This window comes from Pseudomonas sp. PD9R, assembly GCF_019200975.1.
GTDB lineage: Bacteria > Pseudomonadota > Gammaproteobacteria > Pseudomonadales > Pseudomonadaceae > Aquipseudomonas.
Genome location: NZ_JAHTMR010000022.1, coordinates 1 through 57671 on the forward strand (window position 1 = coordinate 1; position 57671 = coordinate 57671).

Here is a 57671-nt window from a genome sequence, read left to right on the forward strand (position 1 = left end):
GATCAAAAGATCGCAGCCTCGTTTCACTCGACAGCTCCTACAGGGGCCAGTGTTTTTTTCTGTCAATTAGCTGAACCACAGGACCCAGCGACCAAGAGCCCCGGGCAAATCCGCTAAAACAGGATTACAGTTAAAGCATACCGTCGATCAGAACGGTGGTTTGACCAGACCTGTGAGGAACACCGTATGCCGTGGAAAAACTCCGATTCGCGCTACAGCACCGTGTCGATAGCGCTGCATTGGTTGATGCTGGTCCTGCTGGCGCTGGTTTACGCCTGCATCGAATTTCGCGGGATCTTCCCCAAGGGCAGTGGCGGGCGGACGCTGATCACAGAAGCACACTTCATGCTGGGCCTGACGGTCTTCGTGCTGGTCTGGCTGCGGTTGTTTGCTCGCAGCCTGGGGCCCGCGCCGCAAATCTTCCCGGCGTCACCACACTGGCAGACGACGCTGGCCAAACTGATGCACTGGGCGCTGTACATTTTCATGATCGCCATGCCGATTCTGGGCTGGCTGGTCACCAGCGCCAAAGGCAATCAAGTGATGTTCTACGGCTTCGACCTGCCTATGCTGGTGGCCGAAAACAAGGATTTCGCCAAACAGCTGCAGGGCTGGCATGTGCTCGGCGGCACCATCGGCTATTGGCTGATCGGCCTGCACGCGTTGGCCGGGCTCTATCACCACTATGTGGTGGGCGATAACACCTTGCTGCGAATGATGCCCAAGCGCATGCCCCGCAATACCTGAAAATCACCCAACCCCTGTAGGAGCTGCCGCAGGCTGCGATCTTTTGACCTTGTTGCTGGCGGAAATGAGGCCGCTGAAAATCAAGATCAAAAGATCGCAGCCTGCGGCAGCTCCTACAGAGTGAACCCGCGTCGGCCCTGCAAGCCGCCGGTGTGGATGAAAATCAGCCGCGTCCCTTGAGCAAACTTGCCGGCCTCGACTTGCTGTTTTAGCGCAAGCAGCGCTTTGCCGGTATACAAGGGTTCAAAGGGAATGCCACTGCCCCGCTCGGTTTGTTCGATGAACTCCAGTAGCTGCGGATCGACTTTGGCAAAACCACCGCGACTGGCGTCGAACAGTTCATACATCGGGTCGGTTGTGCGCGCCTCCTCCATGATGCGCTGGACCTGTTGCGCCACCCCATGATCGTCGGGTACCGCCAGCGCGCCGTAAACCGGATGCGCCCCAGCTTCGGCCAGCACCAGGCCGGCCAGAGTCGTGCCGGTTCCGCAGGCCAGCCACCAACCGTCATAGTCACTCCAGCCCAAACCGTTCAGTTGTTCACAAATCCTCGCCTTGAGCTGCATGCAACCACGCGCGCCAAGCATGCCGCCTCCCCCTTCCGGCACAGGATGCAACGTTGGGTACAAGGTTTGCCACGGCTCCCAGAAGCCCGCTTCATGCCGCGCCCGATAGCCGCCATAACCCAGCCAGTGCAGTTGCATGCCGAAGGCCTGCAAGTCGCTTACCGTTGGCGTTTCCTGAGGATGACCGCGCAGCAGACCGACCGTGGCGAAACCAAAACGCTTGCCGGCAGCTGCCAGTGCGTGGAGATGGTTGGAGTGAGCGCCGCCCAGACTGATGATGCCTTCTGCACCGGATCGCTCCGCCGCGTTGAGATGCTCGATGAGCTTGAACCACTTGTTGCCGCTGATGAGCGAATCGATCAGGTCCAGACGCAGGATCGCGACTTCGATGCCAGCGGTGGTGAGCCAGTCGAGGTGGAAATGTTGGAGGCTGACGTTGCTCAGCGATGAAGCGGAAGAAAAAAGCATTGATTTGCACGGCATGGAAAAGACTCGAGTCTATCAGCCCAAGCAACCGGCGCAGCGCCTAAGGCAGGCCGCAGCTACCTTCCTGCTGAACGCTAATGAGCCTATACCTGTCAATTTTGACAGTTGACAGCATCCTAAAGGATCGAGATAAACACAGGGTGGAGTTTCATTGGTCCAGTACCCCGCCCAAGGTCAAGCGATTATGCATGCTCATACGCCAGCGCTCGAAGTGATCGACTCAAGGGGTCTGATCTTGCGTAAAGTGGCCTATCTTCGCTCGTCGATTTCTTGCCCACCCGACGCGCAAATCACCCACCAGACCTATGACCCGGCGGGACGCGCGAACCAGAGTCGCGACCCGCGGCTGTTCAACCTGCTCGACAGCACGCCTGATGCACCGGCAAATCTTGTCACCGTGTTTACCCTTTCCGGGACTGCGCTGCTTACCGATAGCACCGATGCGGGCTGGAACTTGAGTTTAGTGGCAGAAGCCCGGCAGCCCCTGGAGAGCTGGGACAACAAACTCAATCACACCCGGACAAATCATGACCCGCGACTTCGACCTGTAGAAGTCTTTGAACAGACTGAATGCGAGCCGGAAAAACGCAGAGAATGCTTTTCCTATGGTGACGCAAAGAATGCCTTCGCAATCGGCAATCAGTGTGGTCAGTTGATACGGCATGACGATACCGCCGGCACCGAATGTTTTCCCCAGTTCAGCCTTGCCGCAACACCGCTTGAGCAAGCCCGATATTTTCTCAACGACTTTGATGCCTCTGTTAATTGGCCTGTCGAACTGGCTGATCGCGACCTGCTACTGGAAGACAACGTTGCGGTTACGTTGATCGATTACAACGCAGTCGGTGAAGTCCGCAGTCAAACCGATGCGCAGGGAAATACTCAATTCTGGAGTCATACCGTCGCGGGACAATTACGGGCCGTTCAGTTGACCCTGGCCGATCGCTCAACCATGACGCTGGCCAGCGCTTTCGATTACGACGTCTTTGGTCATGTCGAACGGCAAACCGTCGGCAATGGTGTGACCACAACCGCCATGTACTGCAGCCTGACCGGGAGACTGAAAAGGCTCACGGCCAAGCGAAAGGATCAAAGTACAATGCAAGACCTGAGCTACTGTTACGACCCGGTCGGTAATGTTCTGGACATCAAGGATGCGGCACAACCGATCCGTTATTTTCGCAACCAACGGGTAGAAGCACGAAATACCTACGAATATGACTCGCTGTATCGGTTGATCAGAGCCACAGGTCGTCAGGCAGTCAACGGAGTGATCGGCCCACAGTTGCCGGAGTTTCAGTCACCTGCCGACCCCGATCAACTGGAAAATTACACCCTGACGTTCAACTATTTGGCGGGGGGTAATCTGGACGAACGAGTCCTTACAGCCGGCAGTCGCAGCCAGACCCTGCGCATGGGAACCGCGAAATACAGCAACCGTAGCCTGCCGCAAAAAGCCAACGGTGAGTTACCGACCGATAGCGAGATTGCCCATGGCTTCGATGCCAAAGGCAACCTGAAAGTACTTCAACCCGGGCAACCCCTTGGATGGAACGGACGTAATCAGCTATGTCGAATCGACCAGGTGACTCGTGAAGACGGACCCTGTGATACCGAAGTCTATATTTATGACGGCTCAGGGCAACGTCGACGCAAAATCCGCAGCACCTACACAGGACCGCTCAAACGACTCAACGAAGTGCGTTATTTGCCGGGGCTCGAGATCCGCAAGTGCCTGGGGCAAACGCTGCACGTTGTTGCTGTTGACGCCGGTTACTGCAGCGTTCAGGTCCTGATATGGGAGCAGAGAGCACCATCAGGTGCACCCCAGAATCAACCCCACTACAGCCTGAACGACCACTTGGGCTCCAGCACGCTGGTGCTAGATGAAAACGCCGATCTGATCAGCCAGGAATGGTTTTACTGCTATGGTGCAACCGCCTGTTGGGCCGGGCGCGACAATCCGCTAGCCAGTTACAAAACCCGCCGTTATTCCGGCAAGGAGCGCGATGCCACGGGATTGTATTACTACGGATTCAGATATTACGCCCCGTGGTTGCAACGATGGATTAACCCCGATCCGGCAGGAACCGTCGACGGGCTCAATCTGTATGCATTTGTCGGAAATAATCCGGCGGGGCGAATTGATACGGATGGGCGGATGTGGGGCACTGCCGACTTGGAGGAGTTTTCGATTGAATTTGCACGGCTTCAGTCTGTGCACTCTCCATTCAAAGAAGCAGTTGCTGAAGGTGTAGAAGAAACTGCCCGCGATGAAGGTAGCCAAGTGCTGGCTCAGGGATTAGGTCAGTTTCCCGAACAAGAACAAAAACAAGTGTATCGCGTTCTGAATAATGCACTACGGTTTCTACAGACTGCGGAAACCATGATTGAGCAATATCCCGCTGAAAGCAGTTCTGTTCTTAGAGATTTTTTTGGCAAAGGTTACAAGCAACAGACAAGTCATGTACTTCGTACAATTAAACAAACTCGAGAACTAATGAGTCAATACACCTATTCCTCGTGGGGAGCCGGAAAGTTTGCCAAGCTATCACTCGCTCTTGGGAGGGCCGCAGAAGCAAATATTCAAACAGGCTCGATCATCCTATTCGAACAAGCGCTGAATCGATCTGATAATCGGCTGGCATGGACTCTAATCCACGAATTCAGCCATTTTGGAGGAGTCGATGAAGCGAGTTCTGTCGGTCCGGAAACAGACGATTTATGGTATTTGCCTCCAGCCGAAGATGGAATGTCGAGAAGAGAGTTTTCAGCTGAATTTGTGCGGCATGGTAGTTCATTACCGGGGCTTAACCAGACTAGAGCAGCGTTTGATGAACGAATCCAAAAGCTGGTAAAGCGCAATATTTCAAGTATACAAGCGGAAAGACTGTTTCTGAGAAGCCCTTGGGTCAGAACAAACCTAGCGGTTAACAACGCAGACCAAATTGCAGGGGCGGTCATCAGCTTGAGTCAACGGCACCAACGACTGAGAGTCCCCGTCCGTCATTAAAAATCTTGGAATTACTCATTACACCGAAGGAACAGCATCGATGCCGCCTTTGGGTGGAGCCGGCATCTTGGCTGTTGATTTGTGGTGACGGAGCTTGTCGGAACACCATACCGTCCCGATCGGCTGCGTAGCAGCCGTAAATCCTGTGCACGCGGCTTTCCTGGGTGACCAAGGCGACTTGTTTCCGGGCCGCTTCGTAGCCCTGAGGGAGCAAGCCCCCTCGCCACACGACCTGCGTTAATTACAACTCAGCCGCCAAACGCGAACCCTGATTGATCGCTCGCTTGGCATCGAGTTCAGCCGCGACATCCGCGCCGCCGATCAAATGCACATTCTGCCCTGCCGCCACAAGGCCATCCTGCAATTCGCGCAGCGGGTCTTGCCCGGCGCAGATCACGATGTTGTCCACTGGCAGCACTTGCGGCTCGCCGGTTTCGCCAATACGGATGTGCAGGCCTTCATCGTCGATCTTCAGGTATTCGACGCTGTTGAGCATCTGCACCTGCTTGTTCTTCAGACCCGTGCGGTGAATCCAGCCAGTGGTTTTGCCCAGGCCATCGCCGACCTTGGACTTCTTGCGTTGCAGCAGGAACACTTCACGGGCCGGCGCATGCGGCGCAGCCTTGATCCCGGCAACACCGCCGCGCGCTTCAAGGTGCGTATCGATGCCCCACTCTTTCCAGAACTCCTCGCGGTTCAGACTGGTGGCTTGGCCCTGATGAACCAGGAATTCCGAGACGTCGAACCCGATACCGCCAGCACCGATCACCGCAACGCGTTTGCCGACCGGTTTGCGCTGAAGCAGCACGTCCAGATAACTCAGCACCTTGGCGTTTTCCACGCCTGGAATCGCCGGGGTTCTTGGCGCAATGCCGGTGGCCAGGATGATCTCGTCGAATCCGCCTTCAACCAGTTTCGCCACGTCCACACGAGTGTTCAGGCACACCTCGACATTGGTGGTCTGCAGTTTGCGGCCGAAATAACGCAGGGTCTCAAAGAACTCTTCCTTGCCTGGCACGCGTTTGGCGACGTTGAACTGGCCGCCAATTTCGCTGGCCGAATCAAACAGCGTCACCTGATGCCCACGCTCGGCGGCCACGGTCGCAGCGGACAACCCGGCAGGGCCGGCACCGACCACGGCGATTTTCTTGATCTGCTGCACCGGCAAATAGTTGAGTTCGGTTTCGTGGCAGGCACGCGGGTTCACAAGGCAACTGGTGAGTTTGCCGCCGAAGGTGTGATCCAGGCATGCCTGGTTGCAACCGATGCAGGTGTTGATTTCGTCGGCGCGGCCTTCAGCGGCCTTGTTGACGAAATCCGCGTCGGCGAGGAACGGACGCGCCATGGAAACCATGTCGGCATCGCCTTCGGCCAGGATCTGTTCAGCGACTTCCGGGGTGTTGATGCGGTTGGTGGTGATCAGCGGAATGTTGACCGAGCCGCGCAGCTTGGCCGTGACCTTGCTGAAGGCGGCGCGTGGGACTTTGGTGGCGATGGTCGGAATCCGCGCTTCGTGCCAGCCGATACCGGTGTTGATGATCGTCGCGCCGGCCTGCTCGATGGCTTTTGCCAGCAAAACGATCTCTTCCCAGGTGCTGCCACCTTCCACCAGGTCGAGCATCGACAGGCGGAAAATAATGATGAAGTTCGGGCCGACCGCCTCACGCACACGGCGGACGATTTCCACTGGCAGGCGCATACGGTTTTCGTAGCTGCCGCCCCAGCGGTCGGTACGGTGGTTGGTGTGGGCCGCGAGGAACTGGTTAATGAAATAACCTTCGGAGCCCATGATTTCCACGCCGTCGTACTCGGCCTGTTGCGCCAGGGTCGAACAGGTGACGAAATCGCGGATCTGCTTCTCGATGCCTTCCTCGTCCAGCTCTTTAGGCTTGAACGGGTTGATCGGCGCCTGAATGGCGCTTGGCGCGACCTGTTTCGGGCTGTAGGCATAACGACCGGCGTGGAGTATCTGCATGCAGATTTTGCCGCCCGCCTCGTGCACGGCACGGGTGACGATCTGGTGCTTGCGCGCTTCTTCCTCGGTGGTCAGCTTGGCCGCGCCGGAGTACACGCCGCCCTCGTCGTTCGGGCCGATACCGCCAGTGACCATCAGGCCGACACCCCCGCGAGCACGTTCGGCGAAGTACGCCGCCATGCGCTCGAAACCACCGGGTTTTTCCTCAAGACCGGTGTGCATCGAGCCCATCAGGGTGCGATTGCGCAACGTGGTAAAACCCAGGTCCAGCGGGGCCAACAGGTGCGGGTAATGAGCGGTGGTCATCGGTAACTCCACAACGAGCGATCACGGAAAAATGCAGGAGCTCTACGGCCCCCATCTCATGCTCGACAGACTAAGAGCCGCGCCGCGGCCGCTCAATGACCGAAACTGACAACTTAATGATCAAAATGCGCATCGCCCCTTGTCACGCGCCAGGAAAAATAAAACCCCTAGGCTAATACTGTTCATTAAGGACGACCGGTGTACCTGTGACGAGGGAGCTTGCTCCCTCGCCACAGGTTATTTACTGCTCGCCCTGTCTCTTAGCTGAACAGCATTACCCCTCGGCTGACCTACCGGTTTTTTTCTGGTGCAACGATTTAACAGCAGAAAAGCGCGCGCTCAGGTGCTGGTCATGAACGACCGGAACCGACGGCGCAAGACGATGAAGAGAGGGAAGGCGGCGGCCGATACCTGATCTGAACGGTGAGCGGCAGACCTTGCCGCTCACTGCTCCTTATCTGACCGGTTTGCTGGATGTGCCTCTAGCCTGCACTGATAGGGCCGCAGAACAGAGGCCGGCTACCGTCTGCCGGGCTGGTGCGAACGAGCAAGGAATAGTCACCCTTGGTCAATTCGCTCAATGCCACCGGAGCCTGGGCCCAATGCCGGGTTCGCGGGGCCATTGACGGATAATCGACGCTGTTGGCTTGATGGGTCGTGTACGCCGGTTGTGCTCCCGGCTGTTGCTGGCACGAGCCCGCGTATATGGCGATGTCGAGGCGGTCAGGTACGGCCATGTCGTGGGGGATACCACCTACCGTGAGCCAGATGCTGGTTTGGTTGTCCACCGGGCTGAGTGTGGCTCGAGCGATATGCTCTGCGTTGATTGGTGCAGCATTCAGGGGAACATCGACAATCCCGGTTCGGCTCGCGCAACCTGTAATCGCCACTGCTGCTGCTACCAACGCCAGCCAAGATGTTCTGTTCATCACAGATCTCCTGATTTGAGGTGCGTTGATTTCATATCCCCCTGTGCAGTCTAGTGGCCTGCTCCAGGCGCGGAAGACTAGCAGATGGGTGGTCAGCGGCAGACCTGAACAGCTTGCAGAGGATTCGGGATTTGGCGGCGGCAACGCTTCGTGTGCGCTGTCGGGATGCCAACATTATTTAGCTGCGCAGCCGTCATGCACGTCCAGCCGAACATACGTCACACCCCAAGGCCCTTCGGCCTGTGGTGTGACGTGCTCGGTACGCTTGGGCCTAGTGAAAATTCAGCCAGTGCGGAACGCTCTGGCTGATGGCAACACAGCCCGCGTATTGTTTACAGGCCTTTACGCTGGGCAATTCGGCTGGCGTTGAGACCAGCGCGGTGACCACCAGGAGCAGCAGGATCAACAAGATAACGTTATAGGCAAGAAGACTTTTTATTTTCATTGTCAGTGCTCTCGTGACTGTGAAGTCGGACCTACGGTTTTGCAGTAAAACAGCTGTCTCTCTGCCCCTTCCGGAACGCGCCCTTGATTGACACATCAGGGCTTGTCGCTCGCCGCGGGCGTTATCCCTTAGCGCTCGTCGACCGTAATGAACTCGCGACGCTCTGCCATGAACGCAGGCACCTCATCCTCATCGGTGAAGAACTGCTCGTACCACTCGCGCAACTGGTAGACGGGGCCGTCGGTTTCGGCCAGCACAGGCTTGTCGATACGGATCTTGTGCTTCCAGATCACCACATCCTGGTAGAACGACTCCCGGTTGCCTTGGACGTAGGCCTTGGCCACTTCCAGGTTCTGCTCTTCCGTCCAGCCCGGCACTCGCTTGACCATGCAACCAAAGCGCAAGTCGAAGCTGTCCGGCGTCACCGGCACATGGCTGTTGAGCAGAATGGCGTGGATGCGCACATCGCCGAACATCGAGCTGATTTGTGTGAAGTGCGTGGCCGGCCCGTAATAGGCCGATGGCGCGATCAGGTCGCCGCCCAGGCGCTCGGAGTCACCATGGAAAATCTGATGGCCGATGTGCCCTTCGAAGACGTTGGCGAAGTATTTGGTTGGCGTGCCGTGCACCGGGCCGAAGTGCTGGGCATCCACCAGGTTATCGACCAACTCCCGAGGGTTGGTTTCGATCAGCATCGTGTCGATGTTCCAGTCGTGAATCCAGTCCGGGTCATCCATTTCGGGCAGGTGTGGAATGACCACGCCCTCTTTCGGCGGACGCCCTTCAGGGTTGTTCCAGACGAACAGCAGGTTATTTTCCTCACAGGTCAACCAGCTGCGGGTCTTGGCCTTGGGTGGAATGCGCTTGCAGTAAGGGATTTCGACGCATTTGCCGCCGGTGTCGTACTTCCAGTGGTGGAACGGGCACACCAGCTTGTCGCCTTCGATGGTGCCATGGGACAGGTCGGCCCCCATGTGTGGGCAATAGGCATCCAGAACGCTGATGGTGCCTTGGGTGTCGGCAAAAGCCACCAGGCGGGTGCCGAAGACTTCCAGGGTATGCGGCTTGCCATCACGGTAATCATTGGCATTGCCCAGGCAATGCCAGCCACGCGCGTAACGGTGGGTACGCTGGGCGTTCTCGATATTGATCTCAGCGAGTTTCGTCATTGTTATTGTTCCTCGATTGCAGACTTCGGGGCCGGCTAAGCCCCCAAGAAATACAGGGTGATCCCATGGCGAGCATCATTGAGGAGCCGCGCAAGGAGGTCATCGTTCAGTTGGACTAGATCAAACGCGATCCACTCTCAATGGGCGCCCTTGTCACAACGGACGCCCTGCTCCACGGCTACTGGCCGAAGCGGCGAGCGGCTTCGGGGCCGAAGTCGCGGGGACTGAAGCCAGGCTTGTTCAACAGGTAGCCGTTGCGCTGCTCGTTGATCAGGTTGAACGCCAGGTAGCTGCCGGCATTGAGGTCGTAATACAGGCCGACACCCGCTTGCGGTCGCTGGCTTTCGTAGGCGTAGAAGTAGTTGACCATCGAGGTGCGCCACAACTCGCCACGGTTGTCGTAGTTGTCGGCGAGCATCGGGAACCAGGTGTCTTCGTCGATGTACAACTTGCGTTTGCCATAGAGATGGCGGAAGCCCGGCTTGAGGGTGCCTTCCAGTTCCCACACCCGATGGCGCTCAAAACGCAGGGCATCCGGGTTGATGTGGCCAGGGGTCAGCAGATCGGCGTATTTGAGATTGCCCGAGTGCAGACGATAGGTGTCATAGGGAATGAACATCTCGCGCTTGCCGACGATCTTCCAGTCATAGCGTTGCCCCGAACCGTTGAACAGGCGCACCTCGTCCACGGTGATCGAGCCGCCACTGCCAGGGAACGACATGTCGAAACCATACCCCGGCGACTGACGCACGCGCCGGGTGCCCGGATCGTAACGCCAGGCCTGGCGCGGTTCGGTCTTGTCGTTCCAGAATTCGGTGCCGGTATTGATTTCGCCTTTGTCCCGTTGCGGCAGCAGGGTTTCGTTGAGATAGAAGGCCGAGTTGCCAGTGGTTTCACCAATCTTGCCCGGCTCCAGCGATGGCGCCAGGTTGCGTGAATGCACTCGGCCCCAGTTGATGTTGCCGTCCTTGAGCACGTAGGCGTTGTCGGAAGTGTATTCCTCGGTCCAGGCGCGCAAGGTAAAGGTCGAGGCGTTTTTCAACAGTTCCAGGCCGCTGCGCGGCACCGGGAAGGGTGTGCCGCCGGTCTTGCCGACCACGCCCTCACCGTCATCCACCAGGCGCGCCACACTGGCGTTTTCGCGAGTGGCCTGGCAAACCGCGTCGTTGAAACGGAAATCCCGATGCGTCGGATAGACCGGCATCTTGTAGGTGCCCGGGTACAGCTTGAACAGGGCTTTTTGGCCGTCGGACAGGTAGTCGCTATATTGCGCGATGTTCTGCGCGGTAATCACGAACAGCGGTTTTTCTTCCGGATACGGGTCCACGGGGTGGTTGCCAGTGCCTTTGAAGTCAACGTGAGGCGGTACGCCCAGCCACTTGCCGCTGAACGCTGGAATGCTGCCGTCGGCATTGCCGGCCTTTTCCGCACCCAGACACGTCAAGTCTTTGCCCAGGCGCTCGAGGTCCTCCGGTGCGGCATTCACCGTACCGATGACACAAGATCCCAACAACAACGCCAACGCCCAGCCAGGGGACTGATTACTGCCGATCATTTTTATTCTCCTTGTTAAGGTTCGACAACGGTGCCCAGTATCGGCAGGCCACGAACCCGGCAGCATCGTCCGCACGGACTAACGCATTTTTGCGCAGACCCGCGTCACAACCGGGACGCGGCCGGCTGCCGCGCACCCAGGGCCACCACACTGTTGAGCATGATCCGCACCAGTTCGGTCTGGCGTCGCACGCCGGTCTTGGAAAAGATCGAGCGCAGGTGTGCACGCGCGGTATTGCGACGAATATTCAAGAGTTCCGAGGCTTCCTCCAGCGACAGGCCGTTGGCCAGTTCGAGGGCCAGCCCGGTTTCCGCCGGGGTCAGGTTGTACAGTTGCGAAGTCAGCACAGTGCTCACCAGCGACTTGCTCACCGCATCGCGCACATACACCACCACCGTGGGCTTGCCATTGCCTTCGAGCAGTTCCTGGGACGGGATCAACTCCACCACAACGCCCAGGCTGACCTGCCCGGAAGGCCGGGAAATCGACGTCGCCTCGGCCACCTGCACACCTTTGGCGGTGCCCTGCCTGGCGCGCTGGAAAGCATTGCGCACCAGCCGCGACAACTCGCGATTGTCACTGGGGTACGTCGCCTCCAGCCGGCCGCCCACCACCTTGAGGCCGTCCTGGCTGTCGAGTATTTCCCGGGCCACAGGATTGAGTTGCACCACGCTGCCGTTCTCATCGAGCACGATGGTCGCCACCGCCAGGCGACTGATCGTCTGCGAGTACAGACTGCCCAGCGATTCGCTGCGGTCCAGCAGTGAATGCATGTGCAAGGCCCGACGAAAATGCGGCAACAACATGGCGCACATGGCTCGCTCGGCGTCACTGAAACGTGGTTGACCCTGTGGTCGATTGATCCGGAAACGCACGGTGCCGCCATCCGGCATGCGGATATCGGCACCGAGCATGTGGTAGCAATCGTAGGGTTGGCAAAACAACAGGTAAAACGCCGAGCCAGTCCATTCGGCATCGCTCATCAGCTCATCGACCGTGAACACCGTGTCGGTGGGCAGGCCGTCGAACAGCGTGGATTTGGAGTAATAGGCGTAATGATTGATACCGCCCTCCCCCAGTTCGATATCGCCCGCAACCACCATCGGCGACAGCAGCGGCTCTTCCTGCACCCGCAGAATCAAGGTCACGAAATTGGCCTTGAACAACGCCTGCACCTGGCGCAATGCCTCGCTCAGGCAACGGGTATCCATCGCCGAATCGTAGATGTTGCCAATGATCCGTTCGTACTCATCCAACTCCAGGCCCATTTGCGCCAGGACCTGTGCATTGGGCATACAACTTTGCATAACCATTCCCCAGCAGCGGGCCCGACCTGCGGGCCCCCATGGATTTAATCGAGCGAGCGGCGACGCTTCGCTCGCCTCATGGCAGCTCGAACAGGCCGGCGGCGCCCATGCCACCCCCGATGCACATGGCAATCACCACATAGCGCACGCCGCGCCGCCGCCCTTCGATCAAGGCGTGGCCCACCATCCGCGCGCCGGACATGCCGAACGGGTGACCGATGGCAATGGCACCGCCGTTGACGTTCAAGCGCTCGGCGGGGATGTGCAACGCATCGCGGCAATGCAGCACCTGGCTGGCGAAGGCCTCGTTGATCTCCCACAGACCGATGTCCGCCACGCCCAGGCCAAAGCGCTTGAGCAGCTTGGGAATGGCGATCACCGGGCCGATGCCCATTTCCTCGGGGGCGCAGCCGCCGACAGCTATACCGCGATAGATACCCAGTGGCGTCAATCCACGGCGCTTGGCCTCGGCACGACTCATCAGCAGGCTGGCCGAGGCGCCGTCGGAGAACTGCGAGGCATTGCCCGCGGTGACGAATTCGCCCTGCTCGATCCACTTGCCGTCCTTCCACACCGGCTTCAATTTCGCCAGGTCTTCCAGGCGCGTGTTGGGCCGGTTGCACTCGTCACGCTGGACGTGCACGCGTTCATGGCCGTTGGGCTGGCCATCGGCGGCGAACAACAATTTGTCCACGCTCAGACCGACGATTTCGTCGTCGAACAGGCCGTCCCGTTGGGCGGCGGCGGTACGCAGCTGGCTTTGCAGCGAATACTCATCCTGAGCGGCGCGGCTGATGCCATAGCGGCGGGACACGATCTCCGCTGTTTCAATCATCGGGATATAGGCGCTGGGCATCACCTGCAGCACCGCTTCAGATTGGGCCCGATAGCTGTTCTTGTGCTTGGTCTGGGTCAGTGACAAGGATTCCACGCCACCGCCGATGGCGATGTTCATCTCGCCGGTCATGATGCCCTTGGCAGCCACGCCGATACTCATGAGGCCCGACGCACACATGCGGTCCAGTGCCATGCCCGGCACGCTGTCTGGCAAACCACCGGTGTAGGCACAGAGCCGGCCGATGTTGTAGGCCTGCGTGCCCTGCTGCACCGCCGCGCCCATGATCACATCCTCTACGTCACCTGGCTCGATGCCGGCGCGCTCGACCACTGCGCGCACCACATGGCCGCCCAGCACCGGCGCTTCGGTATCGTTGAACGATCCGCGAAATGACTTGGCCAGCGCGGTACGGGCGGTGGCGACGATGACGACTTCATTCAGATCCATGGGGAAACTCACTCGGAAATAGGGTTGAAGGTGTAACGGCTGATGGTGTCGATCACGCAGCCGGGGCGCACCTGGCCCTCGACTTCCATCGTCATGCGTACCACCAGTTGCACGGTGTCGCCCAGCTGTTCGGCGCGGATGATCTGGCCGCTGCCGCGCACCCGCGAGTCGACCTTGACCGGTGCCGGAAAGCGCGTCCGGTCGCTGCCGTAGTTAACCCCCATCGCCATGTTGTCGATGGTCAATAACTGCGGCATGAACAGATTGACCAGGGATTGGGTCAGGTAGCCGTGGGCAATGCAGACGCCGAACGGACCGGCGGCGGCGCGCACCGGATCGACATGAATCCACTGGTGGTCACCCGTGGCTTCGGCGAACAGATCAATGCGTTGCTGGCTGATGGTCAGCCATTCGGTGTGACCCAGGTCCAGGCCCTCGGCCGCAAGCAACGCCTGGGCACTGCTGAAAACGTGACTCATGAGCGAACCCTCAAGCTTGTTGCGAACTGACGGACAGCACTTCGCCGACCATGTAGGAGGCATAGTCGCTGGCCAGGAACATCATCACGTTGGCGACTTCCCAGACTTCGGCGGCGCGACCGAACGCCTCGCGCCCGGCCAGGCTGGCAAGCAACTCTTCGCTGGAGGCTTTCTTGAGAAAATCGTGCAGGGCAATCGACGGCGAGACCGCATTGATGCGTACACCGAATTCGGCGGCTTCCAGTGCGCTGCAGCGAGTCAGCGCCATTACCCCGGCCTTGGCGGCGGCGTAGTGGGCCTGTTCCTTCTGCGCCCGCCAACCGAGCACCGAGGCGTTATTGACAATGGCACCAGCGCCCCGCCGTTGCATGTGCGGCAGCATCGCCCGGGTCATGCGGAAGGTGCCGGTCAAGGTCACATCCAGCACCCGCAACCATTCTTCGTCGCTCATTTCCACCACGCGTTTCTGGCCACCCAGGCCGGCGTTGTTGATCAGCACATCGACGCCACCCAACACCTCTTCGGCCGCAGCCACCAGCGTCTGAACTTCGTCTTCGACAGTGACATTGCACAGCTGGCCATAAATCGCCTGCAAACCGGTCTCGGCCTTGAGGCGCTCAACCGCCTCTTCCAGACGGCGCGCATGCACGTCGGAAATCATCAGCGCCCGGCAACCCTCCTCGGCACTGCGCCGGGCCGCCGAATAACCGATACCGGCGCCTGCGGCAGCGGTAATCAATACCGACTTGCCGGCCAGCAATTGATGACCGGGAACATAAGGGGGGGCTTGTTTCACAGCGTCTACCTCCGAAGAAATCAATACGCTGTAGTTGTACGGACGGGACTGCGCGGGCACATCGTCAAAATGGGGTATGACGCCATAAGATCGCAGCCTGCGGCAGCTCCTACCGATGGATCGCATTTCCATGTAGGCGCTGCCGCAGGCTGCGATATTTTGATCTTGCGGATAACGCTCTTAGCTTCCCCAGACTCTCTGAGCTTTCGGCGCTTCAGCGAGGATCGCATCCACTGCCGCACCAATTTCCTCGACCTGCCACAAGGCGCCCTTGTCGCACGTGACGCCTGTGCGCCAGCCGTCACCCAAAGAGATTCGCCCGCCCTGGCTTTCGAAGATCTGGCCGCTGACGTGGGCGGATGCCGGGCTGCCGAGCCACACCACCAGCGGCGCGACGTTTTCTGCGGCCCACGCATCGAAGCTGCCGTCCTCGGGTTTTTTCACCACGTCGGGCATGGCACTCTCGGTCATTGAGGTCCGCGCGGCCGGCGCCAGGGCGTTGGCGGTGACGCCGTAGCGGGCCAGTTCCGCCGCTTGCACCAGGGTCAGCGAAGCGATCCCGCCCTTGGCCGCCGAATAGTTCGACTGCCCGACCGAGCCTTGCAGGCCGGCGCCGGAGCTGGTGTTGATGATCCGCGCATCCACCGGCGTACCCGCCTTGGCCAGGTCGCGCCAGCGGCGGCCAAGGATGTTGGCCAGGCAATAATGGCCCTTGAGGTGGACGCGCATGACCATGTCCCAGTCTTCTTCGCTGAGGCTGATGAACATGCGGTCGCGCAAAACGCCCGCGTTGTTAATCAGCACATGCACTTCACCGAACGCCGCCAATGCCGCATCGACGATGCGCTGCGCGGTGGCCAACGTGGTGATGTCGTCGCTGTTGGCGATGGCCTGCCCACCGTTGACGCGAATCTCACCCGCCACATCTTCAGCGGCCTCGGCACGAATGTCGTTGACCACTACATTGGCGCCTTGCGCGGCAAATGCCAGGGCGTAGGCGCGACCGAGTCCGCCGCCGGCCCCGGTGATGATCACGGTGCGGTCTGCACACATTGTCATGTTTGACTCCTTGGAAATTCGGGTGGCCGCACGCCTGAAGCGGCGGCCGGAATGAAAAAACTACAGGCGCTCGATGATCGTCACGTTGGCCTGGCCGCCGCCTTCACACATGGTTTGCAGGCCGTATCGACCTCCGCTGCATTCCAGTTCGTTCAACAGCGTGGTCATCAGCCGTGCGCCGGTTGCGCCCAACGGGTGACCCAAGGCAATCGCCCCACCGTTGACGTTGGTGCGTGCCGGGTCGTAATCCAGCTCCTTGGCCCAGGCCATGACCACCGAGGCAAAGGCTTCGTTGATCTCGACCCGGTCGATGTCAGCCATGCTCAGGCCGCTTTTGGCCAAGGCCCGGCGGGTGGCAGCAATTGGAGCGGTGAGGTGCCAGATCGGATCATCACCGAGCACCGTCAAGTGATGAATCCGCGCCCGAGGCGTCAGGTCATAACGCTTGAGTGCCGCCTCGGACACCACCAGCAGCGCCGCCGAGGCGTCGCAGGTCTGGCTCGATACGGCAGCGGTGATCGACGGGAACTGTGGGTCCACCGGTTGCAATTCGGCCATCTTCGCCAGGCTGCTGTGGCGCGGGGTTTCATCCACCGCCAACCCTTGGCAGGCGACGATCTCCCGGGCAAATCGCCCGCTGGCGATGGCCGCCAGGGCGCGTTCGTGGCTTTGCAGGGCAAAGGCTTCCATCTGCTCGCGGCTGATCTGCCAGTGATCGGCAATCCGCTGGGCCGCGTAGAACTGGTTCACCGGCTGCTGGCCAAACCGCGCGCGCCAGCCAACGCTGCCCGAGAACGGATCGGCAAAGCCCAGGGGCTGACCGGCCAGCATTGCCGAGGCAATCGGAATCTGGGTCATGGTCTGAACCCCACCCACCGCCACCACGTCCTGGGTGCCGCTCATCACCGCCTGCGCGGCAAAGTGCAGCGCCTGCTGTGAGGAACCGCACTGGCGATCGACCGTGGTGCCCGGCACCGAAAGCGGCAAACCGGCGGCCAGCCAACTGGTACGGGCGATGTCGCCGGCCTGGGAACCGATGGTGTCGACGCAACCGAATATCACGTCGTCGTAGTCCTCGGCAGGGATCACGTTGCGTTCCACCAGTGCCTTGAGCACGTGGGCGCCCAAGTCAATTGCGTGGATCTCGCTCAATGAGCCCTTGCGTTTGCCGGTGGGGCTGCGCAGTGCATCAACAATGTAGGCCTGTGCCATGACTCATTCCTCGAAAGTATGCCCCGGCCCCAGGCCGGTGGCGTCGGCGAACAGGTAGTCGCTGACACGGGTTTTGTGGAAGCCGCGGTCCCCCCAGGGCGCATCGAGAGCCCAGGCGCGCTTCATGAACATTTGCAAATCCACTTCCCAGGTGTACCCCATCGCGCCGTGCACCTGGATACCCTTGCGGGCGGCGATCCAGCTCGCCTCATTCGCCGCCAGGCGTGCTTGCGAAACCCAGACGCCAGCGTTGACGTCGCCTCGGGCCAAAGCATGGGCAGCGCGGTACAGCACCGGTTTGACTTGCTCGATATAACGGGCGACATCGGCCAGGTGATGCTTGACCGCCTGGAAGCTGCCAATCGGTTTGCCGAACTGTTTGCGCTGGGCCACGTAGTCCACCGACAGATCAAGCATGCGTTGCGCCAGCCCCAGCAGTTGCCCGGCCACCGATAGCGCACCACGGTCCAGCAGGCGTTCCTGCAAAACGCGGCCCTGTTCGCCACTGGCGATGCAGGTGTCTGGCGATGGGGTCCAGCTCACCAGGCCAAGACGCCGCGAGGCATCGATGCTGGGGTGGTTTTCCACGTCCACCTGAGAGCGCGGCACCACATGGATGTCATCGCCGTCGGTGAGTATCAGCACTTCGGCCAACTGCGCATCGCTGACCAGCGCGTTGACCGGGTGACTGATCGCCAGGCGCAAGCTGCCATCGGCGATTCGCGGCAACAGATCAGCGCGAGCCGGATGCTGCGCCGGTAATGCGGCGAGCAGGCCGCTAGCGACATAGGCGGTATCGGCCAATGAGTCAGGGATGGCGTAGTAGCCCAGCTCCTGGGTCATCAGTGCCCAGGTCACGTCGTCCATGCCCAGGCCACCTTCGGCCTCCGGCACCGACAAGGCGGTCAAGCCCTGGTCGGCGATTTTATTGCGCAGGTCCCGAGAGCGACCGATATCGGTTTCCCAGATTTCCCGCAGCATCTCCGGGGCGGCTTCGGTCATCAGGAAACGGCTGATGGCTTCGCGAAACGCCAACTGGTCATCGTTAAAAGTGAAGTCCATGGCGGTTCCTTATTTCGGCAAGCCGAGCATCCGCTCGGCAATGATGTTGCGCTGGATTTCGTTGGTGCCGGCGTAGATCGGGCCGGACTGGGCAAACAGGAAGCCCTCCAGCCAACCCGCCGCATCGCCGCCCTGCGCACCCTTGGTCACCAATTCGCCACGCGCGCCGAGAATGCGCATGGCGGTCTCGTGCATCTTCAGGTCCAGCTCCGACCAGATGATTTTGTTGATGCTCGACTCGGCGCCGATCTGCTCGCCGCGACTCAAACGCCCCACGGTGTGATAGGCCGACAGCGCATAGGCTTCGGCACCCATCCAGGTTTCCAGCACGGCATCGCGCAGGCCCGGATCACGGTCGGCGCTGGCGCGGTGGGCCTTGTACAGCTCAACCAATTTGCGTGCCGTGGCCTGGAAGCGCGCCGGTGAACGCAGCAGCAATCCGCGCTCAAAACCGGCGGTGGCCATCGCCACGTGCCAGCCCTGCCCTTCGGCACCGATGCGGTTGCCCACCGGCACCCGCACGTCATCGAAAAACACCTCGGCGAAGGCATCCTTGCCGTTGAGCGCCTTGATTGGGCGAATGCTCACACCCGGCGTATTCAGCGGCACCATGACGAACGACAGGCCGTGATGACGGGTCGATCCCGGCTCGCTGCGGAACAGGCCGAACAGCCAGTCGGCGTAGATCGCCCGGGTCGACCAGGTTTTCTGCCCGTTGATCACGTAGTGGTCACCGTCGAGCACGGCCTTGCTGGTGATCGCCGCCATGTCGGAACCGGCGTTGGGTTCCGACCAGCCTTGCGCCCACATGTCCAGGCTGGCAGCCATGCGTGGCAGGAAGCGTTGCTTCTGCTCCGGGGTGCCAAACTCCATCAGGGTCGGCCCCAGCAACAGCTGGCCGTTCTGGTTGACGCGCATCGGTGCCCCGGCGCCGTAATACTCTTCCTCGAAAATCAGCCACTCGATCAAGTCGCTCCCGCGACCTCCGAGTTCGGCCGGCCACATCACCATCGACCAGCGGCTCTCGAACAGCTTGGCCTCCCAGGCGCGGTGCTGTTCAAAGCCTTCGCGGGTGTCGTAACTGGCCAGGGGCTCGCGCGGCAGATTGGCCGACAGCCAGGCGCGCACTTCGGCGCGGAAGGCGTTTTGCTTGGGGGTATAGGTCAGGTCCATGGGGTTCCCTCAGAACTTGGCGTCGCGTTTTTCGACGAAGGCCCGGCGCGTTTCCGCAGAGTCCGGGCTGCTGTAGGCCTGCATGGTGAAGCCCTGCTCCCAGCGATATTTGTCTTCCAGGTTGCCGTCTTCGATACCGTTCAAGGCTTCCTTGGCGATGCGGATCATGCCTGGGCTCTTCTCGGCGATTTTCGCCGCGATGCCCAGGGCGGTTTCGCGCAGTTGGTCCTTGGCGACGATCCGCTCGATAAAGCCGTATTGCAGGGCTTCGGGGGCGCCGATGCTGTCACCGGTAAAAAACAGGTAGCGGACTTTTTGCACCGGGAACAGGCGCTGCAAGTGCGCACCGCCGCCCATGGCACCCCGGTCGACTTCCGGCAACGCAAAGGTCGCGCATTCGGAGGCGACGACGATGTCCGCCGCCCCGGTGATGCCGATGCCACCGCCGAGGACAAAACCATGGACCGCGACAATCACCGGCACCGGGTTGCGGTGCACGGCCTTGAAGGTGGCGTAGTTACCGGCATTGACCTCGACGATCCGCTCCGGATGCTTGTCCAGTTCCTTGATGTCGACACCGGCGCAAAAGCCCCGGCCTTCGGCGCGGATCACGATCACCCGCACGTCGGGGTTGGCCCCAAGGGCTTCGATCTGCCGCGCCAGTGCGTGCCATTCCTGGCTGTCGAGGGCGTTGACCGGTGGCTTGGCGATCACCAGTTCAGCGATCCCCTGATTGAGTTGTGTCGTAAATGCCTGGTTCACAGGGGTTCTCCAATACTGGCTGGATGGTTCGAGGGACGGGTCTGGCTGCGCGTCAGGAGTGCGTCCAGGCATTGCTGGGCCTCGCTGGCGATGCCTTCGATGACTTCACGACAACTGAGCAATTCACCGATGGCCGCCGCGACCTGGCCGCTGGGCAAGATGCCCTCGTCCGGGGCACCATCGACCATCGAGCGCTGCAACAACACCGGTTGGTTGGCGGCCATCACCACTTGCGACAGCTGCGAGGGGTCTTCACGCAACCCACGGAAAAAGACCGAGGCCATGTGCCCCAGGCTCATGCCGGTCTGCTGCTTCCACTGCCAGGCGCTGCCCAGGGCGATGCGCAAGCGACCGAACGGGCCGGCCTGCTCCAGGTGGTTGATGAAGCGGTTTTCAATCATGCGGTGACGCATGCCATCCACCGCCGTGGTCACGCGCACCTGCTGCGGGTCGTTGACCTTCAGGTAGCGTTCCAGGGTTGCGGCAGGCGTCGGCGATTCGCGGGTCATGAGAAACCGCGTGCCCATGGCGATGCCGGCACCACCGGCGGCCAGCACCGAGGCCAGGCCACGACCGGTGGCGAATCCACCGGCCGCGATCACCGGCACATTCACCGCCGCCAGCACTTGCGGCAGCAGGATCGAACTGGGCACGCCGCCGGTATGGCCGCCGCCCTCGCCGCCCTGAATGGTGATCAGGTCGGCCCCCAGTTCCACGGCCTTCAGCGCGTGTTTCAACGCGCCCACGGTGGGAATGCACAGCACGTTGGCTGCCTTGAAGCGGGCGATGGTCTTTTTGTCCGGGCCGCGACCGTAACTCACGGCGCGCAGGCGGTACTTAATCGCCAGGTCGACGCACTGCCCGGCGTTGTCCTGGAACATATGGAAATTGAGCCCGAAGTTGCTGCCACCGGTGGCGTCGATCACCTTGCGGATTTCGCCTTCCAGCTCATTGGCCGCGATGGTCGCCCCGGCCAGGAAACCGAAGCCTCCGGCCTGGGTCGTGGCGATGACCAGGTTGGCGTCGGCGACCCAACCCATGGCAGTTTGCACAATCGGGTAACGGCAACCGAGGGCCTCGGTCAGCGGCGTATCCAGCCAGCGGTTCATTGGCTTTTGTCCTCGGCCTGCTTGTTCGCCCGGGCCATGCCCTTGGCGTCAAAGCCGCCCAGTTTGTCACCGGACAACAGCTCGTTATGGGCATGGGCAAAGTGGTGCCAGGCGAACACCGCATCCATCGCCGTGCGCTTGCCTTGCAGATCCTCGACGTGATTGATCGCCTGCTTGGTCAGGGCCAGACCCATACGCGGTTGACGGGCGATGCCGGCGGCCAGGGCATAGGTGGTCTGCTCCAACTCTTCGCGGGGCACCAGGCGGTTGACCATGCCCACTTGCCAGGCACGGGTGGCGCTCATGCGGTCACCGGTGAACAGGAATTCCTTGGCGATACGCGGGTTCATTTCATAGGGATGGGCGAAATACTCCACCCCCGGAATGCCCATGCGCACGACCGGGTCCTGGAAGAACGCGTCATCGCTGGCGACGATCAAATCGCAGACCCAGGCCAGCATCAACCCGCCCGCAATACACGCACCATGGACCATGGCGATGGTCGGTTTGGGCAGCTCGCGCCAACGCCGGCACATGCCCAAGTACACCTCCTGCTCGCGAGCATACAGTTGCTCGCCGCCGGGTTTGTTGGTGTGGTCCCACCACAGGTGCGCGCGTTCGAACGGCTTGTCGATATCGCGCCCAGGCGTGCCGATATCGTGCCCCGCCGAGAAGTGTTTGCCGTTGCCCCGCAGGACGATGACCTTGACGCTGTCGTCGTTTACCGCCTGGCGCAAAGCGGCATCCAGCGCGTAGGTCATCTGCGAGTTTTGCGCGTTATTGAAGGTTGGCCGGTTCAGCGTCAGCGTGGCGATACCCTCGGCCACGCTGTACAGCACCGGGGTGTCCGTCTCGTAGACGGCGTTGTCCTGACGGACGATAAATTCACTGTCGCTGCTGTGCATGCTCGCTGTCCTTGCCTCAGGCCGTACGGATGCCGGGCGGGTTGCCCTTGATCGCCGTGGCGCGGTAATCGTGGGGGTCGAGTCGGCGGATCAAGGCCAGTTGCTCGGCGGTCGGGTGAACGGTTTCGTGCAACTGCGCCGACTTGAGCAACGGGAAGCCGGTGTTGTCCTGGACTTGTTCGAAGCTCACGCCGGGGTGCAGCGAGCGCACTTGCACCGCTCGCTCCGGGCCGTCGAAATCGAGGACGCACAGGTCGCTGACCACACAACGGATGTCCATCAAGTCGCGGCGCGCACCTTCAGGCCAGCGCTCGGCCTTGAAGCCGACACCCGAGACCATGTCCACCTCGCCGCTGACGAAAACCCGGCTGTTATGGCTAGGTACGAAGAACGAGTTGAGGTGGTTGATGCTGTTGCCCGGCAAACCGCGCACGCCGAGAATCGCCGTCTTGGGTTTTTGATAGTCACCGACACAAGACAGGTTGGTCTGGCCCCAGCGGTCGATCTGGGTCGGCCCGATCATCGCGTGACGACGCCCACCCCAGACGCATTCGAAGACTCGCTCGAACGACATGTAGCCCGAGTAACGCGGCACGTAATCGCCACGCGGCCCCAGCGGAATCGGCTCTTCTACCAGGAACGCCTCGCTGTCGGTCATCAGCAGTTCCGGGCTATGGGTCAGTTTGGCCAGGCTGGCGCCCAGGCGCGGGATCACGCCAAGGCCCGAGGCAATCACTTCACCATTGCCACGCCACGCTTCAGAGGCGGCGACGATCATCAGTTCAGCGAGGGTGAAATCACAGGTTGCAGACATAGTCGCTAATCCTCAGAACACGGGAAGGGGCAAGGCGCCCATGGAGTCGGCACCGCCGTTCTGTGCCTGGTAGGCCTGCTCGCCACCGGCGATGTAGGTCTGCACATATTCCTGCCAGCCGTTTTCCGCCTGACTGCTGGCGACATAGCCCTTGAGGTGCTTCATGTCCCAGCCATAGTCGGGGGCGCAGGAAGTCGGGTGCGCACCGAGGGGCGCATGCACCACGCCACTCACCAGATAGCGCTCGAAGGTATTGAAGCGGGCCTGATCGGCGCTTAATTGCAGGCGCTCTTCGAGACGCTCGCATGAGACAAAGCACTGGTTGGCAGCACGGGCGAACAGGTGATCGAAGTACGGGTCCGGCCCGGTCACCAGGCAGTTACCCAGGCGATCGGCGACGTTGACGTGCAGGAACGCAACGTCGAGGTTGAGCGCCGGCATCGCCAGCAATACTTCACCATCGGCATAGGGCGACTGGACGGTTTTGAGCTCTGGATTCAGGCGCGCCACATCAGTGGCCAGACCGCATCGGGTTGGCAAGAACGGCAAGCGCATGCCAGCAGCGCGCAGGCCCCACTGGAACATCCCTTCGTCCAGCTCCATCAGTTCCAGCTCACCCGCTTCGCGGGCTTTTCGGTAGTACGGTTCCAGCGGAATGGCATCGAGGGTGGCGAAGCCGAACACCAGCTTCTTGACCTTGCCGGCGGCGCACAGCATGCCCACTTCGGGGCCGCCGTAGGCAACCACAGTCAGGTCCTTGACCGGCGAGCGCAGGATCTCGCGCACGATGGCCATCGGCTTGCGCCGCGGGCCCCAGCCGCCAAAGCCGATGGTCATGCCATCGCGCAATTGAGCGACCGCATCGGCCGCCGTCAGTTGTTTATTCATCATGACAATTCCTTACTGTTGGCCGACCGAAAAGTCGTGCCCCCAAATGCTTACGCGGGTGAACTCAAACGCCGAATGGTCGGCCCAGTCGACCTGCAACCCGCCGAAGCCGTACTCCAGATCGAAACCGGAAGGCGTCTTCATGTAGAAGCTGGTCATGCGATCGTTCAGGTGCTGGCCGAGGGTGGCCGACAGTTTCACGTCATGGGCGTGCAGACGGTCGTGGGCGCGGCCGACTTCGGTCATCGAATCGACCTCGACCATTACGTGCACGCAACCTGATGGCACCGGGTACTCGGCCAACGCCAAACTGTGGTGACGGGCGTTCTGGCAATGCAGGAAGTGAATGCGGATTGGCGGTGCCGATGGGTCGGGACGGAAGTTGAAAAGGTCCGACAACTCGAAGCCCAGCACATCCTTGGCGAACGCCAGGGTGGCATCGAAATTCGGCGCCGGAAGCACCGTGTGACCCAGCCCCATGTCGCCAGTGATGAAGCGCGGCACACCTTGGGGCGAGACAAACGGCAGGCAGTCGGAGCGATGCCCCCAGCTCAATTCATGGCAGTTGCCCGACGGGTCGGTGAGTTTGACCAGCGCCTGAACACCACGCTGGTCGATCTCGGCGGCAGAGCCTGGCTGCCATTCGATACCCACGGCAGTCAGGTGCTCAAGTGCGGCATTGAATGCTGTTTCGCTGGCCAGTTCCCAACCGGAAGCCAGGTAACGTGCCTCGCTGCCTTCGACGATCAGCATGCGAAACGGACGCTCGTCCATTTTCACGTACAAACCACCGCCGGGCGCCGGCTGCACTTGCATGCCCAGCACGTCTTCGGCGTAACGCTGCCAATGGCTGAGGTTTTCGATCTGCGAGACGAAATAGCTCAAACCGCGAATGTCGATCATGCCTTAGTCCTCGTTGGCTGAAGGGGTTCGTGGTGAGCATTGTGCAAAGCGCCGCTCGCCACTTCATCGTCCGTTGAGACTAAGCACCCTCGTGCTTTGCGCCGCTGTTCCTGCCGATGACGTGGTGTCGCAGATGCATCCCAAACGCCCGACGCTTTGTAGGAGCCAGGCTTGCCGGCGAAGAACGAGGACGCGGTGTGACAGATCCACCGCAGCGTCCCCGTTCGCGGGCAAGCCTCGCTCCTACCGGTGAAGAACGACGGTGTGGCACGTGACGACCTAGTCCGTTTTAGTGATTCGAATCTCGTCCCCAACGCCACAGACTGGCGCATCCATCCGCCTTGCAGAGACATCCTCCATGGAGTTCGCCTTTACCGAAGAACATCTGATGATTCGCGACAGTGCCGAGCGTTTTCTCGCCCAGGTCAGCGACTCGCATGCCGTGCGCGCAGCGATGATTCGTCCGGACGCTCATGACCCCGAGGTCTGGCAGCGGATCGGCCAGGAACTGTACTGGCCGGCCTTGATGGTGCCCGAGCGCTTTGGCGGCATGGGACTGGGGTTTGTCGAGCTGGCGATTCTGCTGGAACAAAGCGGTCGCTACCTGTTGGGCTCGCCGCTGTTCGCCACAGCATGCCTGGCCACCCCGGCGCTTTTACTGGGGCACAACGAGGCGATTCAAGAACACTGGCTGGGTTCGATTGCCGCCGGGGAGACCCGCGCCACCCTGGCCTTTGCCAGTGTCCCTGGGCTGGACGCTTGCAGCGTGAAAACCGTGGCAGAACCACGTTCGGGCGGCTGGGTGCTTGACGGCCAATACGCCCAGGTCATCGATGGCGCCTCGGCCGACCTGTTGATCGTCGCCGCCCGCGCCCCCGGCACTCTGGGCGAACAGGGCATCAGCCTGTTCGTCTTGCCTGGCGATACGTCGCGCATGATACGTAAACCCCTGGCAACGCTAGACCAGACCCGCCGCCTGGCGCACATCGAATTGCATCAGGTGCAGGTCAGTGAAGCGCAACAACTCTGCGGCCCGGAGCAAGGTTGGGCGGTGCTGCGCGACACCCTGCTGGTCGCCACCATCGGGCTTGCCGCCGAGCAGACTGGCGGCGCACAACAGGCCCTCGACCTGACCCTGGCGTACATTGGCGAACGCCGGCAATTCAAGCGCACCATTGCCAGTTTTCAGGCGATCAAGCACCGCTGCGCTGACATGATGCTGCAAGTCGAATGCGCCCGCTCAGCCGCCTACTACGCCGCATGCGTGGCCCAGGAACGCCTGGACCCTGCCGGTGATGCCGCCGTGGCCAGGGAGCTTGAGCTGGCTGCCGCCACCGCGAAAATCCATGCCAGCGAGGCGTTTTTCCACTGTGCCGCCGAGTCGATCCAACTGCATGGCGGCGTCGGTTTCACTTGGGAATACGATCCACACCTGTACTTCAAACGCGCCCGCGCCGGCGAGCAACTATTAGGCAGCCCGGCGCTGCACCGCGAGCGCCTGGCCGCGCATCTATTGGGAGAGCAAGCATGAAAATCGGTTTCAGTCGTGCAGACGAAGCGTTCCGCGAAGCAGTCGCGCAGTGGATGGTCGAGCACCTGAGCGGCGAATTTGCGCCCTTGCGCTTTCGCGGCGGGCCGGGGGATGAGCACAGCTTTCCTGAAGAGCGCAAAGCCTGGGAGCGCGAGTTGGCCGCAGGCGGCTGGATCGGCGTCGGCTGGGGCAAGGAACATGGCGGACGCGGACTGTCCATCAGCCAGCAGGTGATATTCCATGAAGAGTACGCCCGCGCCGGAGGCCCTGGGCGAATGGGCCATATTGGCGAAGGTCTGGTCGGCCCCACGCTGGCCGCTTTCGGCACTCCGGCCCAGCAACAGCGCTTGTTGCCCGGCATCCTCGACGGCAGTCAATTCTGGTGCCAGGGCTACTCGGAACCGGGTGCCGGTTCGGACCTGGCCAATGTGCAGACACGGGCGAAACTGGATGCCACCGGTGAGCATTGGCTGATCAGTGGGCAGAAGGTCTGGACCTCTCTGGCCCACGAGGCCGACTGGTGTTTCGTGCTGGCGCGCACCGAGCCCGGCAGCCAAGGGCATCACGGTTTGTCGTTCCTGCTGGTGCCTATGCATCAGGACACCGTCCGCGTGCAACCGATCCAGCAACTGACCGGCACCAGCGAATTCAACGAGGTGTTCTTCGAACAGACCGTCACTCACGCCGACAACCTGATCGGCCAACCGGGTGATGGCTGGAAGATCGCCATGGCGCTACTGGGTTTTGAGCGCGGCGTGTCCACGCTGGGTCAGCAGATGCAGTTCCACAACGAACTCGACGAAATCATCCGCATTGCCCGTGCCAACGGTGCTGCGCGCGACCCGCTGCTGCGTCAGCGCATCGCCCAGGCCTGGGCCGGCCTCAAGGTGTTGCGCTACAACTCACTGCGCATGCTCTCGGGTCCGCAAGACGGCAACCTCGGCCGCGAAGCGATGATCTACAAACTGGCCTGGTCCACATGGCACAGCGACCTGGGCAAGCTGGCCATGGACGTGTTGGGCGATGCAGCGGAAATCCTCGACGCTGCGCCTTACGAACTCAGCCGTTTGCAGTCGTTGTTTCTGTTCACACGCTCCGACACCATCTATGGCGGCAGCAATGAAATCCAGCGCAATGTGATTGCCGAACGCGCGCTGGGCATGCCGCGCGAGCCACGGGTGAACGGATGAGTTGAGCACACCGATAACGGCAAGATCGAAAGATCGAAGCCTTCGGCAGCTCCTACATGACTTCGTGGGGACGCGGTGCGCCCGGTCAATGTAGGAGCTGCCGAAGGCTGCGATCTCTTGATCTTGCTGTTGATCTTCTTGCCACCTCGAGAGGCACTAGCGAGCTATCGAATGGCGGTGGCATGGGGGTTGAGTTGATGCTGCACCTGAGGCGGCCATCCTGCATCGGCCGCCCCGATGTTCAGCGCACCCGAATCTTCGGGTCATCCGCCCCACGACGCAGGCTGGCGAGGAAGCCTTCCAGCGGCGCCGGTTCGGCGATTTGCGGCAGGGCGTCCTTGTCCGGACGTTGCGCCCAGAACGCGTCCCACGACGGAAACAACTCGTGGAAGCTGCCAGCGTACGGTTCGCGCCCTGGCCAACGCATTTTCAGGCCACCAATTGGAGGCTTGTTCAGGTCGGTCGCATACCAGTAGCACGGCAAGCGACGGCGGAAGCACCAGCGCCCGTCGATCCGCTCGTAGTCGTCCCAGTACAGCATCTGCATGATCACCCACTCGGGACCGGTCTCATGCTCGTTCTTCGAATAGACCACGCCAGTGGCGTGGTCGGCATCGCTGAACTCGATGATGTGCTGGCCCAAGTGATGGGACGTGCCGTGGAACTGCTTGCGCATGGTTTCATCCAGCCACGCCTTGAGGTGCGCACGACCGCTCTTGTCGCGGCCCACACGCACGTCCGGGGCGAAGCAGTTGGCCATGGCATCCATGTCGCGCATGTCCAGTGCCAGGGCGTACTTGCCGGCCAGTTGACGGATCGCGTCCAGCGACTCCAACCGGTCGATGCGCGCGAGCAATTCGTTCGTGTCCTGGCTCATCAGTCGAGCACCGTGTACAGATCCGAACCGCGCCCGCCATCCACCGCCAGGCTCGCACCCGTGACATACGAAGCTTCGTCGCTGGCCAGGAACAAAATGGCGTTGGCCAGTTCCACCGGCAAGCCGACCCGTTTCATCGGGATCACTTTTTCAGTGTTGGTACGGGTCTTGGCGTCGCCCAGCATGCCGGCCGTTGCCGGGGTGTCGACCACACCCGGAATGATCACGTTGCAGCGAATATTGTGCGGTGCGCCTTCGCTGGCCGCTGCCCGACTGAAGTTGATCACTGCCGCCTTGGCTGCCGAGTAACCGGCCATCCACGCGGTGCCGAACAGGCCGCAGATCGAAGCGATGTTGACGATCGAACCGCCCCCCTGCGCTTTCATCAATTGCATTGCGGTGCGGGTGCCCCAAAAGGTGCCGTCCACGGTGGTGGCGAAGTTGGCGTGCCAGTCGGCGGTGGTCATCGCGTCGATGCCGCCCCAGGTGTAGGCCATCGCGTTGTTGACCAGGATGTCGAGGCGTCCGTGACGTTGCGCAGTGGCTTGCAGCGCATCGACGTAGGCCTGCTCATCGCTGACATCGGCGACGGCGATCTCGGCCTTCCCGCCCTGGGCATGGATTTTTTCCTGCACGCCTTGCAGTGGCTCGATGCGCCGTCCGCACAGCACCACCGTGGCGCCCTCTTCGGCGAACCGCAGCGCGGTGGCTTCACCGATGCCGGAACCGGCGCCGGTGACGAACGCGATCTTTCCTTGTAAACGATTGCTCATGGGTAACTCCCTGATCAGATAAAGGCCATGCCGCCGTTGACGGCGATGTTCTGCCCGGTCATGAAACTGGCGTCTTCGCTGGCCAGGAACACCGCGACTTTGGCGATCTCGTCGGTCTCGCACATACGGCCCAGCGGCACGCTTTTGAGCAGCGTCTGCATGTACTCGTCAGGGATGCCGGCCATCATCGGAGTGTTGGTCGGACCCGGCACCAGGGTGTTCACGCGTATACCGCTGGCCGCCAGTTCACGGGCGATCGAACGGGTCAGCCCCATTACGCCGGCTTTCGAGGCGCAGTAATGACTAGGACCTTCGCCGGTCAGCGCGGCGGTGCTGGAGAGGTTGATGATCGCGCCTTTGCGGCCGCCCTTGACCATCAACTTGGCTCCCTCGCGGCAGCACAGGAAGGTGCCGCCCAGGTTCACGCCGATCACCCGTGCCCAGCTCTCGTCCGGGGTTTCGAGGAAACTGTCCAGCCCGCCCACGCCAGCGTTGTTGACCAGAATGTCGAGGCCACCAAAGTGCTGCTCGGCCTGGCCCATGGCATCGGCCACGGACGCGCCATCACCGACGTTGCAAGCCAGGGCCAGCACCTTGTCGCCGAGGTCAGCCAGACTCTCGGCCAGGGCCGATTGATTCAAGTCGACAGCCACCACCTTGGCGCCTTCGGCGACAAAACCACGCACGATGGCCTGGCCCATGCCTTGCGCGGCGCCGGTCACAAAGGCCACTTTATTGAGTAACTTCATAGCGTTCTCCGAATGTGCAAATACCCTGCGGCCCGCTGCCCTTGCAGTGAGGCCGTCCCCTGAATGATTAGCGGCAAGTGCCCCGGCACACATCGTCCGATGGGACTATCGCCACGTGGTCTGAACGGACGATGTGAACAACGCCACCAGCGCCCAGCATTCACCGTGCGCGCAGCGCGCCAGGCACAGCGTTCCCCTTCAATAAACGCCTGGCGCGGCTGTGCTTCATGAATCCGCAGAGAATGGAGAACCCCATGAACCAACCCGTAGACCTGCCCCTGCCCGTCGGCCATTACGCGACCCTGCCCAACGGCCTGCGTCTGCACTATCTGGACGAAGGCGCAGGCCCCGTCGTGCTGTGGCTGCACGGCAGCGGGCCGGGTGCCAGTGGCTTCAGTAACTTCAAGGGCAACTACCCGCAATTAGTCGCTGCGGGCTACCGCAACATCGTGCTCGACCTGCCGGGGTTCGGTCGCTCGGACAAACCCGAAGACGCCCAGTACAACCTGGATTTCTTTGTCGATTGCGTGGCCGCGTTCCTGGAGGCCGTCGGTGTAAAACGCTGCACGTTGCTGGGTAACTCGCTGGGCGGCGCGATCGCCCTGGGCCTGTCCCTGCGCCTGCCGCAACTGCCCCAGAGTCTGATTTTGCTGGCTCCGGGCGGTGTCGAGGAGCGGGAGACTTACTTCAAGATGGAAGGCATCCTGCGCATGGTCAGCCTGTTCAACGAGGGCCCCATTGGGATGGAAGAGATGCGCAGCATGATGCGACTGCAGCTGTTCGATGATTCGATCCTGCCCGAGAGCCTGTTGGAAGAACGCGTAGCGGTGGCGGTGACTCAGCCGAAAAACCTATTCAGCACGATGATGGTGCCGAACATGGAAGCGCGTCTGGGCGAGATTAAGTGTCCGATCCTGGGCTTCTGGGGGACCAACGATCACTTCAACCCGATCAGTGGCGCCCAGCGCATTATTGATGGTGCGCCGAATGCTCGCTTTATCGTGCTTAACCGTTGTGGGCATTGGGTTCAGGTGGAGCATCGCGAACTGTTTAACCGTAGTTGCATCGACTTTTTGCAGCACGGTTGATTTCTGCTGTTGGGTTGGGTTGGGTTGGGTTGGGTGCATATCCGTTTCTGCGGTAACGGCGACTATTGGTTTCGCTTTTACAGCGAGTCACTTTGGAAAAGCCCCAAAGTAACCAAAAGGCTCTCGCCCCACCCCTCGGTGCCTCGCTTAGGCTCGGCATGCCGTAACGAAGGTTGCTCCGTGGGTTGCCGCGATGGGCCATCCCTGGCCCAGCGTGGTTTAACGGGGCGCCCAGATCAAGAGCTGAGCGCCCCATCACTTACGGATGCACACAATCCCACTGTAGGAGCTGCCGGTGAACTGGCCTAATGATTTTGGACACTTCAATCGGGCGCTATGATGGCGCCCAAATCTGAGGTGTTTGGATATGCGTAAATCTTATTCGAGAGAGTTCAAGCTCAAGGCCGCCAGCATGGTGCTGGATGAAGGGCAGTCAGTTCCCGACGTCTGTGCCAGTCTGGATATTGGCCCTACCGCCTTGCGCCGCTGGGTCGATCAGGTTCGTAAAGAGCGCTTGGGTTCGACCCCGCCGGGGGCCAAGGCGATCACGGCCGATCAGCGAGAGATTCAACAGCTCAAAGCGTTGCTCAGGCAAAAAGACCTGGACATTGAAATCCTAAAAAAGGCCAGTGCTCTCCTGCTTTTGGACTCCAAAGATCATTCTCGATGATCAACGAGCTGGACGAGCAGTACGGCGTTAACAATTGCTGTCGGGCGTTTGGAGTCAACCGCAGCAGCTTTTATGCCTGGCGTGAGCGCCAAGGTAAGGTGAAGCCTGAGCGGGAGAAACTTAAAGCCGTGCTGGTCCAGCATCACAAGGAATCCAGAGCGTCCGCAGGGTCTCGCACCCTTTCCAAGGAGCTGCAAGCCAAGGGGCATCGTGTCGGGCGGCATATGGCTCGCAGTTTGATGCGCGAAGCCGGTGTTGCCAGTCATCAGCGGCGGCGGCATAAGTACAAATCTTCCGGCGTAGAAGCGCTGGTGGCGCCACACGTGCTCAAGCGCAAGTTTGATGTCACGGCGATCAATCAGGTGTGGTGTGGCGATGTGACGTACATCAAGGTGGGTAAGCGTTGGATGTATTTCGCGGCGGTGCTGGACTTGTTTGCTCGCCGGATCGTGGGGTGGTCGTTTTCAATGATTTCCGACGCCACGCTGACCTGCGAAGCGTTGCGAATGGCGGTGCAATTGCGAGGCCGTCCAAAAGAGGTGCTGTTTCATTCTGATCAAGGTTGCCAATACACCAGCCACAAATTCAGGAATGAGATGCGCAAGCATGGACTCCTGCAAAGCATGAGTCGTAAAGGTGAGTGCTGGGACAACGCCCCAATGGAGCGTTTCTTTGGCAGCCTGAAATCAGAGTGGGTTCCAGAAGGCGGCTACAGCTCGGAGCATGAAGCCCGCGTGGATGTGCAGCGTTATGTGATGCGTTACAACAACGTCAGACTCCATAGCTACAACGACTACCGGTCGCCGGTAGCTATGGAGAAACTGGCGGCGTGAAACCTTAACTGGTGTCCAGAATTACTTGACCAGTTCAGGCTGGCTCCCACAGGGGATTTGTGACGTACACAAAACCAATGTGGGAGCCAGCCTGCTGGCGATGGCGGTGTTACATACGCAGCAGCATCTTCCACGCACGATTCTGATACACCGCAATCGCCTGCTGCTTACGCGCGTCCAGGGTTTCGTCGGTGATCGGCTCGTTGGCCAGTTGCGCCAATTGCTTGAGCTCGCCGTACAAGCGATCCATCTCCGGGATGTCCAGCACGTGACGCGCGTGGTGCAGCCAGGCCTGGATGCGTTCGATGCGCGGCAGTTGCTCGGCCAGGTCTTCCGGTTGCTGCTGGTAGCGCTGCAATTGCAGTGAGTTGGCTTCTTCGCCCAGCAGGCGCGGCAACCAGCTGCCCAGTTGCGCAGCGCCCTGGCGATTGCCACGGGTATTGCGGTCGGCGGCCCAGGTACGAGCCAGCAGCCAGCGCGAAGTGTTCAGGGAGAACAGGCCCCAACGCGGGTCTTCGAGTTCTTCGAGGAACTGCTCCGGTGCGGCTTTACGCACATCTTCGTCATCCAGGCCGGCCTGAACCAGCGGACGCCAGTCTTCGAGTAATGCATCCAGCGCGACGCGCATGTCGTGGGTCGATTGACGCGGTGCGGCTTGACCAAGACTGCTGACCAGCGCGCGCAATTCGGCGAGGTTTTCCACCCAGTCTTGCAGCAGGCGCCAGTGGCCATTGAAGCGATACTGCTCGGCCAGACGCTGGCTGCTGCCCAGCAAATGCCAGCTCAGGGCGGCGAAGGCGTCGTCCAGCGGCGTTTCAGCGGTGATCTGCGGCGCCGGCAGGCTCAGCGAGTAGCTGTTGGCGTCGTACAGGCGATAGCCGCGTTCAGCTTTGCTGATATCGCACGGCATCAGGGCCAGGGTCGCGGCCAATTCGGCGGCCAGTTCCAGCAGCGCAGCCGGTTCGCCTTCGCGCAGTTCCAGTTCCAACTCGCAGATTTCTTCTTTCTGCTTGCCCACCACAACGTGGCCCAGGTCTAGCGCCGCTTCGATGACCACTTTGGTCTTGCCTCGGCCCCAGGCGATTTCGGCGCGTTCGCGGACGAAGTCGGTGGTGAAAATCGGCTTCAGGGTTTTCTTGTCCAGCTCGGCCAACTCTTCAGGCCAGCATTCGCCATCGAGTTTTTTCACGTCGAGTTTGGCTTTGGGCAGGTTCCAGTCGTATTCGTTACGCTCGGACAAACCGGCGACGCTTTGGCCGCGGGTCTTGAGCGTTTGAATAACTTCTTCGCCATCCTTGCGTAGGCGCAGGGCGACTTTGGCGCGGGCCAGGTCGCGCTCGGGCGTGTCGAAGTACTGGTTCATCAACTCACGGCGTTCCCAGCCACTTTTGTTGCGTTTTTTCAGTAACGGGTGCTCGCGCAGGGCGGCGAGGGTTTCGCGGCTGACGCGGAGTTTGATTTCGGTTTCTTTCTGCATGGCCGGAAAATCCAGGATCGGGAGCGCAGCCGGGGGAATGTGTGGCTGCCAAGGTCGTGCAGTGTACAGGACTCGCCGATCCTACGCGCCGCGACGGTTTATTCCTGTCGCCGGATGGTTCTATGATGGACTTCAATTCGGGAGTTGGAGTCAGCGATGCCTTTGCCGTCCATGAAAGATCAGTTCGCTGCACTGATCGCCGCACCGTCCGTCAGTTGTACCCAGGCGAGCCTCGATCAATCCAATCGCCAGGTGATCGACCTGCTGGCCACTTGGCTCGGCGACTTGGGTTTTGCCTGCGACATCCAGCAGGTCAGCCCCGGCAAGTTCAACTTGCTGGCCAGTTTCGGCTCCGGCCCCGGTGGTTTGGTGCTGGCCGGTCACAGCGACACCGTGCCGTTCGATGGTGCGTTGTGGAAGACCGATCCACTGAAGTTGACCGAAGTCGACGGTCGCTGGGTGGGGCTAGGCAGCTGCGATATGAAGGGTTTTTTCGCCCTGGCCATCGAAGCGGTCAAGCCGCTGCTCGATCAACCGTTCAAACAGCCGCTGCTGATCCTCGCCACCTGCGATGAAGAAAGCTCGATGTCTGGCGCTCGCGCCCTCGCACAAGCCGGGCGACCCTTGGGCCGTGCGGCGGTGATCGGCGAGCCGACCGGGCTCAAGCCGATCCGCATGCACAAAGGCATCATGATGGAGCGCATCGATATTCTTGGGCAGAGCGGCCATTCGTCAGACCCGCGCCTGGGCCACAGCGCCCTTGAAGCCATGCACGATGCCATCGGTGAATTGCGTGGCTTGCGGCTGCTGTGGCAGCGCGAGTTCCGTAACCCGCAGTTCAGCGTGCCGATGCCGACGATGAATTTTGGCTGCATCCATGGCGGCGATAACCCCAACCGAATTTGCGGGCAGTGCTCGCTGGAGTTCGATCTGCGGCCGTTGCCCGGCATGGACCCTAAAGCCCTGCGCGCGGCGATTTTGCAGAAGCTCAATCCGATTGCCGAACGGCATCAGGTCAAGATCGATTACGCGCCGCTGTTCCCTGAAGTGCCGCCTTTCGAGCAGGCCGAGGATGCCGAGTTGGTGCGTATCGCCGAAAAGCTCACCGGCCATAGCGCCGAATCAGTGGCGTTCGGCACCGAAGCGCCTTATCTTCAGCGCCTTGGCTGCGAAACACTGGTACTCGGCCCGGGCGATATCGCCTGCGCCCACCAACCGGGGGAATACCTCGAAATGTCACGTTTGCAGCCTACGGTGCATCTATTACGGCAACTGATTGAACATTACTGCCTGACACCGGCCAAAAACTGAACGCGTACCCTTGTAGGAGCTGCCGTAGGCTGCGATCTTTTGATCTTGTTTTTTGTAAGATCAAGATCAAAAGATCACAGCCTTCGGCAGCTCCTACAGGGGGCGGTTAAATTGGTATTGTCCCAACCCGTATTCATGAGGAGAGCGCGCGTGTCGCCAAGCCTGTTCCGACGATAACCATCAGCCCGCGGTGCGTTTTCTGTTTCGCTTATTTTTTGGCTGCTATTTATTTACAGGCCCAGGTTCATGCCCGAATACGTTAATTGGCTTCGTCACGCTTCGCCTTACATCAACGCCCACCGCGATTGCACCTTTGTCGTCATGCTGCCCGGCGACGGCGTTGAACATCCCAACTTCGGCAATATCGTCCATGACCTGGTGCTGTTGCACAGCCTGGGTGTTCGACTGGTGCTGGTTCACGGTTCCCGCCCGCAAATCGAAGCACGCCTCGCCGCTCGCGGCCTGACCCCGCATTACCACCACGGCATGCGCATCACCGATGCTGCGACGCTGGAGTGTGTGATCGATGCGGTCGGCCAACTGCGCATCGCCATCGAGGCGCGGCTGTCGATGGACATGGCTTCGTCGCCAATGCAGGGCTCGCGTCTGCGGGTGGCCAGCGGCAACCTGGTGACTGCGCGGCCAATCGGCGTGCTCGAAGGCGTCGATTATCACCACACCGGCGAAGTGCGTCGGGTCGATCGCAAGGGCATCAATCGCCTGCTGGACGAGCGCTCCATCGTGCTGCTGTCGCCGTTGGGATACTCGCCGACCGGTGAGATTTTCAACCTCGCCTGTGAGGACGTCGCCACCCGCGCGGCCATCGACCTGGGCGCGGACAAATTGCTGCTGTTCGGCGCGGACCTGGGTTTGATCGATGAACACGGTCGTCTGGTTCGTGAGTTGCGCCCGCAACAGGTGCCGGCGCATCTGCAGCGCCTGGGCAGCAACTATCAGGCGGAGTTGCTGGATGCAGCCGCTGAAGCCTGCCGTGGCGGCGTGGCCCGCAGCCATATCGTCAGCTACGCCGAAGACGGCGCGCTGCTGACAGAGCTGTTCACCCGCGACGGTGGCGGCACGCTGGTTGCCCAGGAGCAATTCGAAGTGGTGCGCGAGGCGGCCATCGAGGACGTCGGTGGTTTGCTGGATTTGATCAGCCCGCTGGAAGAGCAGGGGATTCTGGTACGGCGTTCCCGCGAGGTGCTGGAGCGGGAGATCGAGCAGTTCAGCGTGGTCGAGCGCGAAGGCATGATCATCGCCTGCGCGGCGCTGTATCAGATTGCCGATTCGGATGCCGGTGAGCTGGCCTGCCTGGCCGTCAACCCGGAGTACCGGCATGGCGGTCGTGGGGACGAACTGCTGGAGCGTATTGAAATCCGTGCGCGGGCACAGGGGTTGAAGACTTTGTTCGTCTTGACGACCCGCACGGCGCACTGGTTCCGCGAACGTGGGTTTGTGCCGAGCAGCGTTGAACGCCTGCCATCGGCGCGGGCGTCGCTGTACAACTACCAGCGCAATTCGAAGATCTTCGAAAAGACCCTTTGATCGCAATGACCCTGTAGGAGCCGCCGCGGGCTGAGGTTTTTTGATTTTGTTTTTCAAGATCAAGAAATCGCAGCCTGCGGCAGCTCCTACAGGGTTTTTGCATTCAATCCTGTACGAATTTCGCGCTGGCATACGGCGATACTTCGGCCGCACTGTTTCTGCCTTTCCCGGTTCGTTCAAGAACTCCGCTGTCTCGCCAATCGCTTTGGCCGTGCCACGTCCAGCTCCCACGCTCATGCTAAGGCGCTTTTCAGTCTGGCTGCCGACGGAGGTTGACGCGTGGGCAGATAGAGAAATACAAGCGATACATAAACTGTAACAAATGGTCCGGATAGTGCGCGTTTGATCGTCATGGAGAACCGCCTTTCGGAAGGAATTATTACCGAATTGCGTCAAAGCTAAACGATCTAAAAAAGAGCTAATAAATACTTTTTAGGAATTGGCTTGTGAGCCGGCTGCTCTAGGTCGGGCCGGTAGGTAAGGGAAGCTAAATTCCTAAATGGTATTAGAAAAGAAATGAGTCGTTCTTTTCAGGTTCGTGACGAAATCATGAACCTGCATGGACCAAAAAAACGGGGATTAGACTATGGTCGTAGACACACAAAGTTACGATTGACTTGTTGGTCACCGACCGGCGCTAATCGCGCATCTTAGGATCCGGGGCACTCGACCCAGGGCCAGGAACACAAGAATTAGAAACGAGAGGAGTTAAACAATGAACAAGTCCACCTTGGCCTTGGCCGTGGCTGTAGGGGTTTTGGCGCAGCAGGCAGGCGCCGCCGGTTTTATCGACGACAGCAAGGCGTCCGTTAGTTCGCGTACCTATTATTTCGATTCCGATAAACGTGAAGGTTCTACGAGTACCGCTCCTAGTAATGCTGGTAACAGACAGCGAGAGGCCGCTGAGGGTCTGAAGTTCGATTACCAGTCGGGCTTCACCCAAGGTGTCGTCGGTTTCGGTATCGACGCCCAGGCGCTGGTTGGTATCCATCTGGACGGTGGCAAGGGCCATCACCCGGACAACAACTCCTTTAGCCCTAGCGATTCCGATGGTTCGGCGGAGAGTGAGTGGAGCCGTCTGGCGGGCAACGTCAAGGCACGTTTCTCCAAGACCGAGGCTCACGTGGGTGGCGCTCTGCAGCCAAACATGCCGATCCTGATCGCGAACGACAGCCGCGTGCTGCCACAAACCTTTGAAGGTGGCACCATCACCTCGAAGGAAATCGACAACGTAACCTTCAACGTGGGTCAGCTGGAGCACGCGACAGGTCGCGCCTCCTCGAACTCCACTGGCCTGTCTGTGGCGGGCGCTACCGAGGACAGCAACAAGTTCCGTTATGCCGGTGCTGACTGGAAGGTCACCAAAGACCTGACGCTGCAGTACTACTATGCGAACCTGGAAGACTTCTACAAGCAGAACTTCCTCGGCCTGGTGCACGTTTACCCAATCGCCCCCAACCAGTCGTTCAAGACTGATCTGCGTTATTTCGACAGCAGCTCTGACGGCAAGAACGGCGATGCGGGCTACCGCTTCAACAACAACAACGGCTTTGCCAAAAACCCTGGTGAGGTCGATAACAAGACCTGGAGCGCCACCTTTACCTACACCTTGGGCGGCAGTGCGTTCCTGCTCGGGCACCAGCGTGTCAACGATGACGGCGGCTTTGTCTTCTTGAACCAAGGTAACGTTGTTGATGGCAACGGTCGCAACGAAGGGGCGGGCGGTGCCAGCTTCTACTCGTTTACTGATGCCACTGTTGGCAGCTTTATCCGTGCTGGTGAGAACACCACGTACGGCCAGTACTCCTATGACTTCGCCTCGCTGGGCGTGCCAGGTTTGAAAGCTTCGATCGCTTACCTGGATGGCCAGGACATCAAGGCTACCAGCGGTGTCGGTAAAGACCTGAATGAGCACGAGACCGACGCGCGTATCGACTACGTGATTCAAACGGGTCCACTTAAAGGCTTTGGTACCACTCTGCGTCACGGTACTTACGGTGGCAACACCAGCACTCCTAATGAGGACCAGACCCGTCTGATCTTCAACTACACCTACAGCTTCCTGTAACCCGCACCCCACAAAACCTCGCCTTCATGGCGAGGTTTTTTTTGCACTTTTTTCTATATTCCATAAACATCGATCGTGATGATTTTTTATTCTTTTTAGCTTCTTCATTAAACGCCTAAAGTGGGCTCATCCGACTCGCGACGGGTCTCGGATTTGGCAATTTCACCCCTCGACAATCAAACAGGTTAAGGAATTGGCCTTTTAGCCGATACCTCTGTTCTGTGCTGCGAACGTATATAGCCAAATGGCATGAAAAAGAATGAGACAATTCTTTTCAGGCTTATGTCGAGGTATCCTGTAGCGAGCAAACCATTGATTTAGAAGGACTGACGCGATTAGTGCGTCTGCGGATCCGAGGCATTCGACCCAGGACCAGCAACATAAAAAATTAGAAACGATAGGAGCGAAACAATGAACAAGTCCACCTTGGCCCTGGCTGTGGCCGTAGGGGTTTTGGCGCAGCAGGCAGGCGCCGCCGGTTTTATCGAAGACAGCAAGGCAACGTTGGGGCTGCGCAATTTCTACATCAATACCGATTACCGTGACGGTACCGGTCCGAACAAAAACGAAGAATGGGGCCAAGGCTTCGATCTGCGTTTCATCTCCGGTTACACCCAAGGCACTGTAGGCTTCGGTGTTGATGCGATCGGCCTGCTGGGCGTCAAGCTGGATTCGGGCGGCGGCACCAACGGCGCGGCAAACAACGCTGCTTATGGCGGTACCGTTTTCCCAAGCAAGTCCAACGGCGAAGCGGTTGATGATTTCTCTAGCCTGGGCCTGACTGCCAAAGCCAAGATCTCCCAGACTGAATTGAAGCTGGGTACTCTGCAGCCAAAACTGCCGGTCATCGTGACCAACGACGGTCGTTTGCTGCCGCAAACCTGGGAAGGTGGCCAGATCACCACGGGTGACATCAAGGACCTGACGCTGGTTGGCGGTCAGATCGAACACGTTAAAGGTCGTAACTCCAGCAACAATGAGCAGATGGCAATCAACGGCGCGAACCCGCGCGTTGCCAACAGCAACAAGTTCATCTACGCCGGTGGTGATTACAAAATTACCAAAGACCTGACGGCCCAGTACTACTACGGCAATCTGGAAGACTTCTATAAGCAACACTTCCTGGGGCTGGTACACAACTGGGCCATCGGCCCGGGTGTATTGAAGTCGGACTTCCGTTACTTCAACAGCTCCGACGATGGGGCTAACGGTCACGACCCGCTTTACTACAGCACCGGTGACTACACCGGCGTTGCGAGCGGTAAAGGCAAGGTGGACAACAACCTGTACAGCGGCCTGTTCCTGTACACGGTTGCCGGTCACACTTTCGGTGGCGGTTACCAGGTCAGCAACGGCAGCAGCGACTTCCCGTGGCTGAACCAGGGCGACGGTTCGTCGAACTACACCATCACCGACTCGCAAATCCAGAAGTTCGGCCGTGCCGGCGAGCGCACCTGGCAAGCACGCTACTCGTTCGACTTCGCCAAGGTTGGCGTACCGGGCCTGACAGCGGGTCTGGTTTACCTGCATGGCGATAACATCGATACCGTTGCGGCCGCTCGACCTTTCCGACAGGTAGCTAATGGCGCTTCCGAGTGGGAACGCGATCTGAGTGTTGGTTACGTCGTTCAGTCTGGCGCGTTGAAAAACCTCGGCTTCGCCTGGAAGAACGCTACCTGGCGCACCGACCTGCCGAGCACTCGCTCCCAGGACGAAAACCGCCTGATCCTCAGCTACTCGATCCCGCTGTTGTAATAGCGTGTAGGCGCTGTGTAGGAGCTGTCGAGAGAAACGAGGCTGCGATCTTTTAAGGGCAAGATAAAAAGATCGCAGCCTTCGGCGGCTCCTACAGAAAACCTCAATGGCGCTGACAAAAAAAGCCCCGCCCGGCATCTCGCCGGGCGGGGCTTTTGCGTTTTCAAAGCGGGCTCACCCCCGTAAACCCGCCATGAAATTTCCCTCTTTTGCAGCAACTCAAGGCCTTCTCGAACCTCGCTGCCGATGTTCGGCGCGATGCACAGTCACGTCCAGTGAACAGATTTTTAATATTCTTTAATGATCTAAATAAATCGATATTTATTCTTTTTAATAGATAAAAAACACAGGCACAGTTGAGCTCATCAAGCACTCACAAGGAGCAGCACCATGAGCCTCAGACTCGGCGATATCGCCCCCGACTTCGAACAGGACTCCAGCGCCGGTACCATCCGTTTCCACCAGTGGCTGGGCGATAGTTGGGGCGTGCTGTTTTCCCATCCGGCCGATTTCACCCCGGTGTGCACCACCGAACTCGGCCTCACGGCCAAGCTCAAGGATGAGTTCGCCAAGCGTGGGGTCAAGGCCATCGCGCTGTCCGTCGACCCGGTGGATTCGCACCACAAGTGGATCGAAGACATCAACGAAACTCAGAACACCGTCGTTACCTTTCCGATCCTCGACGACGCCGACCGCAAGGTCTCGGACCTCTACGACCTGATCCATCCCAACGCCAACGACACCTTGACCGTGCGATCGCTGTTCGTGATCGACCCGAACAAAAAGGTCCGCCTGACCATCACCTATCCGGCGAGCACTGGCCGTAATTTCAATGAAATCCTGCGGGTGATCGACTCGCTGCAACTCACCGACAACTACAAGGTGGCGACCCCGGCCAACTGGCAGGACGGTGATGACGTGGTGATCGTGCCGTCGCTCAAGGACGAAGACGAAATCAAACAACGTTTTCCCAAGGGTTATCGGGCGGTTAAGCCGTACCTGCGCCTGACGCCACAGCCTAATCGTTGAAGATCAAAAGATCGCAGCCTGCGGCAGCTCCTACATGGATCGGCGTGTACCTGTAGGAGCTGCCGCAGGCTGCGATCTTTTCAAGGTGTCCACAAAGCAGGGGATTTCGGGCCGTTTCAACGGCCTGTTTTTTTGCCCGGAGAAAACTGATTCTTATATCTCTTAAACGCATAACCAAATGAATAAATATGATTTATGGATATATAAATCTGCTGTTAATGTCACCCCATTCCAAAGCGAGATCGCAAACCGCGAATCGCTAACACCGTTCAAGGAATTGTCTTAATGCTGGTCGTCTCACTCGGTGGCAGTCCCAGCCAACGCTCCCGTTCCGGGGTGCTGCTGGACCGCTCACAGCGTTGGTTGCAAGCGCAAGGCGTGGAAGTGGTGAGTTACCAGGTACGGGACTTCCCGGCCGAAGACCTGCTGCACGCACGCTTCGACAGCCCGAAGGTGATCGACCTGCTGCAACAGATTGAAAACGCCGATGGCTTGTTGATCGCAACACCGGTCTACAAGGCATCGTTCTCAGGTGCGTTGAAAACCGTGCTGGACTTGCTGCCCGAACGCGCCCTGGCTAACAAAGTCGTTTTGCCAATGGCCACCGGCGGCAGCATCGCCCACATGTTGGCGGTGGATTACGCGCTCAAGCCAGTGCTGTCCGCGCTGAAAGCCCAGGAAATGCTTCACGGTATTTTTGCCGAAGACAGCCAGATCGCTTACGGCGAAGGCAGCGCTCTGGCGCAGTTGGCACCCGAGCTGGAACAAAGACTGAATGAGTCGCTGGAGCTGTTTTTCAGCGCCATGGCGCGACGGCCCAAGCCGCTCGATCCGAACCTGTTGAATGAACGTTTGTTGAGTGCTCGCTGGAGCATTTGAGCTCCACCGAAAATTAGCCCCACCCAAAATTGATGTACTGGCCTTACTCGCCCGCTAACGGGCAAGCAGGTGCAGCCAAAAACCCTACTGCAAAAGGAGAGCGCCATGCGCCCTGTCATTTTGCGTCGTGGTCTGGTCGCTCTGTTTGCTGCGGCTGTAACCTTCGGCGCCATTACTCAAGCTCAAGCTGAAACTCTACGAATCGGCTATCAAAAGTACGGCACCCTGGTGTTGCTCAAAGCCAAAGGCACACTGGAAAAACGTCTCGCCGCTCAAGGCGTGGACGTGCAATGGACTGAATTCCCCGGTGGTCCGCAACTGCTTGAAGGCCTGAACGTCGGCTCGATCGATTTCGGCGTCACCGGCGAAACGCCTCCTGTGTTTGCCCAAGCGGCTGGCGCCGATCTGCTCTACGTCGCCTATGAACCACCGGCGCCAAACAGCGAAGCGATCCTTGTGCCGAAGGACTCGACGATCAAATCGGTGGCAGACCTCAAGGGCAAGAAAGTCGTCCTGAACAAAGGCTCCAACGTGCACTACCTGCTGGTGCGTGCACTCGAAGACGCCGGCCTCAAATACACCGACATCCAGACCGTATTCCTGCCGCCAGCCGATGCCCGCGCCGCGTTCGAACGTGGCAGCGTCGACGCCTGGGTCATCTGGGACCCTTATCAGGCCGCCGCTGAACAGCAACTGCAAGCGCACACCCTGCGTGATGGCAAGGGCATCGTCGACAACCACCAGTTCTACCTCGCAACCAAACCATACGCGCAGAAAAATCCTGAGGTGATCAAGACCCTGGTGGAAGAAGTGCGCGCAGTCGGTGAATGGTCCAAGGCCAACCCGGAAGACGTGACCAAGCAAGTCTCGCCGCTGCTCGGCCTGCCGGCGGACATCACCCTGACCTCGGTGAAACGCCAGGGCTACGGGGCGCTGTTCCTGACGCCGGAAGTGGTCGCCGCGCAGCAGAAAATCGCCGACACCTTCTACCAGCTCAAGCTGATCCCCAAGCCGTTGAGCATCAAAGACGTGATCTGGACGCCACCGGCGGCCGTTGCCCAAAGCTCGATATCCAAAGCTCAGTAACTCGAACCCCTAAGGAGACCACTCCATGAGCCTCAATATCTTCTGGTTCCTGCCTACCCACGGTGACGGCCATTACCTTGGCACCGCTGCAGGCGCTCGCGCCGTCGACCACGGTTACCTGCAACAAGTCGCACAAGCGGCGGATCGCCTGGGTTTCGGTGGCGTGCTGATTCCTACTGGCCGCTCCTGCGAAGATTCGTGGCTGGTGGCGGCGTCGCTGATCCCGGTGACTCAGCGTTTGAAGTTCCTTGTCGCCCTGCGCCCCGGGATCATTTCCCCGACGGTGGCAGCGCGTCAGGCCGCGACGCTGGATCGTTTGTCCGGCGGGCGTGCGCTGTTCAACCTGGTCACCGGCGGTGATCCAGAAGAGTTGGCCGGCGATGGTCTGTTCCTGACTCACGAAGAGCGCTATCAGGCTTCGGTGGAATTCACCCGCATCTGGCGTCGTGTGCTGGAAGGCGAGACCGTCGATTACGACGGTCAGCACATCAGCGTGAAGGGCGCCAAGCTGCTCTACCCGCCGATCCAGCAGCCGCGTCCGCCGCTGTACTTCGGCGGCTCGTCGGAGGCTGCGCAGGATTTGGCCGCCGAACAAGTTGAGATGGTTCTGACCTGGGGCGAGCCGCCGGCCGCTGTGGCCGAAAAGATCGAACAGGTCCGCGCCAAAGCCGCCAAGCTCGGCCGCACCGTGCGCTTCGGCATTCGTCTGCATGTCATCGTTCGCGAAACCAACGCCGAAGCCTGGCAAGCGGCGGACCGTCTGATCTCGCACCTGGATGACGAAACCATCGCTAAAGCCCAGGCTTCGTTGTCGCGTTTCGATTCGGTCGGCCAGCAACGCATGGCGGCGCTGCACGGCGGCAGTCGCGACAACCTGGAAGTCAGCCCCAACCTGTGGGCCGGTGTCGGCCTGGTGCGTGGCGGTGCCGGTACGGCGCTGGTGGGTGATGGTCCGACCGTGGCGGCCCGCGTGAAGGAGTACGCGGACCTGGGCATCGACACGTTTATCTTCTCCGGTTATCCACACCTGGAAGAGTCGTATCGCGTTGCTGAGTTGCTGTTTCCGCACCTCGATATCGAGCGCCCGGAACTGCCAAAAGGCGCGAACTACGTCAGCCCGTTTGGCGAGATGGTCGCCAACGACATTCTCCCTAAAGCCGCGTCCCAGAGCTGAGGCGCGCCATGAAAAAAATCATCCACAGCCTCGCGCCCTGGGCGTTGCCGGTGTTGCTGCTGGCGGTGTGGCAGTTGTCAGTGTCGGCAGGCTGGTTGTCGACACGGATTCTGCCGGCGCCGATCGCCGTGATCGAAGCCGGTGTAAGCCTGTTCCGCAGCGGCGAAATCTGGACGCACCTGGCAATCAGCGGCTGGCGTGCCGGGCTCGGTTTTGCAATTGGCGGCAGCATCGGTCTGGTGCTGGGCTTCATCACCGGCCTGTCGAAATGGGGCGAACGGCTGCTCGACAGTTCGGTGCAGATGATCCGCAACGTACCGCACCTGGCGCTGATTCCACTGGTGATTCTGTGGTTCGGCATCGATGAGTCGGCAAAGATTTTTCTGGTGGCGCTGGGCACGTTGTTCCCGATCTACCTCAACACCTATCACGGCATCCGCAACGTTGATCCGGCATTGGTCGAGATGTCGCGCAGTTATGGCTTGTCCGGTTTCGGCCTGTTCCGACAGGTGATCCTGCCGGGTGCGCTGCCTTCGATTCTGGTCGGTGTGCGCTTCGCACTGGGCTTTATGTGGCTGACGCTGATCGTCGCGGAAACCATTTCCGCCAGCTCCGGCATTGGCTATCTGGCGATGAACGCCCGGGAGTTTTTGCAGACCGACGTGGTGGTGCTGGCGATCCTTCTGTACGCAGTGCTTGGCAAATTGGCTGATCTCGCTGCCCGTGGGCTTGAGCGTGTGTGGCTGCGCTGGCATCCGGCTTATCAAGTTGTCAAAGGAGGTGCCGCATGACGGCTCAACAACCTCCACGCCTGCTGCGCGGCATCCCGCTGGCGGTGCGCAAGTTGCAAAAAACCTTTGGCTCGCGGCAGGTGTTGCGTGAGATCGATCTGCACATTCCGGCGGGTCAGTTTGTCGCCGTGGTCGGTCGCAGCGGCTGTGGCAAAAGCACGTTGCTGCGCTTGCTGGCCGGGCTTGATCAGCCTACCGGCGGGGAATTGCTGGCCGGCTCCGCGCCGCTGAGCGATGCACGCGAAGACACGCGCCTGATGTTCCAGGAAGCACGACTGCTGCCATGGAAAAAGATCATCGACAACGTCGGCCTCGGGCTCAGGGGCAACTGGCGGCCGCAAGCGCTGGAAGCCCTGGAAGCAGTGGGGCTGGCGGATCGCGCCAATGAGTGGCCAGCGGCGTTATCCGGTGGGCAAAAGCAACGTGTGGCCCTGGCCCGGGCGCTTATCCATCAACCGCGCTTGCTGTTGCTCGACGAACCTTTGGGCGCGCTGGATGCCTTGACCCGGATCGAGATGCAGCAGCTGATCGAACGGCTCTGGCAACAGCACGGCTTCACCGTGTTGCTGGTAACCCACGACGTCAGTGAAGCGGTGGCAATTGCCGATCGGGTGATTCTGATCGAAGACGGCGAAGTTGGCCTCGACCTGCACGTGGAACTGCAGCGCCCTCGGGTGCGCGGTTCCCATCGGCTGGCAGCGCTGGAAACCGAAGTCCTTAATCGCGTGCTGTCACTGCCCGGCCAACCGCCAGAACCTGAACCTGTTTCACCATTGCCTACGCAGTTGCGTTGGGCTCAATAACTCACGCCTTATCCAACGACGGGAATCAATATCATGACTATCAAAGCCATCAACGTCCGCAACCAGTTCAAAGGCTCCATCAAGGAAATCGTCCTCGGTGACGTGCTGTCGGAGATCGACGTGCAGACCGCGTCCGGCATCGTCACGTCGGTGATCACCACACGTTCGGTGAAAGAGCTGGAACTGGTCGTCGGCAGCGAAGTGATCGCGTTCGTGAAATCCACCGAGGTGTCGATCGCCAAGTTGTAAACGCTTGTGAAGATCAAAAGATCGCAGCCTTCGGCAGCTCCTACAGGGGTATACATTCCAGTGTAGGCGCTGCCGAAGGCTGCGATCTTTTAAAGCGCAGCGCGCTTGTGTAGGTAAGGCGGTAGATAAAGCCCCAGATACGCATCAAACACCCGCATCCCTTCCTCCGCCATGCGCGGCGTAATCTGCCCATGCTGTTGCACCGAGCGCGCGTAAACGCGGTCGCCAAGCTCCATGGCCAGCGCAAACACATCGACATCGGTCGGCAGTTTCGGCAGCTCGAAATGATGGTCGAACAGTTTGTGCATCAGGTCGCCCAGTTCGATGTCGTGTTGACGGTCGGCCTGGGTGACTTCGGTCAGACCGTGCTGGGCGAGGATGAGTTGGCGGGCGGCGGCGTCTTCGTCATAGATGTCCAGCATGCGCTGTTCCACCAGTCGCGACAGATCACGCCAGCCGGTAAGGGCGTGGTGGTCAATAGGCGCTTGCAGGCAGGCGCGGAATGCGGCGTGAATATCAGCGGTCAGGGCCTCAAGCAACGCCGGGACGCTGGCGAAAAAGTGGTAGACGGAGGAGGGCGGGATCTCCGCGCGCTCGGCAACGCTGTAGATCGACAGGCTGGCCACGCCCTCGGCAGCCAGCAGCGTACGGGCTGCATCGAGTATCGAGTCGATCCGGGCCTGGCTGCGTGCGCGGGGTTTGCGGGGGGTGGCTACGCGTGTCATTGGAGTCTCCTGCGGGGCAGCGGGCATTGTACGCAGAGCGGCGTGATGTTCCATAGCCTGTGGTTCCCGGTTTACCTGTGGCGAGGGAGCTTGCTCCCGCTGGGTCGCGGAGCGGCCCAAAAACCGGTCAATTCGATGTGTCTGACAGAATCATATCGCTATGAACGGGAGTCCTTCGGCCTCCAGGGGGAGCAAGCTCCCTCGCCACAGGGGTTGATGCCAGACATAAAAAAACGCCGCAGGCTCCAATAGCCGGCGGCGTTCTTTTTTCACTGCAATCGCTTACACGGTATGCAGGTACCAGTTGTACTCAAGGTCGGAGATGGAGTGTTCGAACTCCTCCAGCTCGCTCTCTTTGCACGCGACGAAGATATCGATGTATTTCGGATCGATGTACTTGGCCATGACTTCGCTGTCGTCCAGCTCACGCAATGCGTCGCGCAGGTTGTTCGGCAGGCTTTGCTCGTTTTGCTCGTAGCTGTTGCCTTCCACGGGTGCGCCCGGTTCGATCTTGTTGGTCAGACCGTGGTGCACGCCTGCCAGGACCGAAGCCATCAGCAAGTACGGGTTGGCATCGGCGCCGGCCACACGGTGTTCCAGACGGACCGCATCGGCGGCACCGGTGGGCACGCGCAGGGCTACGGTGCGGTTGTCCAGGCCCCAGCTCGGCGAGTTCGGCACGTAGAACTGTGCACCGAAACGACGGTAGGAGTTGACGTTCGGGCAGAGGAAAGCCATCTGCGCTGGTAGGGTCTCGAGCACACCGCCGATCGCGTGACGCAGTGCGGCGTTCTGCTCGGGATCCTCACTGGCAAAAATATTCTTGCCATCTTTATCGAGAATCGAGATGTGGACGTGCAGACCATTACCCGCCTGGCCAGGGTAAGGCTTGGCCATGAAGGTGGTGTCCATTTCATGGTCGTAGGCGATGTTCTTGATCAGGCGCTTGAGCAGGACCGCGTAGTCGCAAGCCTTGATCGGGTCGGCCACGTGGTGCAGGTTCACTTCGAACTGCGCCGGGGCACTTTCCTTGACGATGGCGTCGGCCGGGATGCCTTGCTCTTTTGCACCTTCCAGAATGTCCTGGAGGCAGTCGACGTATTCGTCGAGGTCGTCGATCAGGTAAACCTGGGTCGAGTGCGGGCGTTTGCCAGAAACCGGCGAGCGTGGCGGTTGCGGTCGACCGTTCACGTTCTCCTGGTCGATCAGGTAGAACTCCAGTTCGAACGCGGCGCAAATAGTAAGGCCCATTTCGTCGAACTTGCGCACTACATTCGCCAGTACTTCACGGGGGTCGGCGAAGAAGGGCTGGCCTTCGAGTTCGTGCATGGTCATCAACAGCTGCGCGGTTGGGCGCTTCTGCCATGGCTCATTGCACAGGGTGTCGGGGATTGGATAGCAGATTCGGTCAGCATCGCCGATGTCCAGGCCCAGGCCGGTGCTTTCCACCGTCGAGCCATTGATATCCAGAGCAAATAGAGAGGCCGGCAGGTTGATGCCTTTCTCGTAAACCTTGTGGAGGCTGGTGCGTTCGATGCGCTTGCCGCGCACCACACCATTCATATCCGCAATCAGAAGGTCAACGTACAGAACCTCAGGATGTTCCTTAAGGAACGCGTTCGCTTCGTTAAGCTGAACGGCACGCGGGGGTACCGACATGATGCAACACCTTTGTTGTTAAAAATATCAATCATTGATCTCTTCGGATTCCAGTCAACCCGAACGGCATGCCGAAGTCAAGCGAGGCCTTTTTTGCCCTAAAAAAGCGCTCGTGTGGCTTTTTTGAGGCACTTTGGGGCGTTTTTATGCCTTTGAACGCTTTGACGCCCGCATGCTTGAGCGGGCCGTGTTGTATTTTTTACGGGGGTGTTGTGTAAAAAAATGAACAAGGCTAAGCTCGAATCAAACCCATAACAGCAATAATACCGGGGTGCTTCATGTCTCGCCTGCCGTTAATCGGCGTCACCGACTGCTCTAAGCAGAACGGTCTGCATGCTCATCACATCAGTGGCGACATTTACGTCAGCGTTGTTGCCTCAGCAGCTTCGGGCCTGACGGCTCGACCATTCCCGTCCGATATTCTGGACGGCGCTGATGGCACCCCCATTACGGTTACTCCATTCAATATAGAACCGATTCACAATAGCGGCGTGGCCTTTGTGCTGAGCACCGCTCGCGATTCTGCACGCCTGGCATTTGTCGCTGTATCCGAAATGAACACGATAGCCGGTCGCAGACACGCATTACAACGCGACGCCGATGCGTCAAACATTGCCTGATTCTGACAAGCGTCAGGAAACTCAAAGCCTAGAGGCATTTATGAGTCACAACCTCGACCAGCTCACCGATTGGTTGAAAGACCACAAGATCACAGAAGTCGAATGCATGATCGCCGACTTGACCGGGATTACCCGGGGCAAGATTTCGCCGACCAACAAATTCATCGCTGAAAAGGGCATGCGCCTGCCAGAGAGTGTTCTGCTGCAGACCGTGACCGGCGACTATGTCGAAGACGACATCTATTACGAACTGCTCGACCCGGCCGACATCGACATGATCTGCCGTCCCGACCAGAACGCGGTGTTCCTGGTGCCGTGGGCCATCGAGCCTACCGCGCAGGTGATCCATGACACCTACGACAAGCAAGGCAACCCGATCGAGCTGTCGCCGCGCAACGTACTCAAAAAGGTTCTGAAACTCTATTCCGACAAGGGCTGGCAGCCCATTGTGGCGCCGGAAATGGAGTTCTACCTGACCAAACGCAGCGACGATCCGGACTACCCGTTGCAACCGCCAATCGGCCGCTCCGGACGCCCGGAAATCGGTCGCCAATCGTTCTCCATTGAAGCAGCTAACGAATTCGATCCGCTGTTCGAGGACGTCTACGACTGGTGCGAATTGCAGGAGCTGGACCTCGATACATTGATCCACGAGGACGGCACCGCGCAGATGGAAATCAACTTCCGTCACGGTGATGCCCTGTCCCTGGCCGACCAGATCCTGGTGTTCAAGCGCACCATGCGTGAGGCCGCACTCAAGCACAACGTCGCGGCGACGTTCATGGCCAAGCCCATGACCGGCGAGCCGGGCAGTGCCATGCACTTGCACCAGAGCATCATCGACATCGAGACCGGCAAAAACATCTTCTCCAACGACGACGGGACCATGAGCCAGTTGTTCCTGCACCACATCGGTGGCTTGCAGAAACTCATTCCCGAGTTGTTGCCGCTGTTCGCGCCCAACGTCAACTCGTTCCGCCGCTTCCTGCCGGACACCTCGGCACCGGTAAACGTGGAGTGGGGCGAAGAAAACCGCACCGTGGGCCTGCGGGTTCCGGACGCCGGGCCGCAAAACCGTCGGGTGGAAAATCGCCTGCCGGGCGCCGATGCCAACCCGTACCTGGCGATTGCCGCGAGCCTGCTCTGCGGTTACATCGGCATGGTCGAAGGCCTGAACCCAAGTGCGCCGGTGGTGGGTCGTGGCTATGAACGCCGCAACCTGCGCCTGCCACTGACCATCGAAGACGCGCTGGATCGCATGGAAAACAGCGCAACCGTCGAGAAGTACCTGGGCAAAAATTTCATCAAGGGCTACGTCGCGGTCAAGCGAGCCGAGCATGAAAACTTCAAGCGCGTCATCAGTTCGTGGGAACGGGAATTCCTGCTCTTCGCCGTCTGATGCGCCGGCGCCGCTGTTATCGAGCGGCGCTTTCACCTGGTTTTTTTAGGAGATTCGTATGACCAGCAACAACCCGCAAACCCGTGAATGGCAAACCCTGAGCAATGATCACCACCTGGCCCCGTTCAGCGACTTCAAGCAGCTGAAAGAGAAAGGCCCGCGGATCATCACCAACGCCAAGGGCGTTTACTTGTGGGACAGCGAAGGCAACAAGATTCTCGACGGCATGGCCGGTCTGTGGTGCGTGGCGATCGGTTACGGTCGCGACGAACTGGCCGATGCCGCCAGCAAACAAATGCGTGAACTGCCGTACTACAACCTGTTCTTCCAGACCGCTCACCCGCCGGTGCTGGAGCTGGCCAAGGCCATCGCCGACATCGCGCCAGAAGGCATGAACCACGTGTTCTTCACTGGTTCCGGCTCCGAAGGCAACGACACCATGCTGCGTATGGTTCGTCACTACTGGGCCATCAAGGGCCAGCCGAAGAAGAAAGTCATCATCAGCCGCAAGAACGGCTATCACGGCTCCACCGTAGCCGGCGCGAGCCTGGGTGGCATGACTTATATGCACGAACAAGGCGACTTGCCGATCCCGGGCATCGTCCACATCGCCCAGCCGTACTGGTTCGCCGAAGGCGGTGACATGACCCCGGAAGAGTTCGGTGTCTGGGCCGCCAATCAGCTGGAAGAGAAGATTCTGGAAGTCGGCGTGGACAACGTCGGTGCCTTTATTGCCGAGCCGATCCAGGGCGCCGGTGGCGTGATCATTCCGCCAGACACCTACTGGCCGCGCATCAAGGAAATCCTCGCCAAGTACGACATCCTGTTCGTGGCTGACGAAGTGATCTGTGGTTTCGGCCGCACTGGCGAGTGGTTCGGCAGCGATTTCTACGACCTCAAGCCCGACATGATGACCATCGCCAAAGGCCTCACTTCCGGCTACATCCCAATGGGTGGGCTGATCGTGCGCGACGAAGTGGTGGCGGTGCTCAACGAGGGTGGCGACTTCAACCACGGCTTCACTTACTCCGGTCACCCGGTGGCTGCAGCCGTGGCGCTGGAAAACATCCGCATCCTGCGTGACGAAAAAATTATCGAGCACGTTCACGCAGAAACGGCACCGTATTTGCAAAAGCGTCTGCGGGAACTGAACGATCACCCGCTGGTGGGGGAAGTGCGCGGGGTCGGTCTATTGGGGGCAATCGAGCTGGTGCAGGACAAGGCCACTCGCAAGCGTTACGAAGGCAAGGGCGTCGGCATGATCTGCCGCCAGTTCTGCTTCGACAACGGCCTGATCATGCGCGCCGTGGGCGACACCATGATCATCGCTCCACCACTGGTGATCACACCGGCGGAAATCGATGAACTGGTGACCAAGGCCCGCAAGTGCCTGGACCTGACCCTGAGTGCATTGCAAGGCTAAGTGCTAGGCTCTGAGCGGAAGTCTTCTGGAAAAAAACAGGCACTTTCGCTCAGAGAAGTCAGAAAGCAAGGTGTTTCCTTGAAAGACCGACATGGATCTTGCCAGACTAGTCGCGGTTCCAGTTGCCGGGGTTCCGTGGCTGAACAAGTGGATCAAAAAAAGAAAAATTTGGAGCATCACGCATGAAGGCACTAGGTAAAAAGCTCGCTGGCAAGACCCTCCTCGCCATGTCCCTGATGGGCGTGATGGCGGGTGCAGTTCAAGCTGACGACAAGGTTCTGCACGTGTACAACTGGTCCGATTACATCGCTCCGGACACCATCAAGAAGTTCGAAGACGAATCGGGCATCAAAGTCGTCTACGACGTCTTCGACAGTAACGAAACCCTCGAAGCCAAGTTGCTGGCTGGCAAGTCCGGCTACGACATCGTCGTACCGTCGAACAACTTCCTGGCCAAGCAGATCAAGGCTGGCGTTTACCAGAAGCTGGACAAGTCCAAGCTGCCTAACTGGAAAAACCTGAACCCGGACCTGCTCAAGGCCGTATCGGTCAGCGACCCGGGCAACGAACACGCCTTCCCTTACATGTGGGGTTCGATCGGTATTGGCTACAACGCCGAGAAGGTCAAGGCAGCACTGGGCGCCGATGCACCGGTTGATTCCTGGGACTTGATCTTCAAGCCTGAAAACGCCGCCAAGTTGAAGTCGTGCGGTATCAGCTTGCTCGACTCGCCAACCGAGATGATCCCGGTGGCTTTGCACTACCTGGGCCTGCCGACCGACAGCCAGAAGAAAGAAGACATCGACAAGGCTCAGGCACTGATCCTGAAAGTCCGTCCTTCGATCGCCTACTTCCACTCGTCCAAATACATCTCCGACCTGGCCAACGGCAACATCTGCGTGGCCGTGGGTTACTCGGGTGACGTTTACCAGGCCAAGTCCCGCGCGGCTGAAGCCGGTGACAAGGTGAAAGTCAGCTACAACATTCCGAAAGAAGGTGCAGGCAGCTTCTACGACATGGTCGCCATCCCTAAAGATGCCGAAAACGTCGAAGGCGCCTACAAGTTCATGACCTTCCTGCAGAAGCCGGAAATCATGGCTGAAATCACCAACGCCGTACGTTTCCCGAACGGTAACGCGGCGGCCACGCCGTTGGTGGATAAAGACATCACTGGCGACCCGGGCATCTACCCGCCAGCGGACGTACTGGCCAAGCTGTACGCGATTGCCGACTTGCCGGCCGCGACCCAGCGCATCCTGACGCGCAGCTGGACCACGATCAAATCCGGTAAATAAGAAGTAAACCTTGCAGGAGCGAGCTCGCTCGCGATGGTCGTCAACGATAACGCTGGGTGCCTGGCACCCCGCGGTGCTCTCGGGTTCCTCGCGAGCACGCTCGCTCCTACAGGTGTATCTGTATAAAAGTTTTGCTGGAACGGTTTTTCGAGGGTAAGTTGCGCGCCGGTTTTGTTGCTGGGCAGCCATGGCTGTCATGTAACGCGGGGCAACTTGGGCCCAACTAATTTGAGAGGACCTCCACTTGCCTATTTTTTCTATGTTGCGCAATGCCTTGCTGGTCGCTGCCGGGTTGACGCTTGCCGTCAATGTCCAGGCTGCCGGCACTGTGCATATTTATAACTGGTCGGACTATATCGGTCAGACCACCCTGGCAGACTTCCAGAAAGAGACCGGCATCAAACCGGTTTACGACGTCTTCGATTCCAACGAAACCCTGGAAGGCAAGTTGCTGGCCGGGCACACCGGCTATGACGTGGTGGTACCGTCCAACCACTTCCTTGGCAAACAGATCAAGGCCGGTGCTTTCCAGAAGCTCGACAAGTCGCAGTTGCCCAATTATTCGAACCTCGACCCCGTGCTGCTCAAGCGCCTGGAGCAGAACGATCCGGGCAACCTGTACGCTGTGCCGTACCTGTGGGGCACTAACGGCATCGGTTACAACGTCGACAAGATCAAAGCAGTGCTGGGCGTCGACAAGATCGATTCCTGGGGCGTGTTGTTCGAGCCGGAGAATATCAAGAAGCTGAGCAAGTGCGGCGTGGCGTTCCTCGACTCCGCCGATGAAATGATGCCCACCGTCCTTAATTACATGGGCTTGAACGCCAACAGCACCAGTGAGGAAGATTACAAAAAGGCCACTGCCAAGTTGCTGGCTGTGCGGCCTTACGTCACCTACTTCAACTCGTCCAAATACATCACTGACCTGGCCAACGGCGATATCTGCATCGCAATCGGTTTCTCCGGCGACATGTTCCAGGCCAGGAACCGCGCGGCTGAAGCGAAGAAAGGCATCAATATCGCTTACGTCATTCCGAAAGAAGGCGGCGCGCTCTGGTTCGACATGCTCGCGATCCCGAAGGACGCGGCCAACGTCAAACAAGCTCACGCCTTCATCAACTATTTGCTGAAACCTGAGGTGATCGCCCAGGTCAGTGATTACGTCGGCTACGCCAACCCTAACCCTGGGTCGGACAAACTGATGGAAGAGTCCATTCGCACCGACGAAGCGGTCTATCCACCGCAAGAGGTGCTCGACAAGACCTACGTATCGGTCGAGTTACCACCCAAGATTCAGCGTTTGATGACCCGCAACTGGACCACGGTCAAGACGGGTAAATAGCTACAAGGCTCAAACTATCCAAGGTTGGCTCACCTTGAGCGAACTGCACTCTTTTTTTCTGGGAGTTTCGTAAATGGCAGTTGCCTCCGGCGCCTATAAGAAAGCCCTCGAGGGCGACCAGTCACCTAAACAGGTGCTGGTCAAAATCGACCGGGTCACGAAGAAGTTCGACGAGACGATTGCCGTGGACGATGTGTCCCTGGAAATCAAGAAAGGCGAGATCTTCGCCCTGCTCGGCGGTTCGGGATCGGGCAAATCCACCTTGCTGCGCATGCTCGCAGGCTTCGAACGACCGACCGAAGGCAGGATCTTCCTCGATGGCGTAGACATCACCGACATGCCGCCGTACGAGCGGCCGATCAACATGATGTTCCAGTCCTACGCGCTGTTCCCGCACATGACCGTGGCGCAGAACATCGCCTTCGGCCTCAAGCAGGACAAGCTGCCGTCCGCTGAAGTCGATGCGCGCGTGGCCGACATGCTCAAGCTGGTGCAGATGAGCCAATACGCCAAGCGCAAGCCACATCAGTTGTCCGGTGGTCAGCGTCAGCGTGTGGCCCTGGCCCGTTCGCTGGCCAAGCGGCCGAAGCTGTTGCTGCTCGACGAACCGATGGGTGCACTGGACAAGAAGCTGCGTTCGCAAATGCAACTGGAGCTGGTCGAGATCATCGAGCGCGTCGGCGTTACCTGCGTCATGGTGACCCACGACCAGGAAGAGGCCATGACCATGGCCGAGCGCATCGCGATCATGCACCTGGGCTGGATCGCCCAGATCGGCAGCCCGATCGACATCTACGAAACCCCGACCAGCCGCCTGGTCTGCGAATTCATCGGTAACGTCAACATCTTCGACGGTGAAGTGATCGACGATGCCGAAGGCCACGCAACCATCACCTGCAAAGACCTGGATCGCCAGATCTACGTCGGCCACGGCATCAGCACTTCGGTGCAAGACAAGTCTGTGACGTACGCGATCCGTCCGGAAAAACTGCTGGTGACACCGACCCAGCCGACCTGCGAATACAACTGGTCCAGCGGCAAAGTGCACGACATCGCTTACCTCGGCGGGCACTCGGTGTTCTACGTCGAATTGCCGAGCGGCAAGATCGTCCAGTCCTTTGTCGCCAACGCCGAACGCCGCGGCCAGCGGCCGACCTGGGGTGATCAGGTGTACGTTTACTGGGAAGACGACAGCGGCGTGGTACTTCGCTCATGAACATGCGCAAATTCAAACGCCGCCTCAATCGAATAATTCCCGGTGGCCGTCAGATGGTCATCGGGGTTCCGTTCATTTGGCTGTTCCTGTTCTTCATGTTGCCGTTCTTCATCGTCTTGAAGATCAGCTTCGCCGAAGCCGACGTGGCCATCCCGCCGTACACCGAAATCTACAGCTACGCCGAGCAGAAACTCCAGCTGCTGTTGAATCTGGGCAACTACGCGATGCTGGGCGACGACGAGTTGTACATCGCCGCGTACCTTGGCTCGTTGAAGATGGCGCTGATCAGCACCATTCTCTGTCTGTTCATCGGTTACCCGATGGCCTACGCCATTGCCAGCGCTCGCAAAGAGCTGCAAACGGTGCTGGTGCTGCTGATCATGATGCCGACCTGGACCGCGATCCTGATCCGCGTTTACGCGTGGATGGGCATCCTCAGCAACAACGGGCTGCTTAACGGCTTCTTGATGAGCATGGGCTGGATCAACGAACCGCTGCAGATCCTCAACACCAATCTGGCGGTCTATATCGGCGTGGTCTATTCGTACCTGCCGTTCATGATCCTGCCGCTGTACGCCAACCTGGTGAAGCACGATCACAGTCTGCTGGAGGCCGCGTCGGACCTAGGTTCGAGCACGTTCAACAGCTTCTGGAAGATCACCATTCCACTGTCGAAAAACGGCATCATCGCCGGCTGCATGCTGGTGTTCATCCCGGTGGTGGGTGAGTTCGTGATCCCGGAACTGCTCGGCGGCCCGGAAACCCTGATGATTGGTAAAGTGCTCTGGCAAGAGTTCTTCAACAACCGTGACTGGCCGGTGGCGTCCGCCCTGGCGGTGGTGATGCTGGCGATCCTGATTGTGCCGATCATCCTGTTCAACCGCAGTCAGGCCAAGGAAATGGAGGGTAAAGAATGAAGCGCTTCCGTTTCTCCAGCCTGATGCTGGTATTGGGTTTGCTGTTCATCTACGCGCCGATGCTGATCCTGGTGATCTACTCGTTCAACGCCTCGAAACTGGTGACGGTGTGGGGCGGCTGGTCGATCAAATGGTACGTCGGCCTGCTCGACAACACGCAACTGATGGGCTCGGTGGTGCGCTCGCTGGAGATCGCCTGCTACACCGCGGTGGCGGCGGTGGCGCTGGGTACGTTGGCGGCTTTCGTCCTGA

Annotated in this window: 51 protein-coding genes and 1 pseudogene (1 of these 52 running past the window's edge); 26 read left to right on the top strand and 26 right to left on the bottom strand. The window is 59.7% G+C overall.

All coding sequences use genetic code 11. The features are described 5' to 3' along the window. Positions 1-186 precede the first annotated feature (186 nt). A complete protein-coding gene (locus tag KUF73_RS28035; protein ID WP_218441208.1) occupies positions 187-747 on the top strand; it encodes a cytochrome b in 561 nt (186 codons plus the stop codon). A 113-nt stretch (positions 748-860) separates the two neighbouring features. Here KUF73_RS28035 and KUF73_RS28040 read toward each other — a convergent pair whose 3' ends face one another. Beyond that, positions 861-1781 carry a 1-aminocyclopropane-1-carboxylate deaminase/D-cysteine desulfhydrase gene (locus tag KUF73_RS28040; protein WP_218441209.1) on the bottom strand — a complete coding sequence of 307 codons (921 nt, stop codon included), beginning with the start codon at positions 1779-1781 and terminating at the stop codon, positions 861-863. Between the two features lie 262 nt (positions 1782-2043). On the opposite strand from KUF73_RS28040, the gene KUF73_RS28045 reads away from it, so the two are divergent. After that, entirely contained in the window at positions 2044-4812 is a 2769-nt protein-coding gene (locus tag KUF73_RS28045; protein WP_256345708.1) for an RHS repeat domain-containing protein, read from the top strand. 241 nt (positions 4813-5053) lie between these two features. Here the strand turns inward: KUF73_RS28045 and KUF73_RS28050 are convergent, their stop codons facing one another. The 19 genes from KUF73_RS28050 to KUF73_RS28140 all read right to left on the bottom strand — a co-directional run bounded on the left by KUF73_RS28050 (position 5054) and on the right by KUF73_RS28140 (position 24945). Next, entirely contained in the window at positions 5054-7093 is a 2040-nt protein-coding gene (locus tag KUF73_RS28050) for an FAD-dependent oxidoreductase (RefSeq protein ID WP_218441211.1), read from the bottom strand. Positions 7094-7575: 482 nt separating this feature from the next. Then, a complete protein-coding gene (locus KUF73_RS28055; protein ID WP_218441212.1) occupies positions 7576-8022 on the bottom strand; it encodes a hypothetical protein in 447 nt (148 codons plus the stop codon). Positions 8023-8293: 271 nt separating this feature from the next. Continuing rightward, the gene (locus tag KUF73_RS28060) at positions 8294-8467 is read right to left on the bottom strand and encodes a hypothetical protein (protein WP_218441213.1); all 174 of its coding nucleotides are present in this window, start codon (positions 8465-8467) and stop codon (positions 8294-8296) included. A 128-nt stretch (positions 8468-8595) separates the two neighbouring features. Further along, complete coding sequence (locus tag KUF73_RS28065; RefSeq protein ID WP_218441214.1) at positions 8596-9636, bottom strand: Rieske 2Fe-2S domain-containing protein; 1041 nt, start codon at positions 9634-9636, stop codon at positions 8596-8598. A 178-nt stretch (positions 9637-9814) separates the two neighbouring features. Next, positions 9815-11191 (bottom strand): DUF1329 domain-containing protein, encoded by a 1377-nt coding sequence (locus tag KUF73_RS28070; RefSeq protein ID WP_218441215.1) that lies wholly within the window; start codon positions 11189-11191, stop codon positions 9815-9817. 104 nt (positions 11192-11295) lie between these two features. Beyond that, positions 11296-12498 carry a helix-turn-helix transcriptional regulator gene (locus tag KUF73_RS28075; protein WP_218441216.1) on the bottom strand — a complete coding sequence of 401 codons (1203 nt, stop codon included), beginning with the start codon at positions 12496-12498 and terminating at the stop codon, positions 11296-11298. Positions 12499-12574: 76 nt separating this feature from the next. After that, entirely contained in the window at positions 12575-13783 is a 1209-nt protein-coding gene (locus KUF73_RS28080) for an acetyl-CoA C-acyltransferase (protein ID WP_218441217.1), read from the bottom strand. A gap of 8 nt (positions 13784-13791) precedes the next feature. Then, positions 13792-14262, bottom strand: a complete 471-nt coding sequence (locus KUF73_RS28085; RefSeq protein ID WP_218441218.1) for a MaoC family dehydratase — start codon at positions 14260-14262, stop codon at positions 13792-13794. Between the two features lie 10 nt (positions 14263-14272). After that, positions 14273-15058, bottom strand: a complete 786-nt coding sequence (locus KUF73_RS28090; RefSeq protein ID WP_218441219.1) for an SDR family oxidoreductase — start codon at positions 15056-15058, stop codon at positions 14273-14275. Positions 15059-15238: 180 nt separating this feature from the next. Then, positions 15239-16117 carry an SDR family oxidoreductase gene (locus KUF73_RS28095; RefSeq protein ID WP_218441220.1) on the bottom strand — a complete coding sequence of 293 codons (879 nt, stop codon included), beginning with the start codon at positions 16115-16117 and terminating at the stop codon, positions 15239-15241. Between the two features lie 60 nt (positions 16118-16177). Beyond that, positions 16178-17329: an acetyl-CoA C-acetyltransferase gene (locus KUF73_RS28100; RefSeq protein WP_218441221.1), complete on the bottom strand. Its 1152-nt coding sequence runs from the start codon at positions 17327-17329 to the stop codon at positions 16178-16180. Positions 17330-17332: 3 nt separating this feature from the next. Then, positions 17333-18391, bottom strand: coding sequence for an acyl-CoA dehydrogenase family protein (locus KUF73_RS28105; RefSeq protein ID WP_218441222.1), 1059 nt, complete (start codon positions 18389-18391; stop codon positions 17333-17335). 9 nt (positions 18392-18400) lie between these two features. Then, entirely contained in the window at positions 18401-19564 is a 1164-nt protein-coding gene (locus tag KUF73_RS28110; RefSeq protein WP_218441223.1) for an acyl-CoA dehydrogenase family protein, read from the bottom strand. A gap of 9 nt (positions 19565-19573) precedes the next feature. After that, complete coding sequence (locus KUF73_RS28115; RefSeq protein ID WP_218441224.1) at positions 19574-20326, bottom strand: enoyl-CoA hydratase family protein; 753 nt, start codon at positions 20324-20326, stop codon at positions 19574-19576. Beyond that, positions 20323-21435: a nitronate monooxygenase family protein gene (locus KUF73_RS28120; protein ID WP_218441225.1), complete on the bottom strand. Its 1113-nt coding sequence runs from the start codon at positions 21433-21435 to the stop codon at positions 20323-20325. The genes KUF73_RS28115 and KUF73_RS28120 overlap by 4 nt, the downstream gene beginning before the upstream one ends. After that, positions 21432-22340 (bottom strand): enoyl-CoA hydratase, encoded by a 909-nt coding sequence (locus KUF73_RS28125; RefSeq protein ID WP_218441226.1) that lies wholly within the window; start codon positions 22338-22340, stop codon positions 21432-21434. Before KUF73_RS28125 ends, KUF73_RS28120 begins: the two co-directional genes overlap by 4 nt. 16 nt (positions 22341-22356) lie before the next feature. Further along, positions 22357-23154 carry a CoA-transferase subunit beta gene (locus KUF73_RS28130; RefSeq protein WP_218441227.1) on the bottom strand — a complete coding sequence of 266 codons (798 nt, stop codon included), beginning with the start codon at positions 23152-23154 and terminating at the stop codon, positions 22357-22359. Between the two features lie 12 nt (positions 23155-23166). Continuing rightward, the gene (locus KUF73_RS28135; protein WP_218441271.1) at positions 23167-24042 is read right to left on the bottom strand and encodes a CoA transferase subunit A; all 876 of its coding nucleotides are present in this window, start codon (positions 24040-24042) and stop codon (positions 23167-23169) included. Positions 24043-24054: 12 nt separating this feature from the next. Next, complete coding sequence (locus tag KUF73_RS28140) at positions 24055-24945, bottom strand: VOC family protein (protein WP_218441228.1); 891 nt, start codon at positions 24943-24945, stop codon at positions 24055-24057. A 358-nt stretch (positions 24946-25303) separates the two neighbouring features. Here KUF73_RS28140 and KUF73_RS28145 point away from each other — a divergent pair, with 358 nt between their 5' ends. Both KUF73_RS28145 and KUF73_RS28150 read left to right on the top strand, forming a co-directional pair. After that, the gene (locus KUF73_RS28145) at positions 25304-26476 is read left to right on the top strand and encodes an acyl-CoA dehydrogenase family protein (RefSeq protein WP_218441229.1); all 1173 of its coding nucleotides are present in this window, start codon (positions 25304-25306) and stop codon (positions 26474-26476) included. Beyond that, positions 26473-27666, top strand: a complete 1194-nt coding sequence (locus KUF73_RS28150; protein ID WP_218441230.1) for an acyl-CoA dehydrogenase family protein — start codon at positions 26473-26475, stop codon at positions 27664-27666. The genes KUF73_RS28145 and KUF73_RS28150 overlap by 4 nt, the downstream gene beginning before the upstream one ends. Before the next feature lie 241 nt (positions 27667-27907). Here the strand turns inward: KUF73_RS28150 and KUF73_RS28155 are convergent, their stop codons facing one another. From KUF73_RS28155 to KUF73_RS28165, 3 genes are read right to left on the bottom strand one after another with little or no spacing between them, the layout of a single operon-like run. After that, positions 27908-28543: a nuclear transport factor 2 family protein gene (locus KUF73_RS28155; protein ID WP_218441231.1), complete on the bottom strand. Its 636-nt coding sequence runs from the start codon at positions 28541-28543 to the stop codon at positions 27908-27910. Beyond that, positions 28543-29316, bottom strand: a complete 774-nt coding sequence (locus KUF73_RS28160) for an SDR family NAD(P)-dependent oxidoreductase (protein ID WP_218441232.1) — start codon at positions 29314-29316, stop codon at positions 28543-28545. The genes KUF73_RS28155 and KUF73_RS28160 overlap by 1 nt, the downstream gene beginning before the upstream one ends. A 14-nt stretch (positions 29317-29330) precedes the next feature. Then, complete coding sequence (locus KUF73_RS28165; protein WP_218441233.1) at positions 29331-30065, bottom strand: SDR family NAD(P)-dependent oxidoreductase; 735 nt, start codon at positions 30063-30065, stop codon at positions 29331-29333. Positions 30066-30319: 254 nt separating this feature from the next. Here KUF73_RS28165 and KUF73_RS28170 point away from each other — a divergent pair, with 254 nt between their 5' ends. From KUF73_RS28170 to KUF73_RS28175, 3 genes are all read left to right on the top strand, one after another. Further along, entirely contained in the window at positions 30320-31153 is an 834-nt protein-coding gene (locus tag KUF73_RS28170; RefSeq protein ID WP_218441234.1) for an alpha/beta fold hydrolase, read from the top strand. Between the two features lie 367 nt (positions 31154-31520). Beyond that, entirely contained in the window at positions 31521-31823 is a 303-nt protein-coding gene (locus KUF73_RS31495) for a transposase (protein WP_256345709.1), read from the top strand. Next, positions 31820-32656 carry an IS3 family transposase gene (locus KUF73_RS28175; protein ID WP_256345707.1) on the top strand — a complete coding sequence of 279 codons (837 nt, stop codon included), beginning with the start codon at positions 31820-31822 and terminating at the stop codon, positions 32654-32656. The genes KUF73_RS31495 and KUF73_RS28175 overlap by 4 nt, the downstream gene beginning before the upstream one ends. A 109-nt stretch (positions 32657-32765) precedes the next feature. On the opposite strand, the gene KUF73_RS28180 is transcribed toward KUF73_RS28175, so the two are convergent. Beyond that, positions 32766-34133: an inorganic triphosphatase gene (locus tag KUF73_RS28180; RefSeq protein ID WP_218441235.1), complete on the bottom strand. Its 1368-nt coding sequence runs from the start codon at positions 34131-34133 to the stop codon at positions 32766-32768. Positions 34134-34289: 156 nt separating this feature from the next. Here KUF73_RS28180 and argE point away from each other — a divergent pair, with 156 nt between their 5' ends. From argE to KUF73_RS28235, 11 genes are all read left to right on the top strand, one after another. Then, on the top strand, positions 34290-35444 hold the full coding sequence (argE, locus tag KUF73_RS28185; RefSeq protein ID WP_218441236.1) for an acetylornithine deacetylase: 1155 nt from the start codon (positions 34290-34292) through the stop codon (positions 35442-35444). A gap of 246 nt (positions 35445-35690) precedes the next feature. Then, entirely contained in the window at positions 35691-36989 is a 1299-nt protein-coding gene (argA, locus tag KUF73_RS28190) for an amino-acid N-acetyltransferase (RefSeq protein ID WP_218441237.1), read from the top strand. A gap of 715 nt (positions 36990-37704) precedes the next feature. After that, on the top strand, positions 37705-39057 hold the full coding sequence (locus tag KUF73_RS28195) for an OprD family outer membrane porin (protein ID WP_218441238.1): 1353 nt from the start codon (positions 37705-37707) through the stop codon (positions 39055-39057). 411 nt (positions 39058-39468) lie between these two features. Beyond that, positions 39469-40812, top strand: coding sequence for an OprD family porin (locus KUF73_RS28200; RefSeq protein WP_218441239.1), 1344 nt, complete (start codon positions 39469-39471; stop codon positions 40810-40812). 390 nt (positions 40813-41202) lie between these two features. Further along, positions 41203-41841, top strand: coding sequence for a peroxiredoxin (locus tag KUF73_RS28205; RefSeq protein WP_218441240.1), 639 nt, complete (start codon positions 41203-41205; stop codon positions 41839-41841). A gap of 285 nt (positions 41842-42126) precedes the next feature. Continuing rightward, on the top strand, positions 42127-42720 hold the full coding sequence (ssuE, locus tag KUF73_RS28210; RefSeq protein WP_218441241.1) for an NADPH-dependent FMN reductase: 594 nt from the start codon (positions 42127-42129) through the stop codon (positions 42718-42720). A 105-nt stretch (positions 42721-42825) separates the two neighbouring features. Further along, the gene (locus KUF73_RS28215) at positions 42826-43806 is read left to right on the top strand and encodes a sulfonate ABC transporter substrate-binding protein (RefSeq protein WP_218441242.1); all 981 of its coding nucleotides are present in this window, start codon (positions 42826-42828) and stop codon (positions 43804-43806) included. Positions 43807-43831: 25 nt separating this feature from the next. Continuing rightward, the gene (gene ssuD / locus KUF73_RS28220; protein ID WP_218441243.1) at positions 43832-44980 is read left to right on the top strand and encodes an FMNH2-dependent alkanesulfonate monooxygenase; all 1149 of its coding nucleotides are present in this window, start codon (positions 43832-43834) and stop codon (positions 44978-44980) included. Between the two features lie 8 nt (positions 44981-44988). After that, positions 44989-45771 (top strand): aliphatic sulfonate ABC transporter permease SsuC, encoded by a 783-nt coding sequence (gene ssuC, locus KUF73_RS28225; RefSeq protein ID WP_218441244.1) that lies wholly within the window; start codon positions 44989-44991, stop codon positions 45769-45771. Continuing rightward, on the top strand, positions 45768-46574 hold the full coding sequence (ssuB, locus tag KUF73_RS28230; protein WP_218441245.1) for an aliphatic sulfonates ABC transporter ATP-binding protein: 807 nt from the start codon (positions 45768-45770) through the stop codon (positions 46572-46574). Before ssuC ends, ssuB begins: the two co-directional genes overlap by 4 nt. 33 nt (positions 46575-46607) lie before the next feature. Next, the gene (locus KUF73_RS28235; protein ID WP_003229256.1) at positions 46608-46823 is read left to right on the top strand and encodes a molybdopterin-binding protein; all 216 of its coding nucleotides are present in this window, start codon (positions 46608-46610) and stop codon (positions 46821-46823) included. A gap of 89 nt (positions 46824-46912) precedes the next feature. Here KUF73_RS28235 and KUF73_RS28240 read toward each other — a convergent pair whose 3' ends face one another. Together KUF73_RS28240 and KUF73_RS28245 are read right to left on the bottom strand one after the other, a co-directional pair. Continuing rightward, on the bottom strand, positions 46913-47548 hold the full coding sequence (locus tag KUF73_RS28240; protein WP_218441246.1) for a TetR/AcrR family transcriptional regulator: 636 nt from the start codon (positions 47546-47548) through the stop codon (positions 46913-46915). A 282-nt stretch (positions 47549-47830) separates the two neighbouring features. Beyond that, entirely contained in the window at positions 47831-49207 is a 1377-nt protein-coding gene (locus KUF73_RS28245; protein ID WP_218441247.1) for a glutamine synthetase family protein, read from the bottom strand. A gap of 278 nt (positions 49208-49485) precedes the next feature. On the opposite strand from KUF73_RS28245, the pseudogene KUF73_RS28250 reads away from it, so the two are divergent. From KUF73_RS28250 to KUF73_RS28285, 8 genes and pseudogenes are all read left to right on the top strand, one after another. Beyond that, positions 49486-49737, top strand: a pseudogene (locus KUF73_RS28250) (gamma-glutamyl-gamma-aminobutyrate hydrolase family protein); the annotation flags it as partial. Between the two features lie 130 nt (positions 49738-49867). Next, on the top strand, positions 49868-51226 hold the full coding sequence (locus KUF73_RS28255; protein WP_218441249.1) for a glutamine synthetase family protein: 1359 nt from the start codon (positions 49868-49870) through the stop codon (positions 51224-51226). A 58-nt stretch (positions 51227-51284) separates the two neighbouring features. Next, the gene (locus tag KUF73_RS28260; RefSeq protein ID WP_218441250.1) at positions 51285-52649 is read left to right on the top strand and encodes an aspartate aminotransferase family protein; all 1365 of its coding nucleotides are present in this window, start codon (positions 51285-51287) and stop codon (positions 52647-52649) included. 182 nt (positions 52650-52831) lie between these two features. Continuing rightward, entirely contained in the window at positions 52832-53944 is a 1113-nt protein-coding gene (locus KUF73_RS28265; RefSeq protein ID WP_218441251.1) for a polyamine ABC transporter substrate-binding protein, read from the top strand. Positions 53945-54188: 244 nt separating this feature from the next. After that, on the top strand, positions 54189-55286 hold the full coding sequence (locus KUF73_RS28270) for a polyamine ABC transporter substrate-binding protein (RefSeq protein ID WP_218441252.1): 1098 nt from the start codon (positions 54189-54191) through the stop codon (positions 55284-55286). 73 nt (positions 55287-55359) lie between these two features. Continuing rightward, positions 55360-56502: an ABC transporter ATP-binding protein gene (locus KUF73_RS28275; RefSeq protein WP_218441253.1), complete on the top strand. Its 1143-nt coding sequence runs from the start codon at positions 55360-55362 to the stop codon at positions 56500-56502. Next, positions 56499-57419: an ABC transporter permease subunit gene (locus KUF73_RS28280; protein WP_371135570.1), complete on the top strand. Its 921-nt coding sequence runs from the start codon at positions 56499-56501 to the stop codon at positions 57417-57419. The genes KUF73_RS28275 and KUF73_RS28280 overlap by 4 nt, the downstream gene beginning before the upstream one ends. After that, a protein-coding gene (locus tag KUF73_RS28285; RefSeq protein ID WP_218441254.1) for an ABC transporter permease subunit crosses the window boundary here: on the top strand, positions 57416-57671 show its 5' portion. Its footprint extends 635 nt past the window's final position; 256 of the gene's 891 nt are visible here — the first part of the coding sequence; it begins with the start codon at positions 57416-57418; its stop codon lies beyond the right edge, outside the window. Before KUF73_RS28280 ends, KUF73_RS28285 begins: the two co-directional genes overlap by 4 nt.

What these genes read in the sequence shown, in the direction of transcription:
- KUF73_RS28065 (WP_218441214.1), bottom strand. Translation starts at nt 9,636, where the DNA reads ATGACGAAACTCGCTGAGATCAATATCGAGAACGCCCAGCGTACCCAC.
- KUF73_RS28120 (WP_218441225.1), bottom strand. Translation starts at nt 21,435, where the DNA reads ATGAACCGCTGGCTGGATACGCCGCTGACCGAGGCCCTCGGTTGCCGT.
- KUF73_RS28130 (WP_218441227.1), bottom strand. Translation starts at nt 23,154, where the DNA reads ATGTCTGCAACCTGTGATTTCACCCTCGCTGAACTGATGATCGTCGCC.
- KUF73_RS28175 (WP_256345707.1), top strand. Translation starts at nt 31,820, where the DNA reads ATGATCAACGAGCTGGACGAGCAGTACGGCGTTAACAATTGCTGTCGG.
- ssuE (WP_218441241.1), top strand. Translation starts at nt 42,127, where the DNA reads ATGCTGGTCGTCTCACTCGGTGGCAGTCCCAGCCAACGCTCCCGTTCC.
- KUF73_RS28265 (WP_218441251.1), top strand. Translation starts at nt 52,832, where the DNA reads ATGAAGGCACTAGGTAAAAAGCTCGCTGGCAAGACCCTCCTCGCCATG.
- KUF73_RS28050 (WP_218441211.1), bottom strand. Translation starts at nt 7,093, where the DNA reads ATGACCACCGCTCATTACCCGCACCTGTTGGCCCCGCTGGACCTGGGT.
- KUF73_RS28070 (WP_218441215.1), bottom strand. Translation starts at nt 11,191, where the DNA reads ATGATCGGCAGTAATCAGTCCCCTGGCTGGGCGTTGGCGTTGTTGTTG.
- KUF73_RS28060 (WP_218441213.1), bottom strand. Translation starts at nt 8,467, where the DNA reads ATGAAAATAAAAAGTCTTCTTGCCTATAACGTTATCTTGTTGATCCTG.
- KUF73_RS28075 (WP_218441216.1), bottom strand. Translation starts at nt 12,498, where the DNA reads ATGCAAAGTTGTATGCCCAATGCACAGGTCCTGGCGCAAATGGGCCTG.
- ssuD (WP_218441243.1), top strand. Translation starts at nt 43,832, where the DNA reads ATGAGCCTCAATATCTTCTGGTTCCTGCCTACCCACGGTGACGGCCAT.
- KUF73_RS28245 (WP_218441247.1), bottom strand. Translation starts at nt 49,207, where the DNA reads ATGTCGGTACCCCCGCGTGCCGTTCAGCTTAACGAAGCGAACGCGTTC.
- KUF73_RS31495 (WP_256345709.1), top strand. Translation starts at nt 31,521, where the DNA reads ATGCGTAAATCTTATTCGAGAGAGTTCAAGCTCAAGGCCGCCAGCATG.
- KUF73_RS28055 (WP_218441212.1), bottom strand. Translation starts at nt 8,022, where the DNA reads ATGAACAGAACATCTTGGCTGGCGTTGGTAGCAGCAGCAGTGGCGATT.
- KUF73_RS28110 (WP_218441223.1), bottom strand. Translation starts at nt 19,564, where the DNA reads ATGGACCTGACCTATACCCCCAAGCAAAACGCCTTCCGCGCCGAAGTG.
- KUF73_RS28135 (WP_218441271.1), bottom strand. Translation starts at nt 24,042, where the DNA reads ATGAATAAACAACTGACGGCGGCCGATGCGGTCGCTCAATTGCGCGAT.
- KUF73_RS28140 (WP_218441228.1), bottom strand. Translation starts at nt 24,945, where the DNA reads ATGATCGACATTCGCGGTTTGAGCTATTTCGTCTCGCAGATCGAAAAC.
- KUF73_RS28275 (WP_218441253.1), top strand. Translation starts at nt 55,360, where the DNA reads ATGGCAGTTGCCTCCGGCGCCTATAAGAAAGCCCTCGAGGGCGACCAG.
- KUF73_RS28040 (WP_218441209.1), bottom strand. Translation starts at nt 1,781, where the DNA reads ATGCTTTTTTCTTCCGCTTCATCGCTGAGCAACGTCAGCCTCCAACAT.
- KUF73_RS28195 (WP_218441238.1), top strand. Translation starts at nt 37,705, where the DNA reads ATGAACAAGTCCACCTTGGCCTTGGCCGTGGCTGTAGGGGTTTTGGCG.
- KUF73_RS28280 (WP_371135570.1), top strand. Translation starts at nt 56,499, where the DNA reads ATGAACATGCGCAAATTCAAACGCCGCCTCAATCGAATAATTCCCGGT.
- ssuC (WP_218441244.1), top strand. Translation starts at nt 44,989, where the DNA reads ATGAAAAAAATCATCCACAGCCTCGCGCCCTGGGCGTTGCCGGTGTTG.
- KUF73_RS28205 (WP_218441240.1), top strand. Translation starts at nt 41,203, where the DNA reads ATGAGCCTCAGACTCGGCGATATCGCCCCCGACTTCGAACAGGACTCC.
- KUF73_RS28100 (WP_218441221.1), bottom strand. Translation starts at nt 17,329, where the DNA reads ATGGCACAGGCCTACATTGTTGATGCACTGCGCAGCCCCACCGGCAAA.
- KUF73_RS28085 (WP_218441218.1), bottom strand. Translation starts at nt 14,262, where the DNA reads ATGAGTCACGTTTTCAGCAGTGCCCAGGCGTTGCTTGCGGCCGAGGGC.
- KUF73_RS28260 (WP_218441250.1), top strand. Translation starts at nt 51,285, where the DNA reads ATGACCAGCAACAACCCGCAAACCCGTGAATGGCAAACCCTGAGCAAT.
- KUF73_RS28160 (WP_218441232.1), bottom strand. Translation starts at nt 29,316, where the DNA reads ATGAGCAATCGTTTACAAGGAAAGATCGCGTTCGTCACCGGCGCCGGT.
- KUF73_RS28235 (WP_003229256.1), top strand. Translation starts at nt 46,608, where the DNA reads ATGACTATCAAAGCCATCAACGTCCGCAACCAGTTCAAAGGCTCCATC.
- KUF73_RS28095 (WP_218441220.1), bottom strand. Translation starts at nt 16,117, where the DNA reads ATGACAATGTGTGCAGACCGCACCGTGATCATCACCGGGGCCGGCGGC.
- KUF73_RS28215 (WP_218441242.1), top strand. Translation starts at nt 42,826, where the DNA reads ATGCGCCCTGTCATTTTGCGTCGTGGTCTGGTCGCTCTGTTTGCTGCG.
- KUF73_RS28080 (WP_218441217.1), bottom strand. Translation starts at nt 13,783, where the DNA reads ATGGATCTGAATGAAGTCGTCATCGTCGCCACCGCCCGTACCGCGCTG.
- argA (WP_218441237.1), top strand. Translation starts at nt 35,691, where the DNA reads ATGCCCGAATACGTTAATTGGCTTCGTCACGCTTCGCCTTACATCAAC.
- KUF73_RS28145 (WP_218441229.1), top strand. Translation starts at nt 25,304, where the DNA reads ATGGAGTTCGCCTTTACCGAAGAACATCTGATGATTCGCGACAGTGCC.
- KUF73_RS28180 (WP_218441235.1), bottom strand. Translation starts at nt 34,133, where the DNA reads ATGCAGAAAGAAACCGAAATCAAACTCCGCGTCAGCCGCGAAACCCTC.
- KUF73_RS28125 (WP_218441226.1), bottom strand. Translation starts at nt 22,340, where the DNA reads ATGCACAGCAGCGACAGTGAATTTATCGTCCGTCAGGACAACGCCGTC.
- KUF73_RS28240 (WP_218441246.1), bottom strand. Translation starts at nt 47,548, where the DNA reads ATGACACGCGTAGCCACCCCCCGCAAACCCCGCGCACGCAGCCAGGCC.
- KUF73_RS28165 (WP_218441233.1), bottom strand. Translation starts at nt 30,065, where the DNA reads ATGAAGTTACTCAATAAAGTGGCCTTTGTGACCGGCGCCGCGCAAGGC.
- KUF73_RS28155 (WP_218441231.1), bottom strand. Translation starts at nt 28,543, where the DNA reads ATGAGCCAGGACACGAACGAATTGCTCGCGCGCATCGACCGGTTGGAG.
- KUF73_RS28150 (WP_218441230.1), top strand. Translation starts at nt 26,473, where the DNA reads ATGAAAATCGGTTTCAGTCGTGCAGACGAAGCGTTCCGCGAAGCAGTC.
- argE (WP_218441236.1), top strand. Translation starts at nt 34,290, where the DNA reads ATGCCTTTGCCGTCCATGAAAGATCAGTTCGCTGCACTGATCGCCGCA.
- KUF73_RS28255 (WP_218441249.1), top strand. Translation starts at nt 49,868, where the DNA reads ATGAGTCACAACCTCGACCAGCTCACCGATTGGTTGAAAGACCACAAG.
- ssuB (WP_218441245.1), top strand. Translation starts at nt 45,768, where the DNA reads ATGACGGCTCAACAACCTCCACGCCTGCTGCGCGGCATCCCGCTGGCG.
- KUF73_RS28170 (WP_218441234.1), top strand. Translation starts at nt 30,320, where the DNA reads ATGAACCAACCCGTAGACCTGCCCCTGCCCGTCGGCCATTACGCGACC.
- KUF73_RS28200 (WP_218441239.1), top strand. Translation starts at nt 39,469, where the DNA reads ATGAACAAGTCCACCTTGGCCCTGGCTGTGGCCGTAGGGGTTTTGGCG.
- KUF73_RS28105 (WP_218441222.1), bottom strand. Translation starts at nt 18,391, where the DNA reads ATGGACTTCACTTTTAACGATGACCAGTTGGCGTTTCGCGAAGCCATC.
- KUF73_RS28035 (WP_218441208.1), top strand. Translation starts at nt 187, where the DNA reads ATGCCGTGGAAAAACTCCGATTCGCGCTACAGCACCGTGTCGATAGCG.